The organism is Streptomyces sp. NPDC052109, from assembly GCF_040680195.1.
Classification (GTDB): Bacteria; Actinomycetota; Actinomycetes; order Streptomycetales; family Streptomycetaceae; genus Streptomyces.
On record NZ_JBFAWF010000010.1, the window covers coordinates 225678 to 273221 of the forward strand.

Annotated in this window: 38 protein-coding genes and 5 pseudogenes; 22 read left to right on the forward strand and 21 right to left on the reverse strand. The window is 70.9% G+C overall.

What is annotated here, in order from left to right:
• A pseudogene (locus tag AB0L59_RS22060) lies at window positions 1-503 on the reverse strand (hypothetical protein); the annotation flags it as partial.
• Between the two features lie 333 nt (window positions 504-836).
• Here AB0L59_RS22060 and AB0L59_RS22065 point away from each other — a divergent pair.
• From AB0L59_RS22065 to AB0L59_RS22075, 3 genes are all read left to right on the forward strand, one after another.
• The gene (locus AB0L59_RS22065) at window positions 837-1592 is read left to right on the forward strand and encodes a GPP34 family phosphoprotein (RefSeq protein WP_365586194.1); all 756 of its coding nucleotides are present in this window, start codon (window positions 837-839) and stop codon (window positions 1590-1592) included.
• A 253-nt stretch (window positions 1593-1845) separates the two neighbouring features.
• Window positions 1846-2703 (forward strand): helix-turn-helix transcriptional regulator, encoded by an 858-nt coding sequence (locus AB0L59_RS22070; protein ID WP_365586195.1) that lies wholly within the window; start codon window positions 1846-1848, stop codon window positions 2701-2703.
• Between the two features lie 189 nt (window positions 2704-2892).
• Window positions 2893-3084, forward strand: coding sequence for a DUF397 domain-containing protein (locus tag AB0L59_RS22075; RefSeq protein WP_365586198.1), 192 nt, complete (start codon window positions 2893-2895; stop codon window positions 3082-3084).
• A 132-nt stretch (window positions 3085-3216) separates the two neighbouring features.
• On the opposite strand, the gene AB0L59_RS22080 is transcribed toward AB0L59_RS22075, so the two are convergent.
• From AB0L59_RS22080 to AB0L59_RS22090, 3 genes are all read right to left on the reverse strand, one after another.
• On the reverse strand, window positions 3217-4086 hold the full coding sequence (locus AB0L59_RS22080) for a MerR family transcriptional regulator (RefSeq protein WP_365586201.1): 870 nt from the start codon (window positions 4084-4086) through the stop codon (window positions 3217-3219).
• Between the two features lie 66 nt (window positions 4087-4152).
• A complete protein-coding gene (locus AB0L59_RS22085; protein ID WP_365586203.1) occupies window positions 4153-4641 on the reverse strand; it encodes a glutathione peroxidase in 489 nt (162 codons plus the stop codon).
• A 43-nt stretch (window positions 4642-4684) separates the two neighbouring features.
• The gene (locus tag AB0L59_RS22090) at window positions 4685-5719 is read right to left on the reverse strand and encodes a winged helix-turn-helix domain-containing protein (RefSeq protein ID WP_365586205.1); all 1035 of its coding nucleotides are present in this window, start codon (window positions 5717-5719) and stop codon (window positions 4685-4687) included.
• Between the two features lie 99 nt (window positions 5720-5818).
• Between AB0L59_RS22090 and AB0L59_RS22095 the strand changes: the two genes are divergently transcribed.
• Window positions 5819-7081, forward strand: a complete 1263-nt coding sequence (locus AB0L59_RS22095; RefSeq protein ID WP_365586208.1) for an MFS transporter — start codon at window positions 5819-5821, stop codon at window positions 7079-7081.
• Here the strand turns inward: AB0L59_RS22095 and AB0L59_RS22100 are convergent.
• Window positions 7038-7787 (reverse strand): annotated as a pseudogene (locus AB0L59_RS22100) (slipin family protein); the annotation flags it as partial. The gene AB0L59_RS22095 and the pseudogene AB0L59_RS22100 sit on opposite strands and share 44 nt — an antisense overlap.
• Window positions 7788-8216: 429 nt before the next feature.
• Here AB0L59_RS22100 and AB0L59_RS22105 point away from each other — a divergent pair.
• Both AB0L59_RS22105 and AB0L59_RS22110 read left to right on the forward strand, forming a co-directional pair.
• The gene (locus AB0L59_RS22105; protein WP_365586303.1) at window positions 8217-9359 is read left to right on the forward strand and encodes a PP2C family protein-serine/threonine phosphatase; all 1143 of its coding nucleotides are present in this window, start codon (window positions 8217-8219) and stop codon (window positions 9357-9359) included.
• 61 nt (window positions 9360-9420) lie between these two features.
• Window positions 9421-9714, forward strand: a complete 294-nt coding sequence (locus tag AB0L59_RS22110) for a hypothetical protein (protein ID WP_365586211.1) — start codon at window positions 9421-9423, stop codon at window positions 9712-9714.
• Window positions 9715-9733: 19 nt separating this feature from the next.
• On the opposite strand, the gene AB0L59_RS22115 is transcribed toward AB0L59_RS22110, so the two are convergent.
• The gene (locus AB0L59_RS22115) at window positions 9734-10054 is read right to left on the reverse strand and encodes a GYD domain-containing protein (RefSeq protein ID WP_365586214.1); all 321 of its coding nucleotides are present in this window, start codon (window positions 10052-10054) and stop codon (window positions 9734-9736) included.
• Window positions 10055-10296: 242 nt separating this feature from the next.
• Here AB0L59_RS22115 and AB0L59_RS22120 point away from each other — a divergent pair, with 242 nt between their 5' ends.
• Both AB0L59_RS22120 and AB0L59_RS22125 read left to right on the forward strand, forming a co-directional pair.
• Window positions 10297-10740 (forward strand): MscL family protein, encoded by a 444-nt coding sequence (locus AB0L59_RS22120; RefSeq protein WP_365586216.1) that lies wholly within the window; start codon window positions 10297-10299, stop codon window positions 10738-10740.
• A 628-nt stretch (window positions 10741-11368) separates the two neighbouring features.
• Window positions 11369-13333 (forward strand): Ig-like domain repeat protein, encoded by a 1965-nt coding sequence (locus AB0L59_RS22125; protein WP_365586218.1) that lies wholly within the window; start codon window positions 11369-11371, stop codon window positions 13331-13333.
• A gap of 91 nt (window positions 13334-13424) precedes the next feature.
• Here AB0L59_RS22125 and AB0L59_RS22130 read toward each other — a convergent pair whose 3' ends face one another.
• Both AB0L59_RS22130 and AB0L59_RS22135 read right to left on the reverse strand, forming a co-directional pair.
• On the reverse strand, window positions 13425-16457 hold the full coding sequence (locus tag AB0L59_RS22130) for a SpoIIE family protein phosphatase (protein WP_365586221.1): 3033 nt from the start codon (window positions 16455-16457) through the stop codon (window positions 13425-13427).
• Window positions 16458-16843: 386 nt separating this feature from the next.
• Window positions 16844-17230, reverse strand: coding sequence for a metalloregulator ArsR/SmtB family transcription factor (locus AB0L59_RS22135; RefSeq protein ID WP_365586224.1), 387 nt, complete (start codon window positions 17228-17230; stop codon window positions 16844-16846).
• A gap of 137 nt (window positions 17231-17367) precedes the next feature.
• On the opposite strand from AB0L59_RS22135, the gene AB0L59_RS22140 reads away from it, so the two are divergent.
• Complete coding sequence (locus AB0L59_RS22140; RefSeq protein ID WP_365586227.1) at window positions 17368-19350, forward strand: heavy metal translocating P-type ATPase; 1983 nt, start codon at window positions 17368-17370, stop codon at window positions 19348-19350.
• Window positions 19351-19368: 18 nt separating this feature from the next.
• On the opposite strand, the gene AB0L59_RS22145 is transcribed toward AB0L59_RS22140, so the two are convergent.
• Entirely contained in the window at window positions 19369-19491 is a 123-nt protein-coding gene (locus AB0L59_RS22145) for a hypothetical protein (RefSeq protein WP_365586229.1), read from the reverse strand.
• A 551-nt stretch (window positions 19492-20042) separates the two neighbouring features.
• Between AB0L59_RS22145 and AB0L59_RS22150 the strand changes: the two genes are divergently transcribed.
• From AB0L59_RS22150 to AB0L59_RS22160, 3 genes and pseudogenes are all read left to right on the forward strand, one after another.
• Window positions 20043-20534 carry a DUF2975 domain-containing protein gene (locus AB0L59_RS22150; RefSeq protein WP_365586231.1) on the forward strand — a complete coding sequence of 164 codons (492 nt, stop codon included), beginning with the start codon at window positions 20043-20045 and terminating at the stop codon, window positions 20532-20534.
• Window positions 20534-20755 carry a helix-turn-helix transcriptional regulator gene (locus AB0L59_RS22155; RefSeq protein ID WP_365586234.1) on the forward strand — a complete coding sequence of 74 codons (222 nt, stop codon included), beginning with the start codon at window positions 20534-20536 and terminating at the stop codon, window positions 20753-20755. The genes AB0L59_RS22150 and AB0L59_RS22155 overlap by 1 nt, the downstream gene beginning before the upstream one ends.
• Window positions 20756-20913: 158 nt before the next feature.
• Window positions 20914-20994: pseudogene (locus tag AB0L59_RS22160) on the forward strand (hypothetical protein); the annotation flags it as partial.
• Here the strand turns inward: AB0L59_RS22160 and AB0L59_RS22165 are convergent.
• From AB0L59_RS22165 to AB0L59_RS22190, 6 genes and pseudogenes are all read right to left on the reverse strand, one after another.
• A pseudogene (locus AB0L59_RS22165) lies at window positions 20994-21181 on the reverse strand (transposase); the annotation flags it as partial. The pseudogenes AB0L59_RS22160 and AB0L59_RS22165 sit on opposite strands and share 1 nt — an antisense overlap.
• 1218 nt (window positions 21182-22399) lie before the next feature.
• Window positions 22400-23305 carry a thioesterase domain-containing protein gene (locus AB0L59_RS22170; RefSeq protein ID WP_365586237.1) on the reverse strand — a complete coding sequence of 302 codons (906 nt, stop codon included), beginning with the start codon at window positions 23303-23305 and terminating at the stop codon, window positions 22400-22402.
• A 9-nt stretch (window positions 23306-23314) separates the two neighbouring features.
• Window positions 23315-24358, reverse strand: coding sequence for a GNAT family N-acetyltransferase (locus tag AB0L59_RS22175; RefSeq protein WP_365586240.1), 1044 nt, complete (start codon window positions 24356-24358; stop codon window positions 23315-23317).
• A 146-nt stretch (window positions 24359-24504) separates the two neighbouring features.
• Window positions 24505-25737, reverse strand: coding sequence for an ATP-dependent carboxylate-amine ligase (locus AB0L59_RS22180; RefSeq protein ID WP_365586242.1), 1233 nt, complete (start codon window positions 25735-25737; stop codon window positions 24505-24507).
• A 537-nt stretch (window positions 25738-26274) separates the two neighbouring features.
• The gene (gene gntD / locus AB0L59_RS22185; RefSeq protein ID WP_365586243.1) at window positions 26275-27282 is read right to left on the reverse strand and encodes a guanitoxin biosynthesis L-enduracididine beta-hydroxylase GntD; all 1008 of its coding nucleotides are present in this window, start codon (window positions 27280-27282) and stop codon (window positions 26275-26277) included.
• A 17-nt stretch (window positions 27283-27299) separates the two neighbouring features.
• A complete protein-coding gene (locus AB0L59_RS22190) occupies window positions 27300-29912 on the reverse strand; it encodes an amino acid adenylation domain-containing protein (protein ID WP_365586246.1) in 2613 nt (870 codons plus the stop codon).
• Between the two features lie 608 nt (window positions 29913-30520).
• Here AB0L59_RS22190 and AB0L59_RS22195 point away from each other — a divergent pair.
• A complete protein-coding gene (locus AB0L59_RS22195; protein WP_365586248.1) occupies window positions 30521-31741 on the forward strand; it encodes a helix-turn-helix transcriptional regulator in 1221 nt (406 codons plus the stop codon).
• A 61-nt stretch (window positions 31742-31802) separates the two neighbouring features.
• Here the strand turns inward: AB0L59_RS22195 and AB0L59_RS22200 are convergent, their stop codons facing one another.
• From AB0L59_RS22200 to AB0L59_RS22210, 3 genes are all read right to left on the reverse strand, one after another.
• Window positions 31803-33710, reverse strand: coding sequence for a hypothetical protein (locus AB0L59_RS22200; protein ID WP_365586249.1), 1908 nt, complete (start codon window positions 33708-33710; stop codon window positions 31803-31805).
• Window positions 33710-34975 (reverse strand): helix-turn-helix transcriptional regulator, encoded by a 1266-nt coding sequence (locus tag AB0L59_RS22205; RefSeq protein ID WP_365586252.1) that lies wholly within the window; start codon window positions 34973-34975, stop codon window positions 33710-33712. The genes AB0L59_RS22200 and AB0L59_RS22205 overlap by 1 nt, the downstream gene beginning before the upstream one ends.
• Window positions 34976-35363: 388 nt before the next feature.
• On the reverse strand, window positions 35364-35567 hold the full coding sequence (locus tag AB0L59_RS22210; protein ID WP_365586254.1) for a hypothetical protein: 204 nt from the start codon (window positions 35565-35567) through the stop codon (window positions 35364-35366).
• 471 nt (window positions 35568-36038) lie between these two features.
• On the opposite strand from AB0L59_RS22210, the gene AB0L59_RS22215 reads away from it, so the two are divergent.
• The 9 genes from AB0L59_RS22215 (at window position 36039) to AB0L59_RS22255 (ending at window position 45934) form a co-directional block, all read left to right on the forward strand.
• Window positions 36039-37139, forward strand: coding sequence for a GNAT family N-acetyltransferase (locus AB0L59_RS22215; RefSeq protein ID WP_365586256.1), 1101 nt, complete (start codon window positions 36039-36041; stop codon window positions 37137-37139).
• Window positions 37132-37509 (forward strand): nucleotide pyrophosphohydrolase, encoded by a 378-nt coding sequence (locus tag AB0L59_RS22220; protein WP_365586259.1) that lies wholly within the window; start codon window positions 37132-37134, stop codon window positions 37507-37509. Before AB0L59_RS22215 ends, AB0L59_RS22220 begins: the two co-directional genes overlap by 8 nt.
• Window positions 37506-38180, forward strand: coding sequence for a hypothetical protein (locus AB0L59_RS22225; protein ID WP_365586261.1), 675 nt, complete (start codon window positions 37506-37508; stop codon window positions 38178-38180). The genes AB0L59_RS22220 and AB0L59_RS22225 overlap by 4 nt, the downstream gene beginning before the upstream one ends.
• A complete protein-coding gene (locus AB0L59_RS22230; RefSeq protein ID WP_365586263.1) occupies window positions 38177-39463 on the forward strand; it encodes a hydroxymethylcytosylglucuronate/cytosylglucuronate synthase in 1287 nt (428 codons plus the stop codon). The genes AB0L59_RS22225 and AB0L59_RS22230 overlap by 4 nt, the downstream gene beginning before the upstream one ends.
• A 14-nt stretch (window positions 39464-39477) precedes the next feature.
• Entirely contained in the window at window positions 39478-40470 is a 993-nt protein-coding gene (gene blsE / locus AB0L59_RS22235) for a cytosylglucuronate decarboxylase (protein ID WP_365586266.1), read from the forward strand.
• Window positions 40471-40525: 55 nt separating this feature from the next.
• Window positions 40526-41464, forward strand: a complete 939-nt coding sequence (blsF, locus tag AB0L59_RS22240) for a CGA synthase-related protein (protein WP_365586269.1) — start codon at window positions 40526-40528, stop codon at window positions 41462-41464.
• 53 nt (window positions 41465-41517) lie between these two features.
• Entirely contained in the window at window positions 41518-42681 is a 1164-nt protein-coding gene (locus tag AB0L59_RS22245; protein ID WP_365586272.1) for a DegT/DnrJ/EryC1/StrS family aminotransferase, read from the forward strand.
• A 68-nt stretch (window positions 42682-42749) separates the two neighbouring features.
• On the forward strand, window positions 42750-43997 hold the full coding sequence (locus AB0L59_RS22250) for an MFS transporter (RefSeq protein ID WP_365586274.1): 1248 nt from the start codon (window positions 42750-42752) through the stop codon (window positions 43995-43997).
• A 317-nt stretch (window positions 43998-44314) separates the two neighbouring features.
• Window positions 44315-45934 carry an ATP-binding cassette domain-containing protein gene (locus AB0L59_RS22255; RefSeq protein WP_365586276.1) on the forward strand — a complete coding sequence of 540 codons (1620 nt, stop codon included), beginning with the start codon at window positions 44315-44317 and terminating at the stop codon, window positions 45932-45934.
• 21 nt (window positions 45935-45955) lie between these two features.
• Here AB0L59_RS22255 and AB0L59_RS22260 read toward each other — a convergent pair whose 3' ends face one another.
• The 3 genes and pseudogenes from AB0L59_RS22260 to AB0L59_RS22270 form a co-directional block, all read right to left on the reverse strand.
• A complete protein-coding gene (locus tag AB0L59_RS22260) occupies window positions 45956-46390 on the reverse strand; it encodes a VOC family protein (RefSeq protein WP_365586279.1) in 435 nt (144 codons plus the stop codon).
• A 179-nt stretch (window positions 46391-46569) separates the two neighbouring features.
• On the reverse strand, window positions 46570-46743 hold the full coding sequence (locus AB0L59_RS22265; protein WP_365586281.1) for a CsbD family protein: 174 nt from the start codon (window positions 46741-46743) through the stop codon (window positions 46570-46572).
• A 106-nt stretch (window positions 46744-46849) separates the two neighbouring features.
• Window positions 46850-47265: pseudogene (locus AB0L59_RS22270) on the reverse strand (ATP-binding protein).
• Window positions 47266-47544: the final 279 nt, after the last annotated feature.

The window sequence follows — 47544 nt, forward strand, 5'->3', positions numbered from 1 at the left end:
CCGTCCTGGCCGTGGGCGTCCGCCGGGCCGTCCTCGGCCGCCGTCGCCTCGGCTTCGCCTTCGAGCGCGTGCGCCTTGGTGCCGGTGTCGGGCTTTGCGTCGGTGTCCGCCTTCGTGCCGGTCTCGACCTGCGCGTCCGCGTCCGCCTCGTTCTTCGCCGCCGACTCGGCGTCACCTTCCGAGTCGGCCTCCGTGTCGTCCTCGGCCCCGGGGGCCGCCTCGGCCTTCGCGTCGGCCTCCGGCTTCTGCTCGGCGTCTGCCTTCTCCTCGGGGGCGGTGGGCTCGGACGTGACGGAGGTCGGCTGCTCGGGTTCCGTCTCCGCGTCGTCCTCGGGCGTCTTGGGGTTGTCGGCGCCGCGTACCCAGGCCGAGACCGCCTTGCGGAGGGCGGCGTCCTCCTCGGGGGTCTCCTCGGCGGCCTCCTCGCCGGTTTCCTCGGGGGTGTTGGCCGGGGCGGCCTTCTTCGCGTCCCGCACCGACAGGATCTTCGTCGCGGTGTCCACGCCACCCGGCGAGGAATCCTTTTCCCGGGCGACCGCGAGGCGCGGGTCGCGTGTCTCGGGAACCGGAGCCGCGCTCCCCGACGTCGGTTCTGCCGACGACTGACGCTGCTTCGACCTGTCGGGGGACTCGCCCGCCACCGATGCCTCCTCATGCGCCGCACGCCTACGCGCGCGCCCTGTCCGAACCATGTACCAGTGTCCTGTGTGAGGGCTTGGCCCCTGCGGTAGACGAGAACGACATACCTACCGGTTCCCTCACGAACCGGTCACGCACCCTCGACAGACCAATGTGAGAGGGGTCACCCTGTCATTCATCCACGCGGGGAGGCATGGATGGGCAGGAGCCGCAGAACACTTCCGGAGGAGCTTCTGCTGCTGGCACTGGACCCGGCCACGGGTACCACTGCACAGCCGCAGTCGCTCGACCTCGGTCTGGCCGGTGCACAGCTAGTGGAGCTGGCGCTGGCCGGACGGATAGCCCCAGACGGGGATCGTATCGCCGTGGTGGTGCCACGGCCGACAGGAGATCCGACTCTGGACTGCGCGTTGGAGTTGCTGCGAAGGCGCGGCGCTCCCGTGCGTGCCGTCCACTGGATCGGCGGGCCCCGGCTGGGGCTCCGTCAGACGTATCTCTCGCATCTGGAGCGGTGCGGCATGGTCGCCGCCGTACCGGGTCAGATGTGCGGGGTGCTGCCGACCACGCGCTATCAGGCGACGGACACCGCCATCAGCCGGGAGATCAGGTCCCGGCTGGATTCCGCGATCCGCACCGGCGTACCGCCGGACCCGCGGACCGCGGCGCTCGCCGCCCTGGCGCACGCCGTCGGACTCGGCAAGCACCTGTACCCGGGGAACGAGGGGCGCTCGTCCCGGTCCCGGTTGCGGGATCTGATCCGGCACGACCCCATGGGCGGCCTTGTCGCGCACGCCGTGATGGACGTGCAGAGCGGTGCGGTCGCACAGCCACGCCGGGGTCCGGCCGCCACCGGCCGGCAGGGCACGGCCGGCGCCAGGTCCGCGGCGGAACCCGCACGCGGGGTTCCGATGCAGCCGCACCACGGATCCATGGCGCGCGCCGTGGCCCACTGAGCCGTAACCCCGGTCCCCACAGACCCGGTTCGGGAGCCGCTGGTCAGAGCGGGGCGGCGAGACCCTCGTGGACTCGCCGTCCCGCTCGACTGCGTCCACGACACCCCTTCGGGTGGCGTCCCGTGGCGAACTGACGCGTACGCGCCGCATATCCACCATTTCCCAGCGGTAGAAAGCACCTTGGTGGCAGTCTGCTCAACAGCAGATACGGAAAGTGTTAAGCAACAGGCAGGCAGCCGGAGGTGCACGTCCCGTGGCGTCCAATGTCAATCCCACCGTCAGGCGGCGCCGGCTGGGCCAGGAGCTGCGCAGGCTCCGCGAGCTCAAGGGCATGACGGCCGAGGAAGTGGCCGAGCGACTGCTCGTGTCGCAGTCGAAGATCAGTCGGCTGGAGAACGGCCGGAGAAGTATCAGCCAGCGCGATGTGCGCGACCTGTGCGGGGTGTACGAGGTCGAGGACCAGCGGATCGTCGACTCGCTGATGGAGATGGCCCGGGACTCGAGACAGCAAGGGTGGTGGCACACCTTCGGCGACATCCCGTACAGCGTCTACATCGGGCTGGAGACCGACGCCGAGTCGCTGCGGGTGTACGAACCCCAACTGGTGACCGGTCTGTTGCAGACCCGCGCCTACGCGGAGGCCCTGGTGCAGGGCGCGCTGCCGGAGACGTCGACCGCCGAGATCGAGAAGCGCGTACAGGTCCGCATGCGCCGACAGGAACGTATCACCGCCGAGAACAACCCGCTCCGGCTGTGGGTCGTGCTGGACGAGGCGGCACTGAAACGTGTCGTCGGCAGCAAGCTGGTGATGCGCGAGCAGCTGGAGCATCTGATCGAGATGTCCCAGCTGCCGCACGTCACCGTCCAGGTGCTGCCCTTCGAGGTGGGCGCCCACCCGGGACTCAACGGCCAGTACGCCATCCTGGAGTTCGCGGACGCGGCCGACTCCAGCGTGGTGTACCTGGAGGGCGTCACCAGCGACCTGTACCTGGAGAAGGCCCAGGACGTGCAGAAGTACGCCGTGATGTACGAGCATCTGCGGGCACAGTCCCTCAATGTGGAGCAATCCCGGCAATACATTGCGAAGGTGGCGAAAGAGTACGCGGACTGAGCCGCTGTCACAGAGGGCGCCGGATCGTACACCGTCGGTCCGGTCCAGCGGAAGGCTCATCTGGAATATGCCATCCGGTCGAGTGAACGGCTACTCCAGCAGCGGCCGTTGCCCGGTAGCGTCGATCACGCCAACCAGACGACAAGGTTGGCGTGAACCGCACTACCGCAACTCGCAACAGGAGTGGACATGGCACTGATTCAGGGCGCTTCGGAGACGTGGATGAAGTCTTCCTATTCCGCGGGCAACGGCGCCTGCGTCGAGGTCAAGTCGCCCACCAACGCCGAACTCGCCGTCCGGGACTCCAAGGTCCTCCAGGGCCCCGTCCTGGCCTTCCCCGCCGACGCCTGGAACGCCTTCGTGGCCTCGGTCAAGGCCTAGGGGGCCCTCCCTGACCTTCGTCAGTGAAGACCCCACGACGAAAACAACTTCACAAGCACCGCCAGAAGAGCCCTCTCGACCAGTCGCCGTCCTTGCCGAGAGGGCTCGGTCACATCCTGCGGTACCGGCTGGTCACCGCACCGGGAACGCCACGTCGCACACCGGGTCCTCGGGTCCCGACGCGTCCCAGTCCGCGAAGTAGATCTCGCGGCTGGGAGCGGTCATCTCGAGCCCCTCGCCGGCCACCCACTGCTCCACCGCCTCGAAGGCGGCCAGGATCTGCGGATGCGCCACCTGCGCCTTGGTGATCCGGGTGTAGGCCAGCCGGGCCGCCGGCTCCACCCGCACCGTCGTCTTCCAGGCCCGCCCCTGCCCGGCGGCCCAGGCCCGTGCCGCCGCCTCGTCGGCCACCGGCACACAGGACTCGACCGGGCCGTCGCTCTCCATCGACACCTCGGAGTGGTAGACCACGAACGGCGCGCCCGTCACGCCCCCGCACTCCCGCGCGGCCTCCTCCAGCCGGCCGAACGACGCGCCGATCCACGTCGGCAGTTCGTCCGCCAGCGTGTGCCGCGACTCGGTGATCACCACCTGCGCCGGCACGTCCACGGTCTCGATCACGAACTTCTCGTACATCTCGGAGGTCCTCCCCGACAGCCGTCCACGGAGGTACTCGGCGAGGGTCCGCTGCCCGGCGACCCGGGCCTCCACGGCCGTCCAGTAGGCGGCGAGCCGCCCGGCGGCCTCGGGACCCTCGGCACCGAGCACCTCGGCGATCCGGGCCAGCGGCATGTCCAGCTGCCGCAGCAGGGCCACCAGCCGGGCGGACTCCACCTGGCCGGCGCGGTAGTAGCGGTAGCCGGTCACCTCGTCGACGTGCGCGGGTGCCAGCAGGCCGAGCCGGTCGTACAGGCGCAGCGCCTTGGCCGACAGCCGGGCCCGCGCGGCGAACGCGCCGATGCTGAGCAGGTCGTGGTCGTCCACCGTGTCATCCTCCGTCACCGGGCGGATCCGCCGCCCGGTGACCGGGACGTTCACCCCTGCCCCAGGGGCAGGGTCAAGCGGTGCTCAGCCGAGCTGGGCCTCGATGGCCGCCACGACCGCGTCCGACTCCGGCTCGGTCTGCGGCGAGAAGCGGGCGACGACCGTGCCGTCCCGCCCGATCAGGAACTTCTCGAAGTTCCAGCGGATGTCGCCGGTGTGCCCCTCGGCGTCGGCGACGCCCACCAGCCGCTCGTACAGCGGGTGCCGGCCCTCGCCGTTCACCTCGACCTTCTCGGTGAGCGGGAAGGTCACGCCGTACGTCGCCGAGCAGAACTCCGCGATCTCCTCGGCGGTGCCGGGCTCCTGTCCGAGGAACTGGTTGCAGGGCACGCCGAGCACGGTGAAGCCGCGGTCGGCGTACCGCTCCTGGAGCTTCTCCAGGCCCGTGTACTGGGGGGTGAGGCCGCATTTGGAGGCCACGTTGACGATGAGGACGGCTTTTCCGGCGTACTGGGGGAGGTTCGCGGGGCCGCCGGTGAGGGCTTCGATGTCGACACTCAGGACATTGGTCATGTGCGGATGCTATGCGCTGCACGGGGAGGGGCTGGGAGGGGTGTCACGGCCGTCGGCGGCTGCGGGTGCGCCGCGGCTGGTCGCCCGGTTCCTCCCGCTCCTTCGGCTGGGGGTGTCCCCCCGCTTCCACCAGGACGTCCCCCGCCGCCGTCCTCCCGTACAGCACCGAGCGCCCCGCCCGGCGCCGCTCCACCAGCCCCGCCTCCCGCAGCACCTTCAGATGGCGGCCCACCGAGCCCAGCCCCTGCCCGGTCAGCGCCGTCAGCTGGGTGGTGCTCAGAGGGGAGGCCAGGAGGGTCAGGACCGTGGCGCGGGCCGGACCGAGGAGGGCGCCCAGGGCGGAGGGGGCGGCCCGCTCGGTGGGGTGGGCGAGGGCGCCGGTGCACGGGTAGACCGCCGCGTAGCGCACCCCGTCCTCCCAGGCCACCCAGCCCGCCCGCTGCACGGTCACGGGTACGAAGACCAGCTCGGCGCCGGAGATCTCGCGGGGCGGGTACTCGTGCGGATTGATCTGGAGCCGGTTCTCGCCGAGCCAGCGGGTGCGCCCGGGGCGCAGCGCGTCCAGCACGCTCACCCAGCCTCCCTGGCTCACCTGCGCGGTCCGCGCGACCACGTCCGCCTCCAGCACCCGCCGACGCCGTTCCCAGGACGGCCGTACGGTCGCCTCCCACACCCACTCCAGCAGCGCGGCCGCGCGCTCGGGCAGGTCGTCCCGGTCCAGCTCGGCGGGGAGCGGGCCGGCGAGGGAGGTGCGCAGATGGGCGCGGGCGGTGTCCGGCGGGGTGGTCCGTACCCGGGCGACCGCGTCGGCGAACCGCTCCCCGTCCCGGGGCGTCGGCGTCAGGAAGTCGGCGATCCACTCCCGGCCGAGCCCCGCCCCCACCAGGCGCGCGGTCACCGGCTCGGCCGCCAGCCGCGCCCGGTGGGAGGGCAGATGGGTGCGCAGCCATTCCTGTTCACCGGGGTGCGCGGCGTCTCCCGCGTGCAGCAGTTTCAGACAGGCGAAGGTCTCGGCGAACGGCGAGACGACGAACCGGCTGCGGGCGAGCGTGTCCGCGTTCAGCTGCCACCACCCCACCTCGGCCCCCCAACGGTCGTCCGGCCCCTCGCGCTCCGACCTTTCGCACTGCGGCGAAACAATAACGGGCCCGCACGTGACCGGCCGAGACTCCGGGGCATGACCAGCTACCGATCCCTGTTCCGCACCCCGGAGTTCACCCCTCTCTTCCTCGGCTCGGCCGCGCAGACCGCCGCGCAGACCGTCGGTGGCCTCGCCCTCGCCACGCTCGTGTACCGGGCGACCGGATCGCCGCTGCTGTCGGCGGTGAGCATGTTCGGCCCGTCGCTCGCCCAGGTGCTGGGCGCGACCTTCCTGCTGTCCGGTGCCGACCGGCTGCCGCCGCGTACGGCGCTGTCCGCGATCGCGCTGGTCTTCGCGGCCGGTACGGCGGTCCAGGCGCTGCCCGGCCTGCCGGTCGCCGCGGTCTTCGCGGTCGTCCTGGTGCTGGGCCTCGTGGCCTCGCTCGGCGGCGGGGTCCGCTGGGGCCTGCTGAACGAGGTGCTCGACCGCGGCGGCTATCTGCCGGGGCGTTCGCTGTTCAACATGATGAGCGGGCTGATGCAGATCACCGGGTTCGCGACCGGGGGCGCCCTGCTCGCCGTGCTCTCCCCGCGCGTGTGCCTGCTGCTGGCGGCGTCCCTGTACCTGACGGCGGCGCTGGTGCTGCGCCTCGGCCTGACGGCTCGCCCGCCCCGGACGGCGGGCCGGCCCTCCCCGTCGGCGACCTGGCGCACCAACGCCCTGCTGTGGTCGTCCCGCCCACGCCGCCTCACCTATCTGGGCCTGTGGCTGCCCAACGGGCTCGTCGTCGGCTGCGAGTCGCTGTACGTGTCGTACGCGCCGCACGCGGCCGGCACCCTGTTCGCCTGCGGGGCGTTCGGCATGTTCGCCGGGGATGTGACGGTGGGCCGGCTGCTCCCGCCCGCGGTACGGCGCCGGCTCGCCACCCCGCTGCTGCTCCTGCTGGCGACGCCGTACCTGGTGTTCTGCGCGTACCCGCCGCCGGCGGTGGCCGCGGTGTGCGTCACGGTCGCCTCCGTGGGCTTCGGGGCGAGCCTGGTCCAGCAGGAGCGGCTGATGGACCTGACCCCGGCGGAACTCGCCGGTCACGCCCTGGGGTTGCACTCCTCCGGCATGCTGACCCTGCAGGGCGCGAGCGCCTCGCTGGCCGGCACGGTGGCCCAGCTCACCTCGCCCGCCGTCGGGATGACGGTGATGGCGGCGGGCTCGGTGTGTGTGACGCTGGCGTTGGCTACGGCCGCTCGGCGCTCTCCTGCTCCGCAGCCGGAGCCTGCTGCTGCCGAGGCGTGCCGAGGTCGGAGCCGATCTTCTGCGCGGCCCGGTCGAAATAGCGCAGCAGTTCGACGGGGAAGGGCATGACGAGGGTGGAGTTCTTCTCGGCGGCCACCTCGACGACCGTCTGGAGGAGCCGCAGCTGCATGGCCTCGGGCGTGTCCGACATGATCCGGGACGCGTTGGCGAGCTGCTGCGCGGCCTGGAACTCGCCGTCGGCGGTGATGACCCGGGCCCGCCGCTCCCGCTCGGCCTCGGCCTGCCGCGACATGGACCGCTTCAGCGACTCCGGCAGCTGTACGTCCTTGATCTCGACGCGGTCGATGTGGATGCCCCACCCCGCGGCGGGACTGTCGATCATCAGGGCGAGCCCCTCGTGCAGCCGCTCCCGGTCGGAGAGCAGGTCGTCCAGGTCGCTCTTGCCGATGATGGACCGCAGCGAGGACTGGGCGACCTGCCCGACGGCGAAGACGTAGTCCTGCACCTCGATGGCCGCGCGCACCGGGTCGATCACCCGGAAGTAGACGACCGCGTCGACCTTCACCGACACGTTGTCCTTGGTGATGCCCTCCTGGGTGGGCACCGGCATGGTCACGACCTGTACGTTCACCTTGCGCATACGGTCGGCGAAGGGGATCAGGAAGGTGACGCCGGGCTGCCGGTGTTCCGGCAGGGCCTTGCCCCACCGGAACACGACCCCGCGCTCCACCTGGTTCACCACCCGCATCCCGCTCTTCAGCACGAGCAGCGCCAACAGCGCCACCACGACGACCGCCACCACGGTGCCTTCCATGGCACTCCATTCCTCGCAACGGCACGGACACCGGGAAGGACACCGGGTGTGGCCGAACGGATGCGGCGACGCGCGTCATGAGTACGTCAAGACTCCTCCGGACACCGGCCGACCGACCGGTCCACCACGACGGCGACCCCCCGTACGTGGCCCGTCACCCTCCCCTCCCGGCCCGCACCCTCCCCTCCCGGCCCTCCTGCCGAGGGCGGGTTCCGTGGGCGGAGGCCGCCCGCACGACGGCGCCCCCCCGGCTGGGCCCCCTCCGCGATCATGACGGCCTTGCCCAGCCTCTGCGACGGTTCGGAGAGCCGGCCCGCCCCCGCTCTTCCGCGCCGTCTTCCGCCGGTGTCGCCCGAGGCCACAGCCCCCTGCCGTTCGTCAGGTGTCGCCGGCGGTGGCACTGTGGAAGATGTGAACGCAGGGCACCGCATGGCTGGTGTGCGGCAGCCGCGGCAGTCGAGCCCCGCGCTGTTGTCGGTCCCGATCGCGCTCATCCTGGTGATCACGGCGGTGGACCAGCTGGTCCCGGGGGACATCCACCTCGGTCCGCTCCTGGTCATCGCACCCGCGCTCACCGCATCGTTCGCCGGTGCCTGGCTGACCGGGCTGATCGGGTTCCTGACCGTGGCGGCGCAGGCGTACATCGGCTGGCACTTCGGCGCGTTGTTCTCGCGCAACGTGCTGGTGCAGATCCTCGCTCTGGCGGTGCTGTCGGCCCTGATCGTGTTCTTCTGCCTGGTGCGCGAGCGACGTCAGCGCCAGCTGGTCCAGCTGCGGTCGGTCGCGGAGGCGGCGCAGCACGGCCTGCTGTGGCCGTTGCCGGAGCGGATGGGCTCTTTGCGGATCGCCTGCCTGTACATGGCCGCCGAGGACGAGGCACAGATCGGCGGTGATCTGTACGCGGCAACCCGCGTCACCGGCGGGGTGCGCATCATGATCGGAGATGTGCGGGGCAAGGGCCTGTCCGCCATCGGCGAGTCCGCCCTCCTGCTGGGGGCCTTCCGTGAGGCCGCCCACCGGCACGCCACCCTCCCCGATCTGGCCGCCACCCTCGAGCAGAGCGTGAACCGCTACCTGGCCGACTTCGAACCGCCCGCCGAGGCCGGGGAACGCTTCGCCACCGTCCTGCTCCTGGAACTCCCCGACGACGACCACATCATCCGCATGATCAGCTGCGGACATCCCCCTCCCTTGCTGCTGAGCCCCGGTAACTCCCTGACCGTCCCCAGCCTGCACCCCGCGCCGCCGCTGGGGATCACCGAGTCGGGACCGGACGCGTACACCATCGACGTGGCTTCCTTCGAGCCCGGCGACACCCTCCTTCTCTACACGGACGGCGTCATCGAAGCCCGCGACGCCGCAGGCCGCTTCTACCCCTTCGAGGCCCGGGCCGCCCAGTGGAACAAGGCAGGCCCCACATCACTGCTTCACCACATCCAGCGCGACCTGCTCGCCCACACCAGCGGTGGCCTCAACGACGACGCGGCTCTCGTCGCGGTCCACCGCGAGCCCGACCCCCACCACCGCCACGGGAATGTCGTCCACACGGGCGGATTCGGTCACGCCTCCTGAACCGGACGTGAGGGAACAGCCGACCGCCGGGCGACCGCGGGGAAGGTGACAGGATCGGCTCATGAGCACCGAGACGGACTGGGTGTACCGGGTGGACGAGCCGCACGGCTCCGAGGGCTGGCGCCCCTACGGCGAACATCCCGAGCGGTGGCGGGGGACCGTCACCTCCGACGATCCGAAGGAGGACGCCGAGTACGTCGCCGCCCTCGTCGTCACCGACCTGGTGTCCGAGTGGGACCGCCTGGGCGCCGTTCAGAAGCACGTGCGCGTGATCGTCTGGGAGGACGAGGAAGGCGCCGGCCCGGAGGACGCGGCGTTCACGGTCGAGATCCAGCCCGCCCTCGACGGGGAGTGACCAGCCGGGCCGGCCCGGATCACGCGCCGGGAGGGCGGAACGCGACCCGACGGCGGGCGGCCTCGTCGATCTCGTCGACGGTGAGGAGGGGAGTGGCCCGGGTGTGGAGCGCGCCGCTGGCCTTGACACTGAGGCTGACGGCGGCCATGGAGACCGGGTCGGGGAAATCGAGGATGCACACGAGGTCCTCCTCCCCGAAGGCGAAGTACATGGCCTCGACCGTCCCGCCGAGGCCGGCAACGACATGGTCGACGGCGGCCCGGCGGCCGCTTCCGCCTTCCTCGAGCAAGCCCTTCGTCCCCTCGGGCGTGTAGGTGGCCTGGATGAGGAACTTCGGCATAGGGGCTCCCTGCCCGTGACGTGTCGGGTACGCAGAATGGCCTTCCCGCCACCACGTCGGCTGCCGATCGACGAACGGCTGGATTCACTCGTCCGGCCCTTTTCCCCACTCCCGCGGCAGGAGCCCGAGCTTCAATCCAGGGAAGAGTGCATCCCGCGTCCGCGCCGCGACGCTCAAGGTGTGCCGAAGAATGTAGCGTGCTGCCCGACCCCGATCAGGGGCCCTGTCGCGAGGAGCCTGGAATGCTCAAGGGTTTCAAGAACTTCCTGATGCGCGGCGATGTCATCGTCGTAGCCGTAGGCCTTATCGTCGCATTGGCTTTCAGTACCCTGATCAAGGCATTCACCGATTTTGTGATCAACCCCATCATTGCGCGTGCTCAGGGCAGTCATTCGGTGGGATTGGGATGGCAACTCGGTCGAGCGGGCAACAAGGCCACGTACCTCGATATCGGTTCCTTCATCTCGGTGGTCATCTATTTCATCATCTTCATGGCCGTCGTCTACTTCCTCATCGTCGTACCGTACAAGCATTATTCGGCGCGGCGCGGTTCACTGGTCTTCGCGGAGCCGGGGCCCGTCAAGACGTGCCCGGCCTGCCTGTCCGAGGACCTGCCGGCGGCTGCTGCCAAGTGTCGGTACTGCGGCACCGAGCAGCCGCGGGCGACCGGAACGCCACGACCCTGAGATCCGAGGGGCCGACCGACTCCTCCTGCCCGGCACCATGCGGACCGCTGCCGGCGATGCCCCGGACGTGGCCGCCGCCTCCGCCCGGGGCGCGGCCGGCGAGCTGGTTCTCGCCCTGTACGGTCGCATTCCGGTGGACTCCCTGAGGCTCGAGGGCGAGCGAAGCCGTCGATCTCTGTGACGTAGTGGTGCCCGGCGCGCACGGCGCGGGCTCAGATGGCCGGTTGGCTGACGTCGGCCGCCTCCTCCCTCGTCAAGCGCGGCGGGTGGGCCCGCCGTTGGCTGCCGGCACGTAGGCGACGGCTCCGAACCGGCGGACGCCGGCGTCTCGATGGTGCCGCCGAGGACCTGCTCGGGTCGGGGCAGGGCGGCTTCGTACGGTGGGACGGCGCGCTCCAGGCCCTCCGCCTCCAGGCAGCCACGGGCGAGGTCGCAAGCAAGCGTGTGCTGCGGATCGCCTCTCACCCGAAACCCCCTCCTCAACTGTCACAGGCATGCCATACGCTGCCTCCAGCAGCCGCGCCCCGCGCATCACCGCAGTCCAGCGGTCATGTCCGGGTGCAGCGCGGCGCACTCAACTCCCCGGTCGCGCACCGGGTCTCCTTGTGGGGGTAACAGCACTGTGCGTATGCGCAGCATTTCGACCGCGACAGCGCTTGCGGTCCTCTTCGGCTCGGCGGCGCTGAGCCTCGGTGCGGCCGGCACCGCCTCGGCCGCTTCGGCCGCCCATGTCACCGCGCCCGGCGGCCTCGCGGTGGACGGCGCCGTGAAGCGGGTGTTCGTCGGTGACAGCACCAACGGCACTGTCACGGCCGCCGACTACTCCGGTGCCGTCCTCGGTTCGGTCGGCGGAGTCACCGGCGTCAGCGACCTCGCGGTCTCGGACGACGGCGCGACCGTGTACGCGGCCGCGCCCGAGATCCACGAGATCTGGGCCATCGACGCGAACACGCTCGACGTCAAGGCCCGCTACACCGTCTCCACCAACACCGGCCCGCGCCATGTCGCCTTCAGCGGCGGCAAGGTGTGGTTCTCCTACGGCGACCAGTGGGACGGCGACATCGGCTCCGTCGACCCGTCGGTGGACCCGGCGAGCGGCACCGACCCGGTGACGCTGCAACAGTTCCCGACCGAGGGCACCTCGGTCGGTATCTGGGGCCAGGCCCTGCTGGACACCGACCCGTCCCAGCCGGGCATCCTCGCGGTCGGCGAGACCGGGCTGTCCACGGACTCGATGGCCGTACTCGACGTCTCCAGCGGCAAGCCCGCCCTGGTCGCCTGGCACTTCGGCGACTACTCGCTGAACAACGGCATCGGGGACATCGACCTGGTGCCCGGCGGCAAGCAGGTGCTGGTCAACGGCAAGGACCGGGACGCCTACGCGGACGGCAAGTTCAAGGCCGCCGGCTCCTACCCCAGCGGCCAGCTCGCCGACATCGCCTCCAACGGACTTGTCGCCCAGGTCAACGGCGGCAAGATCCTGACGTACCAGCCGAACGCCACTCTGCCGCTGCACACCTACGACGAGGGCACCTCGCGCACGGCCGACCTCGCCTGGGCGCCGGACGACTCCCGGCTCTTCGCGCTCGTCGGCACGGACGTCGAGGACGGCGGCTACACCCTCAAGGCGCTCACCGACCCGGCGCTGAACAACCCGGCCCTGACGGTCAACGCCCCGGCGACCGCGACCCGTGCCAAGGCGCTCACCGTCACCGGCAGGCTGACCGCGTCGGTCCCGCTGCCGGCCGGCGCGAAGCTCCAGGTCACCCGGGTCGACCTGGACTCCCCGAACGGCAGGGCGCTGCCCGCCGTCACGGTGAGGTCGGACGGCACGTACTCCTTCTCCGACACCCCGCCCGCCGGCGGCACGGTCACCTACAAGGTGACGTACACGGGCGACGCCGCGCACTCGGCGGTCACCGCGACCGACAAGGTCGACGTGTCTCGCGCCTCGACCTCGCTGAGCCTGAACAACAACGGCAAGGTGTACGCCTACGGCACCGACGTGAAGTTCACGGCGCACCTCGGTACCACGTACAAGAACCGCACGGTCGAGATCTGGGCCAACCCCTACGGCGGCGACAAGCCCAACAAGCTGGTCAAGACCGGAACGGTCGACTCCCACGGCAACATCTCCGCGACGGTCGCCATGACCCGCGACACCGACGTCACCGCGGTCTTCAAGGGCGACGCCCGCTACAACCCGAAGACGGTCAAGTCCACGGGCTACGCCCAGGTGAAGAACTCCACCGTGGTGTCGAAGAACTACAAGACGGCCAAGATCGGCACGACGACGTACTACTGGTTCCACAAGAACACCGACCCGCTGCTCACCACGACCATGTCGTACTACCCGGGCCGCAAGCAGCGCGTCGACCTGCAGATCTACTCCGCCGGCAAGTGGTACACCGCCGAAGGCAGCCCGCAGTACTTCAAGCTCGCCTCGAACGGCAAGTCGGCCGTGAGCCTGGGCGCCCCCGGCAAGTCCGGCATCAAGGTGCGCATGCGCTCGTCGTATGTCAACAACTCCTCGGGCGACAACGTCAACACGACGACGTACGGCTCGTGGAAGTACCTGTACTTCTCCAACTAGCCGGCCTCCCACCGAAGGCCACCGCCGGGGCACGTCCGCCCGGCGGTGGCCGTTCGTCGTGGTGCCGAACGGCGATGTGCGAGGTCGAAGGTCAAACCGAGGCGGTGGGGAGGGGCTGTTCGGTCCAGATGGACTTGCCGGTACGGGTGTGGCGGGTGCCCCAGCGCTGGCAGAGCGCGGAGATGAGCTGCAGGCCGCGGCCGCCCTCGTCGGTGGCGGAGGTCTGGCGGATGTGCGGCGTGGTCAGGCTGGCGTCGGAGACCTCGCAGATCAGTGCGCGGCTGCGGAGCATGCGCAGCCGCATGGGGCCGCAGGCGTGCCGGATGACGTTCCCGACCAGCTCGCTGACCAGGAGTTCGGTTGTCATGACCATGTCCTCATCGGTCAGGTCCCAGTCGGTGAGCTGGGCGCGGACCAGCTCACGGGCCCGGCCCGCAGCCACCGGATCCTCGGGCAACGGCCACTCGGCGACGTTCTCCGCGTCCAGCGGGTGGGTGCGGGCCAGCAGCAGGGCGGCGTCGTCCGTCAGCGCGCCGTGGGCGGGGAGGAGAGCGGAGGTGAGGGAGGCACAGAGGGCGTCCAGATCGGACGCGTCCGCCCGTGACGCCGGCATGGCGTTCACGGACTGGAAGAGGAGCTCGGCCAGGTGGTTCATGCCGGTGGTGACATCCCTGTCCTTGCTCTCGACGAGGCCGTCGCTGTACAGGGCGAGCAGGCTGCCGACGGGCAGTGGGGTCTCCAGCGTCTCGAAGGGCGGAGCGGCCACCCCCAGGGGCGGGTCCGGGGTCATGGACAGGAAGGTGACGGTGCCGTCGGGGTGGGCCACCGCCGGGGGCGGCTGACCGGCGCTGGCGTACGACAGACACCCGCTGACCGGGTCGTAGATGCCGTATATGCAGGTCACGAAGGTGTCGTTGCCCAGCTCGCCGACGATGTCGTTGAGGTGGCCGAGGATTTCGTCGGGCGGCAGCTCCAGCTCCGAGAGGGTGCGGACGGCTGTGCGGAGCCTGCCCATGGTGGCGGCCTCGGCCATGCCGTGGCCCATGACGTCGCCGATCACGAGCGCCACCCTGGCCGCGGAGAGGGGGATCACGTCGTACCAGTCGCCGCCGACGTCGGCTCCCTGTTTGGCCGGGTGGTAGCGCGCCGCCGTCGTCACCTCGGGCAGCGTGGGCAGAGCCTGTGGCAGCAGGCTGCGCTGGAGGGTGCGGGCGCGGGTCGTCGCCTCGTCGTACAGTCCGGCTCGCTCCAGGGCCTGCGCGACCAGTCCGCTGAGCGCGGTCAGCAGCGTCCGTTCGTCGTCGTCCAGGACCCGCGGTCGGCCGAAGGAGATCACCGCCGCGCCGATCTCGCGCCCCGACACCGCCAGCGGCAGAAAGGCCCACGCCTGCTTGTCGCTCTCCCGGATCAGGGTCTCGGCCCCCGGATAACGCTTCAGGAACTCCTCCGAGGAGGAGATGAAGAGGGGGGTGCGGGCGTGCAGGGCGTCTCCCACCGGGTTCATGGTGTCCCGCACCGACCAGTGCCCGTCCAGCAGTCGGGTGAAGCGCTCCGCGTATCCGCGGGAGCCGACCACGTTCAGCCGGTCGCCGACCACGTCGAGCATGATGAGTCCCGCGGCCCCGAAGGGGGTCATCACGCCGTCGGCCATCGCCGCCATCACATCCTGCGCCGTGACGGCCTCGGCCAGCTCCCGCGTGACCCGCTGCACCAGGGCCGCCCGCTCCGCGGACGCCCGCTCCGCGGCGGCCCGCTCGACCTCGCGCAGATGCCGCTCGGTGGTGTCGGTGATGTAGAGCGTGAGGCCTTCCGGCACCGGCACCAGCCGCAGGTGGTACCAGGACGTCCCGTCCGCCCCCGGTACGTCGAATCCGGCCGGCCGGCCCTCGGCCGCCGTCGCCTGGCAGCGTTCCCTCAGCCCGGGCACGGCACGTACCGCGGGGATGTTCCACAGCAGGGCTCCGGCCACGTCCCCCGCGGCGCCGAGGAGCCGCTCGGCGGCCTGGTTGAGAAATCCGATGCGCCAGTCCGTGTCCAGGGAGACGAAGCCGTCGCTCATGTGGCGCAGCGCCCGGCCCACCGACTCGGCGGCAGCGTGCGTTTCGCTGCTGTCCCGGAGGGTGCCGATCACCTTGACCGGCGCCCCTTCCCCGTCCGTGATCGTCCGGGCACGCGCCTCGATCCAGAGGTACGTGCCGTCCTGGCGCCGGACGCGGTACTCGTTCTGGAAGCCGCCGCGGAGCTGGATTCCCGTGTCGAAACCCGCTACCGCCCCTGGTAGGTCGTCCGGGTGGATCAGCGCCGCCCACGCCTCGATGCCCCCGCTCATCACCTCCGGATCGATGCCGGCGAGCACCTCCTCGACGGGCCGGTCGGAGGTCAGCTCGCCGGTGCGCAGGTCCCAGGTGTACGTGACGGAGGGCACGCCTTCCACGTCCCACGGAGGGGCGGGCTCGCGCGGTCCAGGCTCGTTCTCCAGGGCCCGCAGCAGGGTGGCGGACGGGTTGAGGATCCCGGACGACGCGAGTCTCCCGGACATCCAGACCGCCACCTCTTCCAGAAACACGGACTCCGTCGCGCCGGGCTCGTCGCCCGGGGCGAAGAGGACGGAGAGCGCGCCGCGTCGCCGGCCACAGCCCGGAACGGGGACGGCCAGGTGGCCGATGCCGACGGGGAGCCGGGAAGGCCACAGGGCGGCGGGGTCCCGGCCGGGCACGGGGTCGGGCGGGGCCAGGTCGGGCTGCCAGGTGGTGGTGTCGTGGCGGGCGGCTCGGCTGGGCGGCGCCGTGCCCCGCACCGGGATGATCAGCCAGGGCCGGGTCATCGACTCCGGCAGACCACTTCCGGCGACCATGTAGAGGATGCCGCTCATGCCGCCGCCCGGGAGATGCACCATGCCCCCCAGGCCCTGCACCTCGGCCACCGCCTGCTGGAGCGCGGTCAGCAGCACTTCGACATCGCGCCGGTCCTCGTCGACGGCGTCGAGCAGCCGCATCCGCATGCGCAGTCGCTCCGGGGGCCTTACGGCCCGTATGGTCCGCAGGCTCTGCGGTTGGTGCAGCGGATGGGGGACGGGGGGTATGGACGGGCCGGTGTTGTCCGCATCGCCGCTTCTGGTATCCACCACTGCCGACTGTCGCCTCCGCTCACCGTCAGGTACCCGCTGGGCCACATGCGATCGGATGTGGACCTGGAGCGATCTACATCCGTCAAATCCATCCTAATCGGAATAACTTAGGTGATTTCATCTGCCCTGGGGAGCCCTTCGCGTGCGTCAACCGAGGGTGCCGTCAGCTCACCCTTCGTTACCCCCGAGGACCTTGTCCGCCGGTTCGGCCCGGCGGCGTCACCGGTGGTCCGTCGAGCCGGCGACAGGGATCAAGGCCGTGGCTCGCAGTGGCCGCCGCTCAAGGGCGCCTGTGCGGGGCGCTGGTGGCTCGCCTGCAATGGTCCGGGTGCCCGACTTCGGCGCCGGTCACGGTCCCGGGGTGAGGTGGTCCCGAGGTCTGCTCAGCGCGCCTCGGCCGCGGCCACCGTGGTGGCCGCGGCGTCGCGCAGGCCGAGGCGCAGGTGCTCGACGTGGTAAAGAGCCTGTTCCAGCAGTTCGGCGACGTGGTTGTCGTAGAGCGCGTAGATGATGGAGCGGCCGCGGCGTTCGCCGGTGACCAGGCCGAGGTTGCGCAGCAGGCGCAGCTGGTGGGAGCAGGCGGACTGTTCCATGCCGACGGCGTCGGCGAGGTCGGTCGCCGCGCAGGGGCCCTCTTGGAGGCGGGCCAGGATCCGCAGCCGTGAAGGGGTGGCCAGCGCCTGGAGGGTGGCGGCCACATCAGCGGCGCCGACGGTTTCGAGGCGCTGGCGCGCGCTGCCGGTGGTCTTGCCTGTGTCTCCGTGGCCCATGGCCTTCATCCTACGGAGCACAACACATGAACGCATGAATGCCTCTTCATGCGGTCCTGTACGGTGGGGGGAGCGGTGCCGCGCTGCCCGGCGGTCCGCTGTCCTGCCGTGCCGTCGTGAAGGACTCTCCCGCTCCCATGACTTCCATCCTTACTGCGCCCGCGGCCGACAAGGCTGCCGCGTCCCCACACGGCGGTGGTGCGCCCCGGCGCCGTACCCGTGTCCTCGCCTTGCCCGAGGCCCGCTGGGCGGCGGCTGCCCTCGTCCTCTTCCTGATCGCGCTGTCCCTGCAGCTGACGGGCGCCGCGGCGTGGGCGTGGGGTCCGCTGTACGCACTGACTTACGCGGCCGGCGGCTGGGAACCGGGCCGGGCCGGCCTGCAGGCGCTGTGGGAGAAGACCCTCGACGTCGACCTGCTGATGGTCGTCGCGGCGCTCGGGGCGGCGGCGATCGGGCAGGTGATGGACGGGGCTCTGCTGATCGTCATCTTCGCGACCTCGGGCGCACTGGAGGCACTGGCAACCGCCCGGACGGCCGACTCCGTGCGCGGCCTGCTCGACCTGGCCCCGGCCACGGCCACGAGGCTGGCGGACGACGGCGCGGAGGAGACCGTTCCGGTCGAGGGTCTCGCCGTCGGCGACACGATTCTCGTACGGCCCGGTGAACGCATCGGCGCCGACGGCCGGGTGTCGGACGGGGCGAGCGAGGTCGACCAGGCCACCATCACCGGTGAACCGCTGCCGGTCGCGAAGGAGCAGGGCGACGAGGTCTTCGCCGGAACCCTGAACGGCACCGGCGCCCTGCGGCTGCGGGTCGAGCGTGACGCCTCCGACTCCGTGATCGCCCGGATCGTCCGCATGGTCGGGGAGGCGTCGGAGACCAAGGCGCCGACCCAGCTGTTCATCGAGAAGGTCGAACAGCGTTACTCGCTGGGCATGGTGGCGGCGACCCTCGGTGTGTTCCTCGTGCCGCTCGCCTTCGGCGCGGACCTCACCGCCTCGCTGCTGCGGGCCATGACCTTCATGATCGTCGCATCGCCCTGCGCGGTCGTGCTGGCGACCATGCCGCCGCTCCTGTCGGCCATCGCCAACGCCGGACGACACGGCGTCCTCGTCAAGTCCGCCGTGGTCATGGAACGTCTTGGCGAGGTCGACGCGGTGGCGCTGGACAAGACCGGCACGCTGACCGAGGGCACCCCGCGCGTCACCGACATCCGGCCCCTGGCCGGCTCCGGCATGACCGAGGAGGAGCTGCTGAGGCTGACGGCCGCTGCCGAGCACCCGAGCGAGCACCCGCTGGCCCGCGCCGTGGTGGACGCCGCCCGCGAGCGAGGACTCGACCTCCCCGTGGCCGAGAACTTCGACTCCACCCCGGGCATCGGAGTGCGTGCGATCGTGGACAGCCGTCGGCTCGAGGTCGGCACACCGGCCCGCCTGCTGCCCCAGGAGACGGACACCCGCTCCGCGCCGGCCGCAGCCCTTGTCGCCGGGCTGGAGGACGACGGCCGGACCGCCGTACTGGTCACGGCGGACGGGAAGCCCGTGGGCGTTCTCGGCATCGCGGACCGGCTCCGCGCCGACGCCGCCACCACCGTCCACGCGCTGACCTCCTTCACCGGAACGGCCCCCACACTGCTGACCGGCGACAACCAGCGTGCCGCCGCCCGCCTCGCCGCCGAGGTCGGCATCGAGGACGTGCGCGCCGGCCTGCTGCCCGAGCACAAGGTGGCGGCGGTCAGGGCGGTCGCGGACACCGGGCGCAAGGTGATGGTCGTCGGCGACGGCGTCAACGACGCCCCCGCCCTGGCCGCCGCGCACACCGGCGTCGCCATGGGCCGGGCCGGCTCCGACCTCGCCCTGGAGACCGCCGACGCGGTGATCGTCCGCGACGAGCTGGCGACCATCCCCGCCGTGATCTCCCTCTCCCGCCGGGCCCGCAAGCTCGTGGTGCAGAATCTGGTCATCGCCTCCGTCTTCATCACCGGCCTCGTGGTGTGGGACCTGGCCGGGCACCTCCCGCTCCCGCTCGGTGTAGCCGGCCACGAGGGTTCCACCGTCATCGTCGGTCTGAACGGTCTGCGGCTGCTGCGCGAGGCCGCCTGGAAGCGCGCCGCCGAGTGAGCCGCCGTAGGAAGGCCTTCACGGCGCCTTCCTACGGCCGGGCGTGTATCCCTCGGCCTGGGTGCTTTCGTCGGCGACGCGCACGCCGTAGCGGTAGGCGAGCTTGCCGTCCAGGAATGCCGCGACACCGAGCACCGCCACGCCGAGCGCGGACAGGACGAGCCGTCCGATCCCGACGCTCGCGCCGCCGGTGTGGTCGCCGTGGCGCCAGGAAGTTGACGACGTAGGCGGCGGTCACGAGCAGGTTCAGCGGCATGTGCACCAGGGCGGTGCGGAAGGCCGGGGTGCCGGCGGGGATGGCGAACAGGTCGAGGAATCCGACCACAGGGCGGGGCCGACCTGCTGCCCGGCAAGGCCGTCGACGGCTGCACCGGCACCGCGTTCGGACCGGTGCCCCGCACCACCGGCACCGAGCAGGACGGTGTCGTCGTGCTCCGTCGCCACCGGCTTCGGACGACCGACGAACGACCACCGAGTCGAGTGCAGCCCGGAGCCCGGCTCGGACCTGCCCGAAAGCCCGGTCTTCCGTACGGATGCGCGGCCGCCGGCGGTCGGCGGCGTGGTCCCCCCTGCCAGGGCTTCGGCGTGGTCGAGCGGCGTCCGGTTTGTGCTCAGCGAGGCCGACTTCGACCCTTGCTCCATCTATCGAATCTCGATAGATTTCCATCGCAACTCGTTGGAAGGATGGGTCGATGGGAAAGCTGGCAGTGCGTGCGCTGCGTGCCGTGCTCGTGGTGGTGCTGGCCGGCACGGTGTTCGTGCAGGCATCGATGGTGTGGGTGTTGGTCAGCGGGAGCGACCCGGAGGATGGGTCGCTCCCGCTGACCCCGTTGCGCGTGATCACGATCCTGGGCATGGTGGCGGCCCAGGTCGCCCTGGTCTGCGTATGGCGGCTGGTGGCGATGGTGCGACGCGGAACCGTGTTCTCCCACGCCGCCTTCCGGTACGTGGACGCCGTGATCGGCGCGATCGTGGCGGCGGCCCTCCTGTGGTTCGCGGTCACGGTCATCAATGCGCCGGGCCAGCGTGACGACCCGGGCGTCACCGTCATCATGGGCGGGGTCGGTGTGGCCATCCTGGGGGTCGCGCTCATCGTGCTCGTGCTGCGGATGCTGCTCGCCCAGGCCGTCGCGCGCGATGTCGAAGCGGCGCAGATGCAGGCCGAGTTGGACGAGGTGATCTGATGCCGATCGTCGTCGACATCGACGTGATGCTGGCGAGGCGGAAGATGTCCGTGGGCGAACTCGCGGACCGCGTGGGGATCACGCCCGCCAACCTGGCGGTCCTCAAGAACGGCCGCGCCAGGGCGGTGCGCTTCGCGACGCTCGCCGCGCTCTGTGAGGTGCTCAAGTGCCAGCCGGGCGACCTGCTGCGCTGGGAGGCCGAGGACGTCGCGGGCGAATGAACCGTGCCTGCGGTGCGTGATCGCCGATCCCGCCCGTCTTTGACCAACTCCGCGAGCATCCCGGGGCCGTACCCGAGGAGATCCCAGGCCTGCTGGAGCGGCCGGCCGAGGTGCCCGACCCGCGAGATCCGCGCGGCGTACGGCACGCCCCAGTCGTCGTGCTCGCGCTGACCGCGTGCGCGGTTCCGGCCGGAGCGACCTCCCTGCTTGCGGCGGCTGGGTGGATCAACGACGCCCAACAGCCCACAGTCTCCGCCGGCACGTCCCGCCAGGCGACACCGGTCCGCAGCACGAACAGGACGCCGGCGAGTGCTGTTCGGTCAGGTACACGCAACCGCCCGGGATGCCGGTGGCGTCGTTCGGGAGGGGCGGCAGCAACGGGGCCACCCGATCCCACAGGTCGTCCGGAACAAGATCAGCACGCACCCGGACACCCTGCCGACCGAGATCGTCGAGTACAAGACCCGCGGCATCTCAGCGCGACTTGCATGCAGGGTCTGGCGTCAGTTCGCCAGATCGAGCGCTCAGCCCGAGCGCCCTCCAGCGGAAGGTGGTCTCGGAAGTACTCCGACTCCAACCACTCCTCCTTCACGAAGAGCGGACGGGTCAGGCGCGCTGCCCCGACCTGCTGCGAGCGCAAAAGAACCCCGAGACCAGTCAGGGAAAGCGAGTCATCAGGCGTGTGGAGCAGACAGCTCCCATGCTCCGCAGCGTGGTCAAGCGGGAACTGCCGGCCCTGCTCCGGATCGCTTCCCCCCAATGGGAAGCCAGACAGGAAGACCTGCGGACCGGTGACCGCATCCAGCGCAACACAGGCGAGCTTGCCCGCGTCGTAGAACGCTTTCACCCCATCCGGGAAGTCCTCCTGCGCATACGGACCGCCAACCCGTTCCTGCGGTCCAGGGACCAAAAGCGCCTGGGCGACCTCGGCCGGAGACATCCCGAACTGCAACGGACCCACACCGGCCCACGACCGCAGCTCCCAGCACTCCTGCTCCGCATTACGCCCATCCATCCACTCCTACGTTCCGACCGGTCCGGACCAAGCCGCACACACAAGGCCATAGGCCAAGGTGCCAACTCAGCTGTACAAGTCCCAACAGGATTGCTGCTCTCGGCCGGAATCATTCTCAAACGATCAGTCAGTCGATGGCACGGTGCATCGACGGGTCGGCCGCACCGGGCTGGGTCGCAGCGCTCACGGGGCTCATTGCTGTAGTCACCGCAGCACTGCTCGCGTGGAATGGTGCCACTGGGGCTGCTGCCACAGTCGCTGCAGTCGGCAGTGGGTCGTCCCTGGTGGGCAGCATCCACGTCAGGGTCACCGTCCGTAGAGGACTTCCGTGCGGCAACGAGCCGACGACGTGTGACGCCGTTGACCGGTCCCTGCAGACCATTGGCATAGGACCACGCGCCGGCCGCAGCTCGCCGGGGGCGTCGTGGTACAGGCCGACGCGGTCCGCACCCAGTTCGAGGCCGTCGCCGACATGCCCGGCAAGCAGTAGCGCCGCAGCGACGTCGTCCAGGTTCTCCCGACGACGCGCTCCCGCGGCTGGTCGCCGCGTGCTCGCCTTCCCTCGCCGCTACGCGGCCCCTGTCACGCCCGCAGCAGGAGCCCAGGCCAGGGGAGCCTGCTCTTGCCGTTCAGTCCCGGGCCTCCTGCATGCCCAGGGCGGCGCGGAGGGTGGCGAGTACCTCCTTCTGTCTCGGGAACAGATAGAAGTGGTCTCCGGCGAATTTCCTCATCCGGAACTCGGCCTGTGTGGCCCCCGACCATTCGGCCATCTCCGCGTCGGTCGCGTAGGGGTCGGCTACCGCGCCGAGCGCCAGAACCGGTGTCACTGCGAGGGGTTCCGCCAGGGGCGCGTAGGCCTCGAGCAGGGTGAAATCAGCGCGGATGTAGGGCAGGACCAGATCGCGCAGCTCCGGATCCTCCAGGACCAGAGCATCGGTGCCTCCCATCTTTGTCAGTTCTGCGGCGAAGGTCGCGTCGTCCAGCCCTGCGATGGGTGGCCTGCTGTCGGCGACCTGCGGCGAGCGGCACGCCGAGGCGAAGAGATGAACGGGGGCCCGACCGATCTCCTCGAGATGACGAGCCGCCTCATAGGCGACCAGAGCACCCAGGCTGTGCCCGAACAGGGCCGTCGGGCGCTCGTCCAGCGTGGCGATCGCTTCGCCGACCTCGCGGCCGAGCTGCTCCAGGTCCTCGGGGAACGGGTCTCCGAAACGATCGGCCCGACCCGGATACTGGACACCGAGCACCTCGATGTCGGGTCCCATGGTCCAGGAACGGTAGGCCGCGGCGGAGCCGCCCGCGTGCGGGAAACAGACGAGCCGCGCCTGGGCACCGGGCAGGGGCCGGGGGCAGCGGAACCAGGTGTCGGGCGAGGTCCGCGGAGCGCGACGCGTTTTCAATTCCCTACCGTCTCTTCCGTGTCCGAGTGAATCACCGGCGACGACCCCTGCTCCGACGATCGCGGCCTCGGCGGGTGGGCTGTCAGGCATGCGTTGCCCTTTCGTCTGGGCGAAATGACGAACCTCGTTGGCCACCGGAGGCTTTCACAGGCAGAGGCTCCACTGGACGGTGCACCAGTCCGGATGGTAGGCCGCGGGCATGAGCCCTTCGAGCCGCCATCCACTCCCTTGCATGAGGGCAGTGATCGCGGGTGACGCCGGGAGATGCGTATAGAGCTTCCGGCCCAGGGTTCCGAAGAGCCGGGGGATCTCGTCGAGCATGAAGCCGAACGCTTCGCCTGACTTCGCGCACAGCGGCATGAGCTTCACCGGGTCGCCCTTCTTGGGGCCGGCGGCGACGGTTCCCTGGATCGCCCCGGACGAGTCGACCGCCACGTGGATTATTTTGTATTTCTGATTGAGGTCCCTGCCGAAACGGCGCTTGTGGCCGTCGAACAGCGCCCGGACCCAGTCGTCGTCCACGCCCTGGAAGGCACTGGGCATCGTATCCAGGATGAGATCGCGCACCACGGCCGCGTCGCCGTCCTCGAACAGGCGCATGCGCAGGTCACACGGTGACTCGCCGTCTGCCGGAACGAGTCCGCGGTAGAGGATCAGCTCGGTCATGCCGGGCTTGTACTGGCTCGGCGACTCCCCGGCGAGCCTGAACCCGTGGCGCGTGAAGAACGTGATGGCCGGTGTGTTCTCCGCGGCGACCGTGCAGTAGAGCTGCCGAGCGCCCTGCTCCCAGGCGAAATCCAGGGCGGTACGGAGGAGTACGGTCCCGAGACCGTCGCGCCGGCGATGGCTCGGAATCAGGATCAGCGGGCTGATCTTGACAGTTCCCTGCCGTTTGACCGCGAGGTGCAGGACACCCAGTCGCTGCGCTCGCGGAGAGCCGTCCGACCAGAGGACGAAAGTTCGCTGCGCCACTGAGAAATGGCCGTAGCTGTCGGTTCCCGCGGCGAGATGAGCGTCGAGGACCCTGTCCGCGTGCGCCTCGTGATCCCCGTCGTAGAAAGGGTCGAGACTTGACGCGAAAATGCTTCTCAAGAATTCCCGGTCGTCTTCGGTCGCGAGCGCTACGACGGGACCAGACGGACAGGGTGAGGCTTCGTCGCTGAATGCATTACTGGTGAGGATTGTCATCGAACATCAACCTTGTCTGGTCGGGCAATGTAAGACGCATTCGGGTGATCTCCGGGACGCGTGAGCGGCGCGTCAGGCGGGTCGTTCGCCCTGTTCGCGGCGGGGGTCCTGCTGTCACTGGAAGAGTCGGCCGCAGGCGGAGGCCTTCATGACGGGTCCTCCGTCACCAGTTCGAAGGCGTCCAGGACCCCGTTCATCCGGTCCTCCACGATCTGACGGGACGGGCCGACGATCTGCACGTAACCGGCGGAGGCGTGGGAGGCCCGCTGATCCGGCAGGTCGTCGCCGCTCGCCACGTTCATCCGGCCGCGCACCACCCCGGGCATGGAGAGCAGCGTCTCCAGGGGCGTGACCTTGACGACGCGACCGGGCTTGTAGGGGAGCAACAGGTCTCCGGCGCAGCGGGGCGCCGAGTACTCCAGCGAGGGCACGCGGCCCAGGTAGGTGTCGAGTGTCGCGGCCATCATGTCGAAGTTCCGGGCGAGCCCATGGTTGGAGGGCAGCTCGCAGCCGGCGAGCCTGGCTCCCACCTCGCTCATGTGGATGCCGCCGTCGTCCGATCGGAAGAACTCCATGTGCAGGTAGCCGTGGTCGATGCGCATTCCGTCGACGATGCGCTGCACCAGTTTCCGGACCAGTTCCTGCTCGTCGGTGCCCAGTTCGTCGTCGACGCCGAGGCTGATGGAGCCGTTGATGCCGCCGTGGACGGTCTCCAGCAGCGCGCACGGCGTCCACGAGACGTAGGTGTCGAGGACCCGGCCCTGAGCGACGAGCGCGCACAACTGGTACTCGCGTCCGGTGAGGAACTCCTCCACCATCCACCGCCGTGAGGGAGGCAGGGGAAGGAGCCTCGCGAGATCGTGCTCGTCGTCGAGCTTGTAGGTGTCGATGGAAGACCAGCCGTCGACCGGCTTGAGGATGAGCGGCCAGCCGTGCGCGGCGGCGAAGCCGAGGACGTCGTCGCCGTCCGTGACCTCGGCGAACTCCGCGCAGGGGATGCCGATTTCCCGGAACCGCCGCTTCATCGCGGTCTTGTCCCGGACCCAGGAGACCTGCTCGGCGTCGAGGTGCGGCAGGCCGACGAGGCCGGCGAACCGGTGGGAGATCTCCTGCAGGGGCTCCTGTGGGTTGCAGAAGTGGGCCGGTCGTGCCGGGAGCCCCGCCACCCAGGTGAGGTAGCGCTCAGCCTCCCGCCGGATGTCGGCGTCGGCGGCGATGGTGAACGTGGGGATGTCCGCCGTGCGCAGCAGGTGGTCGGTGGGCAGTGCGGAGAGGTGCTCCTCGAACCTCAGGAGGACGAGGTCGAGATCGTCCCGGCTCAGGACGTGATCGGTGAAGGTGCCGGGCCGGCCATCGACGAGCAGGAGGCAGGGACGCATGACTTCTCTCCGGAGAGGACGGAGCGGACGAGGTCGCTGAAGCGGATCTGTTCTTCGGACGAGTACTCGGGCGTGACCGGGATGCTGGACGTGCGGGCCGCCGGCAGGCCCCTGGTCCGGGCGAATCCGTCACGGGAGATCGCGCACGGGTCGCCCTCGGCGCGGTCCCCCCGGGGGGAAAAGCCGTCGGGACAGAGCGACGTGCGGTCTCTTGGGACAGGGTGGTCGGGAGGACATCGCTCAGGGCGTCCTGCGGGGTCGCGTGGTCGCGTTCGGGGTCCGGCAACCGCTGCGAGCCGTGGTCGTGGTGGCTGCGCAGGGTCTTCCGCTCCGCGTTCTCACGGACGTACGCCGGCCCGCCCGGTCATGGAGTGAGCGATGCGGCGTGATGGAACCGCAGGCTCCCGCGCACCCTCTGGTGCCGGCCGTGGCACCGTCCGGGCGGACTGCGCCCGCGGCCTGGGCGCAGTCCTCACGGGTCGGTCTCCCACCGCCGGCCTCGTCGCGGGCAGCGCCGGACGCATCGGATCCCCGGCCTCAGCCGATCACTCGGCAGGAGGACGAGCGGCGCAGACCGCGCGAAGCGCGAAGGTTCCTTGTCACCGTGAGCTTCTTGAGCCAGCGGTCACGTCCGTCGTACCTCGCGCGGAAGGGACGTCGGCCGTGCACCGCGGTGAAGTTGTCGACGTAGACGATGTCGCCGGGTTCGAGAACGACGTCGTACTCGGAGACCATGAGCTTCTCGCAGATCTCCTTGAGCGCCTCCTCGGCCTCGGGGTCGGTCCCGGAGGTCGTCATGTAGAAGGGGTCGAGTCGCAGGTAGGGCTCATCGGGGTGACCGAAGAGGACGGCCACGGGCTCCGGGTTGTCGCGCAGCTTCTGGATCTCCGACAGTCCGAAATGGGACCCGTCGTCCTCGACCTGGCCCAGGTGCTCGGTGTCGGGATAGATCACGTAACGGGGCTCGAAGAGGATCTTCTTGGCGTCTTCGCTGAGCTCGACGTCCCGGATCGAGGCGACCGTCGTGGGAACCCGGTCGAGGTTACGGATGCAGAGCAGGCCGACATAGTCGCACCGATAGGGATGGAACGCGTCCTCGGTGTGCCACCCGAGCAGGACGTCACTGCTGTGGCCGCTCTGCTCCTGCTCGACGCCCGGCAGGGGCAGGACGTTCTGGATCAGGCTGCCGTTCTGGAGGGTCGACCAACCGTAAACCTCGCCGAGGCACATGCCGGTGAGCGCGAGGAACAGTTCCTCCCTCCGCAACGAGTCGGCGTGGGCCCAGCTCAGCGGGGTGGGCTCGATCGCGTCCGGGTCCAGGCGGAAGCCTCGGATGGCGAACGCGCTACCGGTCTCCGCGTTGCGGAAGGCGCTCAGCGCCTCGCGCAGACCCGCGGGGACGCCGGCCAGATACCGCCAGGCGAGGTCGTACAGGTCACCGGACCTCGGGTCGTGCCCCGCTCGCACGATGTCGTCGATGACGGCGTCGAACGCCTTGATGTCTTCTTCGCTCAGTTCATAGGTCACGAGCGTCTTGGGGGGCATGCGTGTATCCGCCTCTCTCACTTAACGGCTTTGACGGCGACCATCGAGTCGGCCCACCAGTAGGTGCAGTCGCTCGGCGGTGCGAGATCACGCACCACCTCCACCGAGAACGAGGAGAAATGCCGGAGCAGGCTGCGCTGGTGGGAGCGTCCGACGGTGTCGATCTCGTTGGTGTAGTAGGAGAAGACGCCTCCGGTCCGAAGATGGGCGGCGGCCGCCTCGAAGAAGTTCTCCGCGTAGTTGGTGCTGTGCACGACCGTGTCGCGATACTCGCGCTCGTTGGTCGGATAGGTGTCGAAGAAGATCGCGTCGAACTGGCCGAGCTGGTCGATCACGTCGTCCCAGAACCCGCGCACCAGCCGGATGTCGCGGTCCGGGTAGCCTTCGCGCCACCGTTCGAACGCGCCGATGACGTCCTCGTTCGGCTCGATGACCGTGTGGGAGGCTGCCCCGAACTCCTGGATGAAGGTGGCCGAGATTCCCATGCCGAAGCCCACCTCCAGCACGTGCCCATGGCTCTCGGTGACGTGGGCCGCCATCGCCCGCATGAGCGGGCGCTCCCAGTCCTGCATGACCTCCTGGCCCTCGATGACCAGCTGCGAGGGTGTGTAGCGAGCTCCGCTGCGATCCCAGGACCCGTTGATGGCAGGTCGGTCGACGCCGCGTTTCTGCGACGCGACGAGCCGGTCCAGATGCTCCAGGTCCGACTGGAATTCGCTGAGGGAACGTTCCAGCATCCAGGTGCGACGGTGACTGATCGGCGTCCCGAGGAATCCTGGATCGCTGACCGTGACCGTCACGTCGAACGCTGCGGAACGCGTCTTGAAGATCTCCTCGGCGGCGGGACGGGCGGAGTCGCGCCGTACCAGGGCATCCACCAGCTCCGTGAGATCCGACAGACGGCTGTGCTGCATGAGTTGACGCAGCGGAACCCGGACTCCGAACACCGCGGCGATCCGCGCACTGAGACGTGAGATCTTCAGCGAATCGCCACCGAGATCGAAGAAGTCGTCCCGCCCGGTGGCTGGGGCAGTGCCCAGCAGCGACTCCCAGATGTCCGAGAGCTCGGCTTCGGTGCGAGAGAAGGACCGGGCCCCCGTCGGGTCGGCGACGATACGCCCCGCAGCGGGCAGCGCCGCCCGGTCGACCTTGCCCCCGGGCGTGAGAGGCAGCGCGTCCAGCGTTGCCCACTTCGACGGGACCATGTGGTCCGGGAGCCGCTTGCGGAGGTCCTCGGCGAGCTCCCGCAGATCCACCTCCCCCACGACGTAAGCCGTGATCGCGACCTCGTCGCCGTCCTTTTCGGCCTGCGCGTGAGCCGCGCGGACGCCCGGACGAGTACGCAGGGCGTGCTCCACCTCGCCGAGTTCGACCCGGAAGCCACGGATCTTGACCTGGCCGTCCCGCCTGCCGTGGAACTCGAGAACGCCGTCCGGCCGCCTGCGGACCATGTCCCCGGTCCGGTACATGCGTGTACCGGACTCACCCGCGAACGGGTCGTGCAGGAAGCGGGCGGCGGTCTCCTCGGCGCGGTTCAGATAGCCGGCGGCGACTCGCGGCCCGGAGATGAACAGTTCCCCGACAGCGCCGTCCCCGACGGGGTGCAGCTGTTCGTCCAGCACATGGACACGGGTCCCGGGGAGCGGCGACCCGATCGGGACCGACACTGACGGGTTCTTCCCCTCAGCCATCGCCGGAGTGACCGGGTACACCGTGGCGGTGATCGTGCCCTCGGTGGGTCCGTAGCAGCAGATGACGTCCGCCGGAACGTCCTTGGCGAACCACTCCTGGAGGTCTCCGTAGCGGATGACGTCATTGCCGATGTTCAGCAGCCGCAGGGTGTGCAGCCGGGGATCGCGGCGTTCGACGTGGGGGAGCGTCTCGCGGAGGTAGGCCGGAGAGATGTCAGCCACCGTGACGCCCAGCTCCGCGATCTTGTCCGGAATCTCCTGCGGCATCCAGAAATCGGCGTCGGGCAGGACGAGCGTGGCCCCGCTGAGGACCGCGAGGCCGACCTGCTCCAGTGACACGTCGAAGACCGGGCCCGCCAGCATCAGGATGCGATCGCCGGAGCCGCAGCCGTAGACGTCCCGGACTGTCGTCAGGTGGTGGAGGAACGCCTCGTGGCTCACCATCACGCCCTTGGGCGTACCGGTCGAGCCCGACGTGTGGATGATGTAGGCGATGTCGCGGGCGTCACGCGTATCAGGCGCCGCCACCGCCGCGAACGACGACGGGCGTTCGATGCTCAGGCCTGGACCGATGAGTGCGTGGACCTGTGCGGCTTCGACGATCGTCCGCCGGCGCTCGGCCGGCTGGCCCGGATCGATCGGGACGTGGGTCCCGCCGGCCCGGAAGACGGCCAGGAGCGCCACGAAATGGTCGATCGAGCGCGGGACCTCCACCGCGATCCGCGTTCCTTGCGCGACGCCCAGGTCTCGCAGCCGGATCGCGAGCCGCGTGGCCCGTTCGTCGAGTTCGGCGTAGGTCAGCACGGCATCGCCATGCTGGATGGCCGGCGCGTCGGGTGTGAGCAGGGCGTAGTTCGCCAGGTGGTCGGCGAGGGTCCTGGGGGCCGGCTGCCCCGGGCCGTCCAGGGGTGGTGCGCCACGTCGATCAGCGTCTGCCATCGTCCGGCGCTCCACGTGTGCATGAAGGGCTGACAATCGAGACCCTCCTCCGTATCTCCTGTGGTCCAGCGGCAGCGGTCGAGCCCTGCCACAGTTCCGCTTCAGCCGTCAGGAGCCCCCGGGCACGCATGGCTGGGAGTTCCTCGGCACTGAGATGATGTTGCTGCAGTTGCCAAAACGATGTCAACTCTTGACAACCTTACTTGCCTACGATGTGCCTGAGGGCAACGTGCCGTCGATCTCGACGAAGACCCCGTCCGGGCGCCGTCCATCCCGGGCGCGGGCGGCGCCGGCGCGGCCGGTGCGCATACCCCTGGCCGAACTTGGCGCACTGCCGACGAAAGGTCTCGTACGGGACCTCGATGCCACGCCCGAGCAGCGGGTGTTTGGGCTCGCGGCAGGAGCGGAGGGCGGGAAGCGGGGACCACGGCACTGTGGCGAGCTCGCGAAGCTCCATCACGGCGCGTGTCTTAAAGTAGGGGGTACAGACCCCTTAGCACGACTGTCGTGCCAGTCATTTCCAACAGCTTGCCAAAGTGGCAATGATGTGGAGAGTCCTGAGTGATCTGACACACGCCCAGCAAGCCCGCAGATCTGACGAGTGGAACGTGGAACCTCTGAAGCAGCCCGACTTCGGCCGCCGCCTCAAGCAACTGAGAACCGAGCGACACCTGTCGCAGGCGGCCCTCGCCGGTGACGGCATGTCGCCGGGTTATCTCTCCCGCCTGGAATCCGGCGCCAGGCCGCCCACCGCGCAGGTGGTCGCCTACCTCGCCCAGCGGCTGGACATCACCGAGGAGGAGCTCTCCGGAGAGCCGAGCGACGTCAGTTCGCTCGCACGGGCACTCATTTCCGCGACCTCCGCGGGGTCGGACGCGGCAGTGGAGGCATTGGCGGAACAGGGGGCCCTCGATCCCGAGGAGGACCCGCTGCTTCGCGCCCAGGCTCTCTGGCTGCTGGCCGACGTGTCAGGACGGACCGGACGCCGGGAAGAGGAACAGGACTATCTGGAACGCCTCGTCTCGCTCAGTGACGACCTGGGGCTCGATGACCTGAGGTGCCGGGCCCGGTCCCGGCTGGGCCGCTCCCTGCGGGCGACGGGAGCGATGCGTCGGGCGAGGGAGATCGCGACAGGGGCGTTGGAGATCGCTCGCGGCACGCCGCTGGGCGCGTCCGAGATCGCCGGTGCCCTGATCACGATGATCTCCATCGAGGCCGAGGACGGGCAGCTCACCACTGCCCTGTCCTACGCGGACGAACTGCGCGACCTCGTCCCGGAGGACAGGCCCGACCTGCGCATCGAGGCACTGTGGGCGTCGGCGACCGTCCGGGTCCGGCTGGGCGACTACGCGACCGCGGAGCGGCACCTGGAAGAAGTGCTGCAACTGCTCACCACGCACCACGATGCGCATCTCTGGCTCCGCGCCAGGCTCGCGACCGCCTCCCTGTACCTGCAACTGTCCCCGCCCAAGACGGAGCTGGCGCGCCGTCGGCTCATCGAGGTCTCCCACGCGGTCGAGATCACCGGGAACCCCCTGTACCGCCAGGAGATGGAGCTTCTCTTCGCCTACCTGGCCTATTACGAAGGCCGGCCGGCCGACGCCAGGGCGGCCTACCAAGCCCTTCACGACTCCACGCTGCTGCTCACCTACCGTGACACAGCGCGATTGGCGGCGCTCGACGGCCTGCTCCTCATCAGTGAAGGCAAGACCACCGAAGGTACGGAGACTCTCGAGCGCGTGGCGTCGAGCGCCCGTGACGAGGGCAGCTTGGATCTCGCCGCCGACATCTGGCGCCTCCTGGCCAGGGCACTGGCAGCACACCGATAGGTCGGTGTGGGTCCTGCCGGGGGGTCCGGGAACGCTGTCTCCGCGTCCGCGCGCCCGGGGATCAGCCCGGTACGACGCCGAAGTGGCGGCGGGCCATCGTCACGGCGAGGTCCTGCACGGCGTACGCGGTCAGGTAGTAGGCCTGGGGCGAGGTGCCGGCGGACAGGCGCAAGGTGAACTCGGCCTCGCGGTCCTCGTCGGGCGCGACGCGCATCCTGTGCAGGGCCGGCTCCACCGCGCAGTCGGCGCGCAGGTAGCGCGGAACGTGCACGCCGAGGCGCAGCGGGCCGGTGCGGGCGCCGCGAACCACCAGCCGTACCCGGAGGGTGCCGCCCCGGGGCACCTCGTCGTCGGCGTGGATCTGCACCGTGGGCGCACCGGGCAGGCGCAAGGAGACGTCCCCGCAGCGCGGGCAGATGACGCACTCGGTGTCGAGCGCGGTGGGCACCAGCGCCCTGCGGGTGTACCGCTCGGCGGGCCGGCCGCAGTGGCACCGCACCTGCGCCGCGGTGGACGTATCGATGCGGCTGCGGTCGCCGAAGTGGGCCGGGTAGTCGCTGATCTCGTTCTCCGGGTCCTCGGCGATCCGCGCGGCGATGGCCTGGTCCAGGGACTGCAGATCGTCCAGGAGGCCGCGCATCGTGCCGGTCTGGTCGCGGACCGCCAGTGAGCGGCGGGTGACCAGTTGCTCGACCTTGGCGGCGAGCTTGCCCAGCCGGGGACGCAGCGGGTTGCCGGGGGGCAGCAGCCCGCCGGCGAGGTAGGCGGTGAGGCGGGCCGAGGTGGTGAGGAGCAACGGCTCGGGGTCCACGGACGGCGGCTCGGGTGTGGGGCCTGTGTCGTCGGCGGCCATGCCGAAGTGGAGGTAGGCGGGGAAGGGCTGGGCCGTGGAGATGCCGGCGTTCAGGCTCGGGGCGGAGGGAGCTCCGCAGAGGGCGGCGTCCATCCAGACCCGGTTCTCCACGCGGTCGGAGTCATGGATGGTGACCGCGGCGACGACGTCCTTGGCGGTGCCGTCGATCGCGTTGAGCATCAGCTGGAACTTCGGGTCGTAGCCGGCCGCGTCGGCGAAGGGAGCGTTGTTGCACGAACTCAGTACTATCTCGGCGGCGCGGACCTCGCGCAGCTGGATCAGCTTGTCCATGGGCTTGTAGCAGGTGGGGCCGTAGGCGCAGGCCGGGCCGAGCAGCCGTGGGGCGCGCGGGACGGTCTCGTTCAGGCCGCACACGGTGAAGTCGGCGAGGTTGATCGAGTCGTCCTTGCCGTGGCCCTGGAAGAGGATGCGCCTCCAGCGGGCGCCGAGGATCTCGGTCTTGATGTCCTCGCTCTCCATGTCGCGTTCGTCGCGCAGGTGGATGCCCGCCGGGGCCAGGGGGCGGTCGGTGGAGGTGTACAGGCCCAGCCGCCGGACGTCCGCGGCGACGCGGGCGTACTGCTTGGCGGTGAACCAGGCGAGGGACGCGGCGTCACGGCCGGTGAGGAAGGTGATCGCCACGTCGGCGCGGCGGGCGGCGGCCAGCAGGGCGTCCCACAGCGGGTCGAGGGTGAAGTGCTCGTACAGGCCGGCGACCACCAGGGAACCGCCGGTGCCCTCCTCCTCGTCCGGCGCCCGGTGTCGCGCGCCGGGTTCGTCGAAGAGCGCGGCGGTGAGTTCCTTCTCGTCGAGCCACTCCTCGGCCAGGGGTGCGAGCAGTGCCGCGAGCCCGGCGGGCAGGGTGCCGGGGCTCAGCAGGACACCTCGTGCGTGGGGGGCCGGGCGGCGCACACCCGCGTACACCGTGGCTGCGCGCCCGACGGAGGCGACGAGGTCCGCGCGGCCACCGGTCCACACCGGGACGGTCGCGGGCGAGGGGTCGGTGAGGAACTCCTCGACGGCCGCGGTGTACGCCGCCGGGTCGTCCAGCGTCAGGAAGGGGGAGGAGGCGGGGTCCGCCGTCCCGTCGGCGTCGGCGTGGAGGGCGGACTGCATCAGCGGGTGACGCCTTCGTGGAGGTTCGAGGGCTTCCGGAGGCTGGGGGCGGCCTGCCTGTCCGAGGCCCAGGCCAGGGTCTCGGCCAGCGTGCGCCAGATCTCGGAGGCCAGGTGGACGTTGGAGGCGCTCTGGGCCTCCTGGGCGAGTTCCTCGATACGGCGGACGCCGGCTTCGCGGTCGCCCTCGAGGATGCGGATCTGGTGGGCGAGGACCTCGAGCCGGATCCGGTCGCGGAAGGTCAGCTGCGGCAGGGCGTCCGTGAGCTGTTCGCACAGCGCCTTGGCCTGCTCCAGGTCCCTCTGGTGGAAGGCGAGGTGGGCCTTGATGACGAGAAGTTCCTGGCGGTGCAGCGGGCCTCCGAAGAGGTACAGGACGCGTTCCGCCTCGGCCAGCCACCGTTGGGCCTCGGCCACCCGGCGCGGGATCATCTGCAGGTACAGGGAGGACGCGGCCAGCCGCAGCCGCAGCATCAGTTCGTCGTGGCTGGGCAGTTCGGTCAGGGCCCGCTGCAGCAGCTCGGCGGCGCCCGGGTAGTCACCCTGGCGGATGCGGACGTTGGCGGCCGACCACAGGGCCTCGGCACGCAGCACGGGGGGCAGGACGTCGATCGGTTCCAGCAACTGGTCGGCGAGCCGGCGCGCCTCCGTGATCAGGCCCGACTCCGCCTCGAGCGAGACGAGCACCAGTTGGGCGCGGATGGTGTCCGCCACCGGGACGGCCCCGTGGTCGGTGGTACGGAGGGCGGCCCGGGCGACGGCGCGGGCCTCGTCGATGTCACCGACGGCCCGCAGGCAGCGGGCGAGGAGCGTGCGGGAGCGCACCTGGAGGGTGGACACCTCCAAGCGGTCGCTGAGCTCGGTGAGTTCGCGTGCCGCGCCGAGTTCGTCGTGGCGCTTGCCCTGCTTGGCGTGCAGCTGGGCCAGCTTCCACAGGGACAGCCAGCGCAGGGAGAGATCCTCGCCGCTCCCGGCCTGGACCGCCTCGCCGAGCAGCCGGATGGCGTCGTCGGTGTCGTCCGAGGAACTGGCGGAGGCGAGGGCCTGGCCCAGCAGCGAGGTGTGGGTGCCCTGAAAGACGGACGCGGGCACGCCCAGCCGCCGGGTGAGGTGGTCGAGCACCTTGGCGGTCGGGCGCCGGGCCCCGGACTCCAGGCGTGACAGATACGCGGTGGACATGCCGCCCTCGGCAACCTCGGCCTGGGACAGGCCCCGCTCCTGTCTGAGGGTCTTCAATAGCTGTCCGAACTCGGGTTGTTCGACCACTTAGCCATCCCTGCCATCCCTGAGCCTGCTGGTCCCGTGAACGGAACCATCTTCAGTGCGGGACACAGGGTTGTCAACACTTGGCAACCCTGGCCGGTGAGGGGTCGGCCGTCCGGGCAAACCGGGCCGGCCGACGGGGCCGCGGACCGTGTCAGGTCCCGCCCGGACACCGCTCCCGCCCGGTGAGCGGGGCCGGCCGCGGATGTCCGGCGCCCGCTCACCGGGTCATGAGCGGCGATGGCGGCCGCCCGCCGGGCAGGCCACGGCCCGCCGCACCGGACGCCGCGCGCAGGCCGGCCCGGCAGCGCGGACGCGTCCTTCGAGGCCGGTCGCCGCGCCCCGTACCGCTCAGGGCGCGCAGCCCTTCCGCGAGCGGGCGCCCCGCAGGTCACGGCCAGTCGATGCGGCCCGCCAGGGCGTCCGTGGCGGACCGCGCGCTGACGTCGTGCGCGCCGTGGAGCGGCCAGTCGATCCTCACGTGCGCGGCCCGGACCGTACGGCCCTCGGTGCCGGCGTGGACGGCGGTCGCGCCGAGTGCGAGGACGGCGGTCGACAGGACGGCGGTGGTGGTGCGGCGACAGGCGTTCTTCATGAGTCTTCCCCCGGGATGTCGAGTGGTGGTGTCTGTAGGCCCACCGGAGGCCGGTGAGTGCGCGGTCGGACCGGCCTGGAACGGGGAGTCCCCGGAAGCCGGCGGCGGCCGCTCGGTCAGCTCGAAGCTAGATCACTTGCCAAAGATTGACAAGCCTCGACGAGCGATTGACAAACTTGTCCGGCCACGCCTAGCGTCCTGTCACGAACAAGAGCCGCGGTGATGGCCGAGGCCCTGTCCCGGATGTCTCGGCGCCCGCCGCAGCGGGCCCCCGCGGTGACGACAGGGCGCATGTCCCGCGGCAGACGGCGACCCACGATGCGGAGTCCTCCCATGGCACCGACCGCCGGCTGAGAAGACCGTGCCCACCCGGGACATGCGCACGCCCCGCGCCATGCGGGGTCCTCGGCCGGACGGCACCTGGTGTGAACAGCGACAGCAGCCCGGCGACCAGACCAAGGTGATCACACGGTGACAGCCCTGACCCACACCCCCCTCCCCACGACTGAGCCGTCCCGGGCCGGTTCCCCGCGCACCCGCGCGGCCGGCGAGGACGACCGGGACTTCCTCAGGTCCCTCTTCACCAGCACGCTCAGCCCGTTCTACGACGGTGACCACGCCGCGCACGCCGATCGCGTCCTCGATGCGCACCTCGCCTCCGGACGCGACCCGTTCGGTCACTTCTCCCACTCCCAGCGCACCTTCCTGCTGTGTTCGGACGACACACCCGATGCCGAGCGGCTGGGTGTGCTGCACATGGTGGTCAAGCGGCAGGGCACGGTGAAGATCAGTCCGCTGATCCTCGTGCCGGAGCACCGCAGTCGCTCCGGGCTCGGCACCATGCTGTTGCGCGCGGCGGAGGACTTCGCCCGCGAGGCCGGCGCCCGGCAGCTCTACTGCACGGTCGCCGCCGCCAACACCGCCGCGATCGGCTTCTTCCTCCGGCACGGCTTCGTGCCGGCGGGCGGCGCGCCCGGCCAGTACAAGTCGGACAGCACCGAGCACATGCTCTACAAGGACCTGACCCCGCGCACGGAGCCCGCCGGGGACGACGGCACCGGCGTCGTGAGCGGCGTCCGCGTCCGCCTCTTCCGGCCGCAGGACGCGCCCGGGCTGCGCGAGCTCGTGCTGCGCGCGATGCAGCCCGCGTACCGGGGTGTGGACGCGGACTGGGTGGACGCGCTGATCGCCGGGCACGACCGGCGCCACCACGGTGATCTCAACCAGAAGTACAAGATCATCTACGTGGCGGTGGACGAGACGGGCACCGTGCGCGGAGTGGCCGCCGCCGGCCCGAAGAAGGGCCTGTCCGTCAAGCTGATGCCGCTGTGCGCGGACCATCCGGCCGTCCTCGCCCAGCTCCTGGACCAGCTGCCCGACCTGTACCGCGGGCTCGGCCGCAAGCTCTACACCCACCAGCCGCCGGATCCCGCCGTCACCGCGCTCATGCAGCGCCGCGGCTGGTCCCTGGAGGGCCTGATGCCGGCCGCGTACCACCCCGACACCTGCACCGTTCAATGGGGCCTGACCCTGCCCGCAGCGCCGCACCGCACCGGAGACGCACATGAGTGACCTGGACCAGTACGCCGACGAACTGCACTCCTTCGTGGCCGCACGCGGCTGGGACGCCTTCCAGAACCCCAAGAACCTGGCGATGGCCCTCGGGGGCGAGAGCGGGGAACTGCTGGCGCTCCTGCAGTGGCTCACCCCGGAGGAGGCCGCGGCACGTCCCTACGAGGACCCCGAGTTCCGCCGCGAACTCGCCCACGAGCTGGCCGACATCCTCAACTACCTGCTGCGGCTGTCGCGTTCGGCCGGTATCGACCTGCTCGCGGCCGCCCGCGAGAAGCTCGCCCTCAACGAGCAGCGGTACCCGGTGGAGCTGGCACGCGGCAACGCCCTGAAGTACGACCGGCTGACCGAGACGGGTGACCAGGCATGAACGGCACCACTCCCCTGACCCCCACGTCCGCTGCCGCGGCGCACACCGCGGCCGGCCGGCGCGTCGGCGACGTCCCCGCCGGTGGCCTGCGTGTCTTTCTCGCCGCGCCGTTCGTGCAGTTCATCGATCCGGCCGATGGCGTGGTCCGTCCTCAGTGGCGGCAACGGCTGTCGGCCTTGCGTGAGGCACTTCTCGACGCCGGGCACGCAGTCTTCAACGCCCACCACAACGAGGGGTGGGGCGAGTGGGGTCTGCCCCCGCAGGAGTGCGTCCCCTCCGACTTCCGCGCGATGCAGTGCGCCGACCTGGTGCTCGCCTACCCGGGGACCCCGCCCTCCACGGGCGTCGCGCTCGAACTGGGCTGGGCCTCCGCGCTGCGCAAGCCCGTCGCCCTGCTGCTCGACCCCGGCACCGCCTACAGCCCGATGATCTCGGCACTCGGCGAGGTCTCCCCGGTGCTGCAGCTGCCGTTCGACGGCAGCTGGTCCGCGCAGTGCCTCGACGGCGCGGTCCACACCGCCCTGGACTGGGCGGCCGGTCTCGGCGTCCGGCCGGGGCCGTGGCGCGCACCGGAGCTGGACCAGGCCCTGGCCTACCACCGGCACGCGACGGACCGCCCCGGCACGCCCGCGGCGCAGCCGGCCGCGGCGGAACCGGTGGTGCCGGCATGACGACCGCACTGCGGACACTCCCCGCGTCCGCCGGGCCCGCCCGGCCGCCCACCGACGTGACCGTCGCCCTGTGCGGGGTCGAGTTCGGCTGGGGCAGCGCCGGAAAGCTCGGTGCGATCGTGCACGCGCTGCGGGCGAAGCTCGGCGATCACGTGCGCTTCGTCGGGCTCGGCTCGCGGCTCGGCCGTGAGATCGTACGCGGCCACGGTGTCGAAGAGTGGCACGACGTCGACCTCACGGACGCGCGGGCGCTGCGCGCCCTGGTGGCCGAGCGAACCCTGGACGCCGCCGTGTGCGTCCTGGACCGGGCCGCCGCAGTGGCGCTGGAGGACGCCGGCTGCCCCGTCGTGTTCGTCGACAGCCTGCCGTTCCTGTGGACGAAGGACGATCTGGACAGCCTGCCGCTGCGCGCCAGCGCCTACTGCGCGCAGCTGGTCCCCGGACTGCCGGGTCCGGCCTGGCCCGTGCTGGCCCGGGTGGAGAACCTTCGCTGGGTCGAGTCGGTGGTCGTCCCCGGGCCGGTCCGGACCGGACGCGGGATGCGGCGGGCCGGCGAACGCCGCGCGGTGGTCAGCCTGGGCGGCCTGCTGTCACCGCTGCTGGACGACCCCTCCGCCTACCTGTCCCTGACGGTGCCGGCCGCGCTCGGCGCTCTCGCCGCGTGGGGCACCCGGCAGGTCACGCTGTGCGGCAACGTGCCCGAGGGGCTGTTCGACAACATCACCGTCCCGGCGGGCCTGGACGTACGGAGCGGCGCCCTCGGCCACCAGGGCTTCCTGGCCGAGATCGCCGAGGCCGACGTCCTGCTCACCTCCCCCGGTCTGACCACGCTGCTGGAGACCAGTGCGCGCGGGGTGCCCGCGGTGTGCCTGCCTCCGCAGAACATCAGCCAGATCCTCAACGCCTCCTTCTACGCGCAGGCCACCGAGGCGCCGGTCGCCGAGTGGCCCGAAGAGGTGTTCCGCGCCGACGAGGTGCTCGACGCCCGCCTGGCCACGGCATCCGGTGACGTCTCGGACGGCGGTGGATCGCCCGGCGAGGACGCCGCCCTGGAACTGATCTACGGCGGGATCGAGCGTGCCGCCCGCACCCCCGCGCCGGTCCGCGCGGCCCTGACCGAGCGCATCGGCGCCTGCCTCGCCGCGGTGGAGCGGCAGCAAGGCCGATGGACCGCCCTGGCCCGGCTGGTCGGCACCGGCGGCGCTGCCCAGGTCGCCGACATCGTGCTGGCCACCGCGGCCCGCCGCGGCACCAGTCACCGTCCCGCCGACCTCCCTTCCTGAAAGGCTGACCGATCATGCAGGAACGACACCGGTACCTGTTCATCCGTGTGCTGGAGGCGTGCAACGCCGACTGCTTCATGTGCGAGTTCGCCCTGTCCCGGGACACCTACCGGTTCAGCACGGAGGACTTCGCCGAACTGCTGCCGGAGGCGGTGGCGAAGGGGGTGGGGTACGTCCGCTTCACCGGCGGCGAGCCGCTGATGCACCGGGACGTCGTCGACCTGGTCCGCATGGGCACGGAGCACGGCATGCGCATGTCGCTGATCACGAACGGCATGTTCCTGCCCCGCTTCGTCGACCGGCTCGCCGACGCCGGGCTGGCCCAGGTGATCGTCAGCCTGGACGGCTCCTCCGCCGCCACCCACGACGTCTACCGCCGCTCCCCCGGCATGTTCGACAACGGTCTGGAAGGGCTGCGCCGGGCGAAGGAGCTGGGGATCATCCCGCGCGTCAACTCCGTCGTGGGACCGCACAACTTCGCGCAGATGCCGGAGCTGCAGCGGGTGCTGACCGACCTCGGCGTCCAGCAGTGGGAGCTGTCCGCGATCAAGCTGGACCGCGAGATCCGCTATCCGTCGGCGGAGGAGGTCATCGCCGCCTGCGAGCCCATCTACACCGCCGACCCGGCCACCACGCTCGTACCGCTCGGCAAGCGCTTCTACGGCGACACACCCGAGGAGCAGAAGGCCTTCTTCGAGGAGTCCCTGCCGCCGCGCGCCGCGGAACCGCTGTGTCTGGTCACCGACGACGTGATCTACCTGGACGGCAAGAACGGCCGGATGTTCTCGTGCAGTTGCCTCCCGCACAAGGAGGGGGACGAGGGCCCCGGCGGCGCGCCGCTGCGCACCGACGACGGCAAGGTCATGCTCGACAACCCGGTCTTCCGCAGCCACGCGGAACTCTTCAAGCAGCAGGGTCCGACGATGTGCGGCGGCTGCTCCGCGACCGCCGCCGGCTACAGCGACGACCTCGCCCGCATGGGTGCCGTACCGGCCTGGAGCTACTGACGGCCCCGCCCTGCCCTCACGCCCGCGTCTGGAACCGACCGCGCCCGGAGCCACCATGTCCTCACCCACCACCGCCCCGCATCCCGCCCCGCCGCGGCTGCGCGTGCTCGCCGCCGCCCGACCCGCGCTGGAGTCCCAGGCTGCGCTGCGCCATGTCAGCGCCCACCTCACCGAAGTCGAGCTGACCGGTGATCCGGACGCGGGCCCCACCCCCGGCGCCGCCCTGGTGTGCGACGACGACGTGCTCGCCGCCCGCCTGAACGCAGCCGGCGTGCCCGTCGTGTTCGTCGCCTCCGGCGGCCCCCCGCCCGGCGGCACCTGGCCGCCGTCGGCCGTCCGCTGCCTGCACCGGCCCGGCTGGCTGGGCGGGCAGCGCGCCAAGGGCGTACACACCGTCGGCACGATCGCTCCGCCCCGGGCCGCCCGGGCGCGTGCGGCGCGCGGCGCGGTCGTCCATCTGTCCACGCCGGATCTGCACCCCGCCGACCACGCGGCCGTCGCCCGGGCGGGCGCGGCCCTGCGCGCCGCCACGGAAGCGGCACGGTACGACGGGAAACCGCTGCGCGGTGTGGTCCTGGACGCGCCGGTGCCCGCGCGGTCCGCCCTGCTGTCCGCGGCCGGAGAGGACACCGGCGCGCTGCCCGTCGTCGGGGTCGAGGAGGCCGCCACGGAGCGGCTGCTGGCCGAGGCGTCGCTGCTGGTCTCCTCGCCCCTGCTGACCGCCGTCAACCAGGCGCACGCCGCCCGGGTGCCGCTGCTGCTGCTCCCAGCGCTGGACGCGGACCAGGCCGGCCGGCTCGCCGGGATCACGGAGGGCACCGGCGTCGAGGTGCTCGACGCGGCCGCACCGGACGCCTCGGCCGACCGCGCCGTCCGCGGTGCCGACCCGCTCTGGAACCGCGTCTCCCGGGCACTGGAGCACGCCGGCGACGACCGGCGCGGCGCCCAGCGCGTCGCCCGTCAGGTCCGGCAGTTCCTGCTCGCCCCGTTCTGACGCGGCCTCTCCGCGCAGCCCCCTGTCCACCCACCTCGAACGGAAGCCCGCTGATGCTGCGTCCCTTCCCCTATGGCGCCAACTACCTCTCCCTGGAGGACACCCCCGAACTGCACCGGTCCCTCGACAACAAGGTCCTCTTCCGGTACAGCGCCCCCGCGCCGAGCAACGCCGACCTGCTGGAGGCGTACGCGGCCGAACGGCTCGGCGCGGGGCGGGCGCTGAGCGTGCCGAACGGCACACAGGCCCTGCGTGTGGCGCTGATGGGCACCCGGCCGCGGGTCGGCGACCCCGTGTACATCCCGGCGGTCACGTTCGTCGCGGTGGCCGGTGCCGTGCTGTCCTGCGGACTGGTCCCGGTCCTCGTCGACGTCGACGAACGGTTCGGCCTGGACGCCTCGCTGCTGCCCGCGGACGCGGAGCGAGTGGTGGTGGCGCACATGGAGGGCACCGTCGTCGACCTGCCCGAGCGGGTGCCGTACCTGGTCGAGGACAGCGCCCAGGCCATGGGCGGGCGCCACACGGACGGTCGGCATGCCGGAACGGTCGGCTATGCGGGCACGTTCAGCTTCCACCACGCCAAGATCCTCACCTCCGGCGAGGGCGGCCTGGTCGTGGTCCGCGACCCCGCCCATTGGGACGTCCTGCGCTCCTACACCGACCACGGCTCGGCCCGCGAGCAGGGCAAGTACCCGGGCTGGAACCCCGGCGCGTTCTACGGCGAGAACCTGTGCGCCAACGAGGCCGTGGCCGCCGTACAGCTCCAGCAGTTCCGGCGGCTGGACGAGATCCTCGCCTCTCTGGAGCGGCACTACGCCCTGACGCTGGAGGCGCTCGGCGAGCGCTCGGACGTCACCGTGGTGGCCAAGCGCCCCGGTGACGTCAAGACCAGCGTGCGGCTGCTGCTGGAGTCGCGCGATCTGCGGGACCGGGCCATGGAGCGGCTGGAGGAACGGGGCCTGCCCTGCTGGACCCTGGACAAGTACCTTCTGCCCGAGCACCCGGTGGTGGCGGGCCGGGCCTCGCTGTACGCGGACGGGTTCCCGTGGAACCTGGCCGACGGCGACGACCGTTACGCGCCGTTGACCCGGGACGGTTTCGCCGCGACGCGCGACAGGCTGGGCCGCACCCTGTGCGTACCGCTCACCCCGGAGCTCGACGAGGCGGAACAGATCCTGCTGGCCAAGGAGATCGCCGCCGTCGTCGCCGCGCTCTGAACGGCACCTGACCGCCCGGCGGACCGTCCCTCCTCGTGGACCGTCCCCACGAGAACCGAGAGAATGCCATGACCCACACCGCATCCGACAGCCGGCCCGATAAGCCGTCCACCGAAACCGACTCCGAGTCTCCGCCCGCCGGGAACCGGTTCCTCACCGTCCTGAGCGACAAGGCCATGCGCGCTCCACTGCTGTGGAGCATCGTCGGCCGGTTCCCGCTGTTCCTGGTCACGCTCGCCCTCGTCGTGTTCGCCACCTCGCGCGGCACGGGCTATGGTTCCGCGGGCCTGCTGCTGGCCTGCTACTCGCTGGGCGGTGCGGTGCTCGCGCCGATCGTCGCCCGCCGCGTCGACGTGCACGGCCAGACTCCCCTGCTCCTCCTCACCGGTGTCGTCCACCCGCTGGCACTGATCGCCCTGGTGTGCATGGCGCCCGACGCCCGCCTCCCGCAGCTGGTGTGCGCGAGCGTCGCGGGCGCCACGATCCCGCCGATCAGCGGCTCCGTCCGGTCGCTGTGGAGCGCGCTGCCCGCCGGCGGACGGGAGGCGGGCTTCTCCCTGGAGGCGGTGCTCAGCGAGATCTTCTTCATCGGCGGACCGCTGTTGCTCAGCGGCATCCTGTTCTGGGGGACCCCCGCCACGGCCCTGGTCGTCGGCGGGGTTCTGGCGGGCGTGGGTGCCATCGGTTTCGCCACCACGCAGTCCTCGCGCGACTGGCGCGCCGAGGAGACCGAGAGCGACCTGCTGGGCGCGCTGCGCTCGCCGGGCCTGGTCCGACTGCTGGCCATCCTGGTCTGCGCGGCCGTGTCCACGGGCGTGTTCAACCTGGCCCTGCCCGCCTTCGCCGAGGAACACGGCTCCGCGGACAGCGTCGGACTGATCTTCGGTGCCTGGGGCGTCGGCGGGGTCGTCGGCGGGCTCTGGTACGGCAGCCGTACCCGGGACTGGCCCGCAGAACGCACCCTCGCCATCGGTCTGCTCCTCCTGTCCGCGTTCACCGCACTGCCCCTGCTCGCCTGGGACAACTGGTCGATAGGCCTGGCCCTCGCCCTCGGCGGCCTGGTCTACGCCCCGGTGACGGCCGTGGAGTACGAACTCGTCGCGCGCACGGCCCCGTCGGGCGCCATCACCGAGGCCTTCACCTGGGTCATCACCGTGAACGTCGTCGGCTCCGCCCTCGGCGCTCAGATCGGCGGTCTCCTCGTCGGCGCCTACGGCACCTGGGCGGCCTTCGTCGCCGCGGTCGCCGCCCTGCTCGCGAGCGCCGCCGTCGCCTTCGCCGTACGCCACCGGTTCGCGGACCCGGCCGGCGCATGACCGCTCCCCGCCCCTCCCCGCCGCTGGTCGACGGACGTCCGGGCAGCTCGAACGCCGGGCCTGAGGGCCGCGATGTGGCCGAAACCATCTGCCGGATGCAAGCGGTGCCGGACCATGTCCGGTTGGGGGGCCTCGACCGGGCAGCCTGAGCGGATGCCCCGGAGGACCCGGGGGACACCCGGGCTCCGGCGGCCCGAAAAATAATCAGCAGCCGTCGACCAGGCCCACCTGGCACGGTGGTCCGGGAACCGCCCGCCCACACAGCGCGCCGGCGCACCCATGCCGGTATCCGTACAGCAGACAAGGACACAGCAAAGATGGGACATCTGGAGGCCTCTCACCTCGAGTACTACCTGCCCGACGGGCGCGCCCTCCTCGGCGACGTGTCGTTCCGGGTGGGCGAGGGAGCGGTGGCGGCCCTGGTCGGCGCGAACGGCGCCGGCAAGACGACCCTGTTGCGTCTGCTGTCCGGCGAACTGAAGTCGCACGGCGGCACGGTCACGTCGAGCGGCGGTGTCGGGGTGATGCGGCAGTTCGTCGGTTCGGTGCGGGACGAGAGCACGGTCCGCGACCTGCTGGTGTCGGTGGCGCCGCCGCGCATCCGGCGGGCCGCGCAGGCCGTGGACGCGGCCGAGCACCTGATCATGACGGTGGACGACGAGGCCGCCCAGATGAAGTACGCCCAGGCCCTGGCCGACTGGGCGGAGGCACGTGGCTACGAGGCGGAGACCCTGTGGGACATGTGCACCATGGCCGCGCTCGGCGTGCCGTACGAGAAGGCGCAGTGGCGTCAGATCCGCACGCTCTCGGGCGGTGAGCAGAAGCGGCTCGTCCTGGAGGCGCTGCTGCGTGGTCCCGACGAGGTGCTCCTGCTGGACGAGCCCGACAACTACCTGGACGTACCGGGCAAACGGTGGCTGGAGGAACGGCTCCGGGAGACCGGCAAGACCGTGCTGTTCGTCTCGCACGACCGGGAGCTGTTGGCGCGGGCCGCCCAGCGGATCATCGCGGTGGAGCCGAGCCCGGCCGGTTCCGACGTCTGGGTGCACGGCGGTGGTTTCGGCACCTTCCACGAGGCGCGGCAGGAGCGGTTCGCCCGGTTCGAGGAGCTGCGCCGCCGCTGGGACGAGAAGCACGCCCAGCTCAAGAAGTTGGTGCGTGACCTGCAGCAGTACGCCGCGCGCAGCGACGACATGGCTTCTCGTTACCAGGCGGCGCGGACCCGGCTGCGCAAGTTCGAGGAGGCCGGTCCGCCGCCGGAGCCGCCGCGCAAGCAGGAGATCCGGATGCGTCTGCACGGCGGGCGTACCGGGGTGCGGGCCGTCACCTGTACGCAGTTGGAGCTGACCGGGCTGATGAAGCCCTTCTCCCTGGAGATCTTCTACGGCGAGCGGGTGGCGGTGCTCGGCTCCAACGGGTCGGGCAAGTCGCACTTCCTGCGACTGCTGGCCGGGGAGGACGTGGCGCACACGGGCACGGTGAAGCTGGGCGCACGGGTGGTACCGGGGCATTTCGCCCAGACCCATGCGCATCCCGAACTGATCGGGCGCACCCTGGTGGACATCCTGTGGACCGAGCACGCCCGGGACCGGGGCGCGGCCATGTCGGCGCTCCGCCGCTACGAACTGGACCGGCAGGGCGACCAGGCCTTCGACCGGCTCTCCGGCGGGCAGCAGGCGCGCTTCCAGATCCTGCTGCTGGAACTGCAGGGAACCACCGCCCTCCTGCTGGACGAGCCGACCGACAACCTGGACCTGGAGTCGGCGGAGGCCTTGCAGGAGGGGCTGGAGGCGTACGAGGGGACGGTCCTGGCGGTCACCCACGACCGCTGGTTCGCCCGGTCCTTCGACCGCTTCCTGGTGTTCGGCAGCGACGGCCGGGTACGGGAGACGCCGGAGCCGGTGTGGGACGAGCGCCGCGTGGAGCGAGCACGCTGACGGAGCGCGATGCGGCGCTGTTCAGTCGATGCAGAACTCGTTGCCCTCGATGTCCAGCATCGGGATGCACGACTCGTTCTCCCCGTCGGCGTACAGCGTCTGCACGTGGGTCGCACCGAGCGCGACCAGTCGCGCGCACTCGGCTTCGAGCGCGGCGAGGCGCTCGTCCCCCACGAGCCCGGTGCCGACCCGGACGTCGAGATGCACCCGGTTCTTGACGACCTTCCCCTCCGGGACGCGCTGGAAGTACAGGCGCGGGCCCACGCCCGAGGGATCACTGCAGGCGGACCATGCGTCCCGCTTCTCAGCAGGCAGGGTGCGGTCGTGCTCCTCCCAGGTGGTGAACCCCTCGGGTGGCGGCGGCATGACGTAGCCCAGCACTTCGCACCAGAAGCGGGCGAGGCGCCCGGGTTCTGCGCAGTCAAAGGTGACTTGGAACTTCCTGATCTCTGGCATCGACGCACCGTACTGCGTACCACGGGGACCCTGCCGCTCGTTTTCCCGGGCGGATCCGTCCGCCACGGATGAGCGGGGCCGGCGCCGCCGGTTTCCGCGAGCGTGCAGGGAGAAGGGGCCGCCCCGGGTTCGTCCGGGGCGGCCCCTTCTCTCCGTCTGCTCCGGCCGGAGCGGCGGAGTCAGTGCTCGAAGGCGTCCTTGGCCTTCTCCTTGGCGTCTCGCGCGTCGCCCTTGCTCTTCTGGGCCTGGCCCTCCGCGGCCATGCGGTCGTTCCCGACGGCGGAGCCCAGAGCCTCCTTGGCCTTGCCCTCCGCCTGCTCGGTCTTCGCCTTGGCCTTCTCACCAGCAGTCATGGAACACGCCTCCTCTTGGCTCGTCGTGGCTTCCGTTGCCGTGCAGCACTCGTGCCCGCGCATCCTCGGCACAAACGAGGCACACGAGGCACACGAGGCACACGAGTCATGTCGCCGACGAGGGCAGCTGGAAGCAGGCGATGACGTCCTTGCCGCGGGGACAGCGGTGGGCCTGCCAGGTGTCCGCGAGAGCGTCGACCGGCATCAGGCCGCGGCCTCCCAGGGCACCGGCATCGGGACGGCGCTGCTCGGGCAGTTCGGGGGAGGCGTCGTGCACGGTCACGTGCGGGCACGACTCGTCCCACACGAGGACAACTGGGCCGCGCTACGGGCACGCTTGTGGGCGTTGGTGACCAGCTCGGACACGGTCAGCAGCACCGAGTCCACCAGGTCCGGGGCGGTGCGGAGCCACCCGAGCGAGGCCAGGTGGTCGCGAGTCCAGTCCCTGGCCTCCATCACCCCGCGGTTCACCGGCAGCGAGCGCGCCCAACCCACGGCTTTGAGCGACGAGTCGTCTCCCACTGCTTCCTCCTTCACCGACCGTAAGCCCATGGGGTGGGGGGCGAGAGGCTGATTCCGGCCGGTGCGGGGGAGATGGCCGGGAGACGCTGCGAGTAGACGACCGGTAGATGCAGGGAGATGGAGAGGGAGATTCGCAGGTAGATGCAAAGGGAGATGGCGTCTACCTGCGAATCGGGGCGTTCACGCGGCCCTACCTTCTTTCGCACGGCCCGGTCGTTCGCGACGATGGGGTCGCGCGAGCGGGGCAGGGATGGGTTTCATGCTGGCTGCCGTCGATGG

Bases quoted from the DNA above. Each gene is read 5' to 3' on its own strand.
- AB0L59_RS22065 (WP_365586194.1), top strand. From the start codon at position 837: ATGGGCAGGAGCCGCAGAACACTTCCGGAGGAGCTTCTGCTGCTGGCA.
- AB0L59_RS22155 (WP_365586234.1), top strand. From the start codon at position 20,534: ATGCCGATCGTCGTCGACATCGACGTGATGCTGGCGAGGCGGAAGATG.
- AB0L59_RS22115 (WP_365586214.1), bottom strand. From the start codon at position 10,054: ATGCCGAAGTTCCTCATCCAGGCCACCTACACGCCCGAGGGGACGAAG.
- AB0L59_RS22120 (WP_365586216.1), top strand. From the start codon at position 10,297: ATGCTCAAGGGTTTCAAGAACTTCCTGATGCGCGGCGATGTCATCGTC.
- AB0L59_RS22135 (WP_365586224.1), bottom strand. From the start codon at position 17,230: ATGGGCCACGGAGACACAGGCAAGACCACCGGCAGCGCGCGCCAGCGC.
- AB0L59_RS22260 (WP_365586279.1), bottom strand. From the start codon at position 46,390: ATGCCAGAGATCAGGAAGTTCCAAGTCACCTTTGACTGCGCAGAACCC.
- AB0L59_RS22175 (WP_365586240.1), bottom strand. From the start codon at position 24,358: ATGACAATCCTCACCAGTAATGCATTCAGCGACGAAGCCTCACCCTGT.
- AB0L59_RS22225 (WP_365586261.1), top strand. From the start codon at position 37,506: ATGAACGGCACCACTCCCCTGACCCCCACGTCCGCTGCCGCGGCGCAC.
- AB0L59_RS22180 (WP_365586242.1), bottom strand. From the start codon at position 25,737: ATGCGTCCCTGCCTCCTGCTCGTCGATGGCCGGCCCGGCACCTTCACC.
- AB0L59_RS22095 (WP_365586208.1), top strand. From the start codon at position 5,819: ATGACCAGCTACCGATCCCTGTTCCGCACCCCGGAGTTCACCCCTCTC.
- AB0L59_RS22250 (WP_365586274.1), top strand. From the start codon at position 42,750: ATGACCCACACCGCATCCGACAGCCGGCCCGATAAGCCGTCCACCGAA.
- AB0L59_RS22075 (WP_365586198.1), top strand. From the start codon at position 2,893: ATGGCACTGATTCAGGGCGCTTCGGAGACGTGGATGAAGTCTTCCTAT.
- AB0L59_RS22255 (WP_365586276.1), top strand. From the start codon at position 44,315: ATGGGACATCTGGAGGCCTCTCACCTCGAGTACTACCTGCCCGACGGG.
- gntD (WP_365586243.1), bottom strand. From the start codon at position 27,282: ATGCCCCCCAAGACGCTCGTGACCTATGAACTGAGCGAAGAAGACATC.
- AB0L59_RS22140 (WP_365586227.1), top strand. From the start codon at position 17,368: ATGACTTCCATCCTTACTGCGCCCGCGGCCGACAAGGCTGCCGCGTCC.
- blsE (WP_365586266.1), top strand. From the start codon at position 39,478: ATGCAGGAACGACACCGGTACCTGTTCATCCGTGTGCTGGAGGCGTGC.
- AB0L59_RS22230 (WP_365586263.1), top strand. From the start codon at position 38,177: ATGACGACCGCACTGCGGACACTCCCCGCGTCCGCCGGGCCCGCCCGG.
- AB0L59_RS22085 (WP_365586203.1), bottom strand. From the start codon at position 4,641: ATGACCAATGTCCTGAGTGTCGACATCGAAGCCCTCACCGGCGGCCCC.
- AB0L59_RS22220 (WP_365586259.1), top strand. From the start codon at position 37,132: ATGAGTGACCTGGACCAGTACGCCGACGAACTGCACTCCTTCGTGGCC.
- AB0L59_RS22105 (WP_365586303.1), top strand. From the start codon at position 8,217: ATGGCTGGTGTGCGGCAGCCGCGGCAGTCGAGCCCCGCGCTGTTGTCG.
- AB0L59_RS22210 (WP_365586254.1), bottom strand. From the start codon at position 35,567: ATGAAGAACGCCTGTCGCCGCACCACCACCGCCGTCCTGTCGACCGCC.
- AB0L59_RS22150 (WP_365586231.1), top strand. From the start codon at position 20,043: ATGGGAAAGCTGGCAGTGCGTGCGCTGCGTGCCGTGCTCGTGGTGGTG.
- AB0L59_RS22265 (WP_365586281.1), bottom strand. From the start codon at position 46,743: ATGACTGCTGGTGAGAAGGCCAAGGCGAAGACCGAGCAGGCGGAGGGC.
- AB0L59_RS22200 (WP_365586249.1), bottom strand. From the start codon at position 33,710: ATGCAGTCCGCCCTCCACGCCGACGCCGACGGGACGGCGGACCCCGCC.
- AB0L59_RS22190 (WP_365586246.1), bottom strand. From the start codon at position 29,912: ATGGCAGACGCTGATCGACGTGGCGCACCACCCCTGGACGGCCCGGGG.
- AB0L59_RS22110 (WP_365586211.1), top strand. From the start codon at position 9,421: ATGAGCACCGAGACGGACTGGGTGTACCGGGTGGACGAGCCGCACGGC.
- AB0L59_RS22125 (WP_365586218.1), top strand. From the start codon at position 11,369: ATGCGCAGCATTTCGACCGCGACAGCGCTTGCGGTCCTCTTCGGCTCG.
- AB0L59_RS22245 (WP_365586272.1), top strand. From the start codon at position 41,518: ATGCTGCGTCCCTTCCCCTATGGCGCCAACTACCTCTCCCTGGAGGAC.
- blsF (WP_365586269.1), top strand. From the start codon at position 40,526: ATGTCCTCACCCACCACCGCCCCGCATCCCGCCCCGCCGCGGCTGCGC.